The sequence below is a fragment of the Rhodococcus sp. MurmanLake-1 genome, from assembly GCF_056945715.1.
In genome coordinates this window covers 173,015-218,620 of the sequence record NZ_JBWZNF010000010.1, presented here as the reverse complement: position 1 = coordinate 218,620, position 45,606 = coordinate 173,015, and the positions used below count along the sequence as shown (strand labels likewise).

General features: G+C 62.0%; 43 protein-coding genes (1 of these 43 running past the window's edge). 25 read left to right on the top strand and 18 right to left on the bottom strand.

Annotated features, from left to right (window positions below; all coding sequences use genetic code 11):
• Positions 1 to 109 precede the first annotated feature (109 nt).
• Both AC2ETI_RS25195 and AC2ETI_RS25190 read right to left on the bottom strand, forming a co-directional pair.
• Positions 110 to 1,360, bottom strand: a complete 1,251-nt coding sequence (locus AC2ETI_RS25195) for a Tat pathway signal protein (RefSeq protein WP_483634564.1) — start codon at positions 1,358 to 1,360, stop codon at positions 110 to 112.
• 2 nt (positions 1,361 to 1,362) lie between these two features.
• Positions 1,363 to 2,691, bottom strand: a complete 1,329-nt coding sequence (locus AC2ETI_RS25190; protein ID WP_483634563.1) for a lipase family protein — start codon at positions 2,689 to 2,691, stop codon at positions 1,363 to 1,365.
• A 156-nt stretch (positions 2,692 to 2,847) separates the two neighbouring features.
• Here AC2ETI_RS25190 and AC2ETI_RS25185 point away from each other — a divergent pair, with 156 nt between their 5' ends.
• Genes AC2ETI_RS25185 through AC2ETI_RS25175 form a run of 3 tightly spaced genes read left to right on the top strand, consistent with a single transcriptional unit; the run spans position 2,848 to position 6,296 of the window.
• Positions 2,848 to 3,597, top strand: coding sequence for a succinate dehydrogenase cytochrome b subunit (locus AC2ETI_RS25185; protein ID WP_070795529.1), 750 nt, complete (start codon positions 2,848 to 2,850; stop codon positions 3,595 to 3,597).
• Positions 3,598 to 5,550, top strand: coding sequence for a fumarate reductase/succinate dehydrogenase flavoprotein subunit (locus AC2ETI_RS25180; RefSeq protein ID WP_021331731.1), 1,953 nt, complete (start codon positions 3,598 to 3,600; stop codon positions 5,548 to 5,550).
• Entirely contained in the window at positions 5,547 to 6,296 is a 750-nt protein-coding gene (locus AC2ETI_RS25175) for a succinate dehydrogenase/fumarate reductase iron-sulfur subunit (RefSeq protein WP_020909463.1), read from the top strand. The genes AC2ETI_RS25180 and AC2ETI_RS25175 overlap by 4 nt, the downstream gene beginning before the upstream one ends.
• A 3-nt stretch (positions 6,297 to 6,299) precedes the next feature.
• Here the strand turns inward: AC2ETI_RS25175 and AC2ETI_RS25170 are convergent, their stop codons facing one another.
• Positions 6,300 to 7,811 carry an anion permease gene (locus AC2ETI_RS25170; protein WP_047889067.1) on the bottom strand — a complete coding sequence of 504 codons (1,512 nt, stop codon included), beginning with the start codon at positions 7,809 to 7,811 and terminating at the stop codon, positions 6,300 to 6,302.
• A 593-nt stretch (positions 7,812 to 8,404) separates the two neighbouring features.
• Here AC2ETI_RS25170 and AC2ETI_RS25165 point away from each other — a divergent pair.
• The 11 genes from AC2ETI_RS25165 to AC2ETI_RS25115 all read left to right on the top strand — a co-directional run bounded on the left by AC2ETI_RS25165 (position 8,405) and on the right by AC2ETI_RS25115 (position 17,327).
• Positions 8,405 to 8,977: a LysM peptidoglycan-binding domain-containing protein gene (locus tag AC2ETI_RS25165; RefSeq protein ID WP_483634562.1), complete on the top strand. Its 573-nt coding sequence runs from the start codon at positions 8,405 to 8,407 to the stop codon at positions 8,975 to 8,977.
• An 85-nt stretch (positions 8,978 to 9,062) separates the two neighbouring features.
• Positions 9,063 to 9,797, top strand: a complete 735-nt coding sequence (gene lepB, locus AC2ETI_RS25160; RefSeq protein ID WP_483634561.1) for a signal peptidase I — start codon at positions 9,063 to 9,065, stop codon at positions 9,795 to 9,797.
• Between the two features lie 106 nt (positions 9,798 to 9,903).
• Positions 9,904 to 10,257 carry a glyoxalase superfamily protein gene (locus AC2ETI_RS25155; protein WP_069145420.1) on the top strand — a complete coding sequence of 118 codons (354 nt, stop codon included), beginning with the start codon at positions 9,904 to 9,906 and terminating at the stop codon, positions 10,255 to 10,257.
• A 54-nt stretch (positions 10,258 to 10,311) separates the two neighbouring features.
• Entirely contained in the window at positions 10,312 to 11,361 is a 1,050-nt protein-coding gene (locus AC2ETI_RS25150; protein ID WP_070795525.1) for a saccharopine dehydrogenase family protein, read from the top strand.
• On the top strand, positions 11,358 to 11,942 hold the full coding sequence (locus tag AC2ETI_RS25145; RefSeq protein ID WP_021345843.1) for a TetR family transcriptional regulator: 585 nt from the start codon (positions 11,358 to 11,360) through the stop codon (positions 11,940 to 11,942). Before AC2ETI_RS25150 ends, AC2ETI_RS25145 begins: the two co-directional genes overlap by 4 nt.
• 21 nt (positions 11,943 to 11,963) lie before the next feature.
• A complete protein-coding gene (locus AC2ETI_RS25140; RefSeq protein ID WP_020909470.1) occupies positions 11,964 to 12,590 on the top strand; it encodes an SMI1/KNR4 family protein in 627 nt (208 codons plus the stop codon).
• A complete protein-coding gene (galT, locus tag AC2ETI_RS25135; protein ID WP_483634560.1) occupies positions 12,587 to 13,687 on the top strand; it encodes a galactose-1-phosphate uridylyltransferase in 1,101 nt (366 codons plus the stop codon). Before AC2ETI_RS25140 ends, galT begins: the two co-directional genes overlap by 4 nt.
• Entirely contained in the window at positions 13,687 to 14,817 is a 1,131-nt protein-coding gene (gene galK / locus AC2ETI_RS25130; protein WP_483634559.1) for a galactokinase, read from the top strand. The genes galT and galK overlap by 1 nt, the downstream gene beginning before the upstream one ends.
• 119 nt (positions 14,818 to 14,936) lie before the next feature.
• Entirely contained in the window at positions 14,937 to 15,386 is a 450-nt protein-coding gene (locus AC2ETI_RS25125) for an RrF2 family transcriptional regulator (protein ID WP_003943059.1), read from the top strand.
• Positions 15,387 to 15,417: 31 nt separating this feature from the next.
• On the top strand, positions 15,418 to 16,611 hold the full coding sequence (locus AC2ETI_RS25120) for a globin domain-containing protein (protein WP_046379469.1): 1,194 nt from the start codon (positions 15,418 to 15,420) through the stop codon (positions 16,609 to 16,611).
• 92 nt (positions 16,612 to 16,703) lie between these two features.
• Positions 16,704 to 17,327 (top strand): LysE family translocator, encoded by a 624-nt coding sequence (locus AC2ETI_RS25115; RefSeq protein WP_019745753.1) that lies wholly within the window; start codon positions 16,704 to 16,706, stop codon positions 17,325 to 17,327.
• A gap of 2 nt (positions 17,328 to 17,329) precedes the next feature.
• Here AC2ETI_RS25115 and paaK read toward each other — a convergent pair whose 3' ends face one another.
• The 9 genes from paaK to AC2ETI_RS25070 all read right to left on the bottom strand — a co-directional run bounded on the left by paaK (position 17,330) and on the right by AC2ETI_RS25070 (position 24,982).
• Complete coding sequence (paaK, locus tag AC2ETI_RS25110) at positions 17,330 to 18,631, bottom strand: phenylacetate--CoA ligase PaaK (protein WP_019745754.1); 1,302 nt, start codon at positions 18,629 to 18,631, stop codon at positions 17,330 to 17,332.
• A gap of 41 nt (positions 18,632 to 18,672) precedes the next feature.
• Positions 18,673 to 19,752: a 1,2-phenylacetyl-CoA epoxidase subunit PaaE gene (gene paaE / locus AC2ETI_RS25105; RefSeq protein WP_019745755.1), complete on the bottom strand. Its 1,080-nt coding sequence runs from the start codon at positions 19,750 to 19,752 to the stop codon at positions 18,673 to 18,675.
• 4 nt (positions 19,753 to 19,756) lie between these two features.
• The gene (gene paaD, locus AC2ETI_RS25100) at positions 19,757 to 20,215 is read right to left on the bottom strand and encodes a 1,2-phenylacetyl-CoA epoxidase subunit PaaD (protein ID WP_069145762.1); all 459 of its coding nucleotides are present in this window, start codon (positions 20,213 to 20,215) and stop codon (positions 19,757 to 19,759) included.
• Positions 20,216 to 20,265: 50 nt separating this feature from the next.
• The gene (paaC, locus tag AC2ETI_RS25095) at positions 20,266 to 21,183 is read right to left on the bottom strand and encodes a 1,2-phenylacetyl-CoA epoxidase subunit PaaC (RefSeq protein ID WP_483634558.1); all 918 of its coding nucleotides are present in this window, start codon (positions 21,181 to 21,183) and stop codon (positions 20,266 to 20,268) included.
• Between the two features lie 28 nt (positions 21,184 to 21,211).
• Entirely contained in the window at positions 21,212 to 21,529 is a 318-nt protein-coding gene (gene paaB, locus AC2ETI_RS25090; RefSeq protein WP_020909477.1) for a 1,2-phenylacetyl-CoA epoxidase subunit PaaB, read from the bottom strand.
• On the bottom strand, positions 21,526 to 22,494 hold the full coding sequence (paaA, locus tag AC2ETI_RS25085; RefSeq protein WP_007730621.1) for a 1,2-phenylacetyl-CoA epoxidase subunit PaaA: 969 nt from the start codon (positions 22,492 to 22,494) through the stop codon (positions 21,526 to 21,528). Before paaA ends, paaB begins: the two co-directional genes overlap by 4 nt.
• Before the next feature lie 92 nt (positions 22,495 to 22,586).
• Positions 22,587 to 23,372 carry an enoyl-CoA hydratase/isomerase family protein gene (locus AC2ETI_RS25080; RefSeq protein ID WP_070795521.1) on the bottom strand — a complete coding sequence of 262 codons (786 nt, stop codon included), beginning with the start codon at positions 23,370 to 23,372 and terminating at the stop codon, positions 22,587 to 22,589.
• A 27-nt stretch (positions 23,373 to 23,399) separates the two neighbouring features.
• Positions 23,400 to 24,257, bottom strand: a complete 858-nt coding sequence (locus AC2ETI_RS25075; protein ID WP_019745760.1) for a 3-hydroxyacyl-CoA dehydrogenase family protein — start codon at positions 24,255 to 24,257, stop codon at positions 23,400 to 23,402.
• Entirely contained in the window at positions 24,254 to 24,982 is a 729-nt protein-coding gene (locus AC2ETI_RS25070; RefSeq protein WP_483634557.1) for an enoyl-CoA hydratase/isomerase family protein, read from the bottom strand. Before AC2ETI_RS25070 ends, AC2ETI_RS25075 begins: the two co-directional genes overlap by 4 nt.
• A 107-nt stretch (positions 24,983 to 25,089) precedes the next feature.
• On the opposite strand from AC2ETI_RS25070, the gene AC2ETI_RS25065 reads away from it, so the two are divergent.
• The 4 genes from AC2ETI_RS25065 (at position 25,090) to paaI (ending at position 28,585) form a co-directional block, all read left to right on the top strand.
• Positions 25,090 to 25,701 carry a TetR/AcrR family transcriptional regulator gene (locus tag AC2ETI_RS25065; RefSeq protein ID WP_019745762.1) on the top strand — a complete coding sequence of 204 codons (612 nt, stop codon included), beginning with the start codon at positions 25,090 to 25,092 and terminating at the stop codon, positions 25,699 to 25,701.
• Between the two features lie 88 nt (positions 25,702 to 25,789).
• Positions 25,790 to 27,832 carry a phenylacetic acid degradation bifunctional protein PaaZ gene (gene paaZ / locus AC2ETI_RS25060; RefSeq protein ID WP_483634556.1) on the top strand — a complete coding sequence of 681 codons (2,043 nt, stop codon included), beginning with the start codon at positions 25,790 to 25,792 and terminating at the stop codon, positions 27,830 to 27,832.
• Positions 27,833 to 27,838: 6 nt separating this feature from the next.
• Positions 27,839 to 28,150, top strand: coding sequence for an EthD family reductase (locus AC2ETI_RS25055; protein ID WP_003943191.1), 312 nt, complete (start codon positions 27,839 to 27,841; stop codon positions 28,148 to 28,150).
• 66 nt (positions 28,151 to 28,216) lie between these two features.
• Complete coding sequence (gene paaI / locus AC2ETI_RS25050) at positions 28,217 to 28,585, top strand: hydroxyphenylacetyl-CoA thioesterase PaaI (RefSeq protein ID WP_176450532.1); 369 nt, start codon at positions 28,217 to 28,219, stop codon at positions 28,583 to 28,585.
• 18 nt (positions 28,586 to 28,603) lie between these two features.
• Here the strand turns inward: paaI and AC2ETI_RS25045 are convergent, their stop codons facing one another.
• Both AC2ETI_RS25045 and AC2ETI_RS25040 read right to left on the bottom strand, forming a co-directional pair.
• Complete coding sequence (locus tag AC2ETI_RS25045) at positions 28,604 to 30,394, bottom strand: CocE/NonD family hydrolase (RefSeq protein ID WP_483634555.1); 1,791 nt, start codon at positions 30,392 to 30,394, stop codon at positions 28,604 to 28,606.
• A gap of 82 nt (positions 30,395 to 30,476) precedes the next feature.
• Entirely contained in the window at positions 30,477 to 30,923 is a 447-nt protein-coding gene (locus tag AC2ETI_RS25040; RefSeq protein WP_153211430.1) for a cupredoxin domain-containing protein, read from the bottom strand.
• 251 nt (positions 30,924 to 31,174) lie between these two features.
• Between AC2ETI_RS25040 and AC2ETI_RS25035 the strand changes: the two genes are divergently transcribed.
• Positions 31,175 to 31,582 carry a hypothetical protein gene (locus AC2ETI_RS25035; protein WP_483634565.1) on the top strand — a complete coding sequence of 136 codons (408 nt, stop codon included), beginning with the start codon at positions 31,175 to 31,177 and terminating at the stop codon, positions 31,580 to 31,582.
• 7 nt (positions 31,583 to 31,589) lie between these two features.
• The gene (locus AC2ETI_RS25030) at positions 31,590 to 32,729 is read left to right on the top strand and encodes a cation:proton antiporter (RefSeq protein ID WP_483634554.1); all 1,140 of its coding nucleotides are present in this window, start codon (positions 31,590 to 31,592) and stop codon (positions 32,727 to 32,729) included.
• On the opposite strand, the gene AC2ETI_RS25025 is transcribed toward AC2ETI_RS25030, so the two are convergent.
• A complete protein-coding gene (locus AC2ETI_RS25025; RefSeq protein ID WP_031333849.1) occupies positions 32,713 to 33,474 on the bottom strand; it encodes a DUF2127 domain-containing protein in 762 nt (253 codons plus the stop codon). The genes AC2ETI_RS25030 and AC2ETI_RS25025 overlap by 17 nt on opposite strands.
• A gap of 75 nt (positions 33,475 to 33,549) precedes the next feature.
• Between AC2ETI_RS25025 and AC2ETI_RS25020 the strand changes: the two genes are divergently transcribed.
• The 3 genes from AC2ETI_RS25020 (at position 33,550) to AC2ETI_RS25010 (ending at position 37,290) form a co-directional block, all read left to right on the top strand.
• Entirely contained in the window at positions 33,550 to 34,356 is an 807-nt protein-coding gene (locus tag AC2ETI_RS25020; protein WP_020971130.1) for an alpha/beta fold hydrolase, read from the top strand.
• Between the two features lie 106 nt (positions 34,357 to 34,462).
• Positions 34,463 to 35,836: a 4-aminobutyrate--2-oxoglutarate transaminase gene (gabT, locus tag AC2ETI_RS25015; protein ID WP_019745771.1), complete on the top strand. Its 1,374-nt coding sequence runs from the start codon at positions 34,463 to 34,465 to the stop codon at positions 35,834 to 35,836.
• A 17-nt stretch (positions 35,837 to 35,853) separates the two neighbouring features.
• A complete protein-coding gene (locus tag AC2ETI_RS25010) occupies positions 35,854 to 37,290 on the top strand; it encodes an aldehyde dehydrogenase family protein (RefSeq protein WP_021331714.1) in 1,437 nt (478 codons plus the stop codon).
• On the opposite strand, the gene AC2ETI_RS25005 is transcribed toward AC2ETI_RS25010, so the two are convergent.
• Positions 37,266 to 38,798, bottom strand: coding sequence for a PucR family transcriptional regulator (locus tag AC2ETI_RS25005; protein ID WP_252858452.1), 1,533 nt, complete (start codon positions 38,796 to 38,798; stop codon positions 37,266 to 37,268). The genes AC2ETI_RS25010 and AC2ETI_RS25005 overlap by 25 nt on opposite strands.
• Before the next feature lie 148 nt (positions 38,799 to 38,946).
• Here AC2ETI_RS25005 and AC2ETI_RS25000 point away from each other — a divergent pair, with 148 nt between their 5' ends.
• Complete coding sequence (locus tag AC2ETI_RS25000; protein ID WP_021331712.1) at positions 38,947 to 40,386, top strand: amino acid permease; 1,440 nt, start codon at positions 38,947 to 38,949, stop codon at positions 40,384 to 40,386.
• 122 nt (positions 40,387 to 40,508) lie between these two features.
• Positions 40,509 to 41,633, top strand: a complete 1,125-nt coding sequence (locus AC2ETI_RS24995) for a GGDEF domain-containing protein (RefSeq protein ID WP_229756687.1) — start codon at positions 40,509 to 40,511, stop codon at positions 41,631 to 41,633.
• Position 41,634: 1 nt separating this feature from the next.
• On the opposite strand, the gene AC2ETI_RS24990 is transcribed toward AC2ETI_RS24995, so the two are convergent.
• Positions 41,635 to 43,971: a putative bifunctional diguanylate cyclase/phosphodiesterase gene (locus AC2ETI_RS24990; protein ID WP_021331710.1), complete on the bottom strand. Its 2,337-nt coding sequence runs from the start codon at positions 43,969 to 43,971 to the stop codon at positions 41,635 to 41,637.
• A gap of 237 nt (positions 43,972 to 44,208) precedes the next feature.
• Positions 44,209 to 45,606 carry the 3' portion of an MFS transporter gene (locus AC2ETI_RS24985; protein ID WP_483634553.1) on the bottom strand. 225 nt of this gene lie beyond the right edge of the window, so 1,398 of the gene's 1,623 nt are visible here — the last part of the coding sequence; the start codon falls outside the window, past its right edge — the gene reads right to left on this strand; it ends in the stop codon at positions 44,209 to 44,211.

Genomic DNA, 45,606 nt, shown 5'->3' with positions numbered 1-45,606 from the left:
GGGGGGGGGGGGGGGGGGGGGGGGGGGGGGGGGGGGGGGGGGGGGGGAGGGGGGGGGGGGGGGGGGGGGGGGGGGGGTGTCTCCCCCCCCCCCCCCCCCACCGCCGAGTTCAGTTGACCGTGATCGCCAGAGTTGCGAGCATGGACCGCAACATGTCCGGCAAGCGAGCGATCATTCTCTGCTCGGTTATCCGAACGGAGACGGGCGCTGCCAGCGTCACTCGCCACAGTTCCGGTTGATTGTTCATCAGGTTGTTGTAGACCGGGAGCAGCTGACCGTTGATGTAGGTCCAACGACCGTCCCGGTCCGCCCAGTTGAAGTCCGGAAGCGGTGTTTGCACAACGGCATTGCTCACCGCGAACGAGAGCGGGTTCGACTCACGCGGCGGTACGACGCCAGGCATGGACGGTGATGCAGCGAAGGTGGTCAGGTAGGTCAACGAGCGACCGACGCTGCCGCGGTAGGCCTTCGCCTCGTCCCACTGATCACCCACCGACTGGTACTGCTCACGGCGCAGCAGACGCACATTGCCGTCGAAGACCGACTCCGGTGTCCCCGAAGCAATGTTGTCCCACGCGATACGGGCGTTCTCGTCGAGCAGCCCTGCCCGATCGAGTTCGGCGATGCCGTCGACACCGTCGTGAACCCACGCCATGTGCATGGGAATCAGATCCGAGAAGATGTGTTTGCTCATCGCAATCACTTTCCCCTGGAACCACATCACGTCCTCGGGGCGGATGTCGTGGCCGACCTGGAGCAGCGCCGCAACGTCCTCGGGTGCTCCCATCGACGTTGCGACCGGCGACCCGATGCGGTCGATCTCTCGCCACACCAGTGCCATCGCTTCGCTGATCGCTTGGACTTCCAGCACAACCCGCCCGTAGTCCAAGTCGAGGAGTCCACCGGCAAAAGCGGGCCCGACCATTCCGCCCATGCCTGCCCACTGCAGTTCTTGATGCTCGAGCTGCAGTCGCTCGTAGAACTGGAAAGTGTTGGTGAGGTTTCCGAGATTCGCGTGCACACCGTCGAAGGGAGTCCACGAAGCGAGATCGATACCTGCCGACTCCGTCCCGACTGCGAGCCAGTACTGCTTGAGCAGTGTCTGATAGCGGTGCGGAGCCACTCCCGATGCTCGGGCGGTATCGACCAAACTCCGCAGCGTCGCGGAATCCGACGGCAGTGAAGGATGCAGACCCCCCGCGGCTTCGGCGTTTGCGTTCACCGCTTCCAGGTCGAGGTACCTGTCGAGTTCACCAGTACCCGCAGACGCCCGGCCTCCCAGTACGACCGCACCGCCGATGCCTGCCGAAGCGACGAGAACTGTGCGCGCGAAATCCCTGCGTGTCAAAGACTTCCGCATACTCATTTCCCTTCGGCTTCGTCGAACGTCTTCGCCAGCCAGGCGATGTCCTGCATACCCAGCTGATCGGTCACCGTCTTGTACAGGTTGGTCACGTAATCGAGCGGCCCGCACTGCGACGGGAGCAGGTCCACGTCGCCGCCGTCTGCTCGATATGTCTGCGCCAATTGCTCTGCCTCACTGAAGGGAACGAGGAAGTCGTCCTCACAGGAAGAAATCAGAAGCTTCGAGGCCGGCGCCTGCTTTCCCAACGTGTTGTCCGCGTACGCCGCGGCCAGTGCCGGGATCGTTCGGGGCGCCGGGTTGGTGAGCAGGACGTCGAAGGGAACGAACGGGAGTCCGAGGTAGAGCGCCTGGCAGGACGCGCGGAATGCTGCGGCGACGTTGTGACCGATCGGAGTGAGATGATCGTCGAGCCGAACGCCGGGGTAGCCCGCGTCGAATCCGAGAATGCTCGAGAAGACGAAGCCGGAACCGATCCCACCGGCCGCCGTCTCCTCGAAGGTTGCCGGGTCGATCATCATCGCCTGGATGGCGCTGGCCTGCACGTTCAGTTCCGGCGCGTAGTCATGCGCCTGTTCCGCGGCAAAGCCCGCTGCGACACCGCCGCCGGCGACACCGTAGATGCCCACAGGGGTGTCTGATTCGAGACCGGCCTCCGGAAGCGCGAGTGCTGCCCGAACGCCGTCGAGCGTTGCCTTGCCCGAGAACTGTCCGATCGAGAACGGATGGGGAGCAGTGTCGCCGTCGTTGCCGACGTCGCTCATCATCACTGCCCAACCGTGACCGAACATCTGGGCCACCGGGCCGAGAGCCGAGAACATCGCCGGGTCGCTCTGATTGCCGCCGGTCCACTGGTGACTTGGTGCGCAGTTCGCACCCAGGCTGTCGTTCGCTTCGGCATATCCGATGATCTTGCGATCGCCTGGCGCAGTTCCGTCCTCGGGGATCATCAGAATTCCGGTACTGATCACCTGGCGACCGAAGTGATCAGTGGTTGTGTACATGAGTTGGTGAGCCGAGACCACGTCCGGCCGAACCTGGTAGACCTGAACACTGACCGGACGCGCTTTGAGAAGAGTTCCGGGGGCGGTGCCGGGCTCGATTTCGGGCTCGTCGAACCACGGATCGTCGGACGAGAGCCCGAGTGGCGTCAATTCGGTAGAGATATCAGCGCCTTGAAGTGCCTTCACGACCAACGGGTTGAACACGTCGGCCAGGTCGACGGTCTCCTGCGCACCAGCCGGCGACCCCACCGCAAACAAGGCCACTGCCAGGGCCGATGCCGTTCCGGCGCGCCATGACCACCGTCGCCACGTCGAGTCAAACATCGTTCACAGGTTCCTTACTTTCGGGTAATGAGCACCCCTACACTCCCATTCACCTGCATTAACAGACAAGTCGGGCACCGATCCGTTGGCCGAAAACCTCGATCGGGCTTAGGCTGACGGCACCTGTCCGGCAAGTCTGGCGTGGGAGGTTTGTCTGTGAGTGCTCCGACCCGTGTATCGCGAGCTACCGGCGATTCACCTCGCGCTCGACCGCGGCCGTCCAATATCACGTGCAAAATTCTGATGGCCGTGACGGGACTGATCTTCGCCGCTTTCGTGCTCGTCCACATGATCGGAAACCTGAAGGTCTACACCGGGGCCGATCACTTCGACGACTACGCACACTGGCTACGCACAGTGTTCGAACCCTTCCTGCCATACGAGGGACTTCTGTGGATTCTTCGCATCGTCTTGCTCGCGGCATTGGTCGCACACGTCTGGTGCGCCTGGTTGCTCACCGTCCGTGGCCGCCGAGCTCGAGGGAAGTTTCGACGTAAAGGCTTGGGAATCAAGTCCTTTACCGCGCGCACAATGCCCGTCACCGGAGCAGTGCTGCTGCTGTTCGTCATCTTCCACATACTCGACCTCACGACCGGAACCCGACCCATCGGCAGCGCCGAGTACGAAGCAGCCACGCGCACGCAGAGTTACGCATACGACAACCTGATCGCCAGCTTCGAGCGTCCACTGGTGGCGTCGTTCTACATCGTCGCGATGGCTCTGCTGGCAATGCATCTCGCGCAAGGACTCTGGAGTGCGGTCAACGATCTCGGCGTGACCGGCCAACGGCTGCGCCAGATTGCCGTTGCACTCTCCGGAATCTTTGCGCTCGTCGTGATGGTCGGAAACATGTCGATCCCCATCGCGGTGATGACCGGCGTCATCTCGAAGACAGGAGCGTCATAAGTGAACAGCTTCGAACTCGACGATCTGCGCAGCATCGGGACGCCGGTGGACGGTAAGGTCCCAGCCGGCGATCCGGAGACAGCCTGGCCCACTCGCAAACTCGACTACAAGCTCGTCAGCCCGCTCAACCGGCGCAAGTTCACGGTCATCGTCGTCGGTACCGGACTCGCCGGCGCGGCCTGCGCCGCCTCACTTGGTGAACTGGGCTACCACGTCGAATCCTTCACCTTCCACGATGCACCGCGCCGTGCACACAGCGTCGCCGCGCAGGGCGGCATCAACGCCGCTCGTGCCCGAAAGGTGGACAACGACAGTCTCGCCCGCTTCGTGAAGGACACCGTCAAGGGCGGCGATTTCCGCGGCCGCGAGGCCGACTGCTTCCGACTCGCAGAGGAATCCGTACGCGTCATCGATCACATGAATGCCATCGGAGCACCGTTCGCCCGTGAGTACGGCGGCACTCTCGCCACCCGATCCTTCGGCGGCGTACAGGTGTCGCGCACGTACTACACGCGCGGGCAGACAGGCCAGCAGTTGCAGATAGCGTCGTCGCAGGCACTGCAACGTCAGATCGCAGCCGGAACGGTCAACCTCCACACCCGAACCGAGATGCTCGATCTCATCGTTTCGGACGGCCGAGCACAAGGGATAGTCACACGCGATCTCGTGACCGGTGAGATCGGCGCCACCACAGGCCATGCCGTCGTACTGGCCTCCGGCGGGTACGGCACCGTGTTCCACAAGTCCACACTTGCGAAGAACTCCAACGCCACCGCCGCATGGCGAGCGCACCGACGCGGCGCGCTGATTGCTTCACCCTCGTTCATCCAATTCCATCCGACGGCACTTCCCGTCAACTCCGAGTGGCAGTCGAAAACCATTCTGATGAGCGAATCACTACGCAACGACGGCCGGATCTGGGTACCGGCCAAGCCCGGAGACGATCGCGAACCAGGCGACATTCCCGAAAATGAGCGCGACTACTACCTCGAGCGCAAATATCCGGCGTTCGGGAACCTCTCTCCCCGCGACGTCTCTTCACGGGCCGCCCGCGAGCAAATCGACTCCGGTCACGGCGTCGGTCCTCTGAAAAACAGTGTGTACCTGGATTTCCGCGACGCATTGGCACGGCTCGGCCGCAAGACCATCGAGGAGCGGTACGGAAATCTGTTCTCGATGTATCGCGATGCCACCAGCGAAGACCCCTATACGGTGCCGATGCGCATCGCCCCCGGAGCCCACTTCACCATGGGAGGACTGTGGAACGACTACGACCAGATGACCTCCATCCCCGGCTTGTTCGTCGGTGGTGAGGCAGGGTGGGGATACCACGGGGCCAACCGCCTCGGCGCCAATTCGCTGCTTTCGGCATGCGTCGACGGCTGGTTCACCCTCCCGTACGCGATTCCGAATTATCTTGCGCCGCTGCTCGGATCAGCACCTCTCGAACTTTCCGATCCCGCTGTGACGTCGACGCTCAGTGACGTGAGCGGTCGGGTGGACCTGCTGCTCTCGGTCGGCGGAACACATGGCCCCGACAGGTTTCATCGACAACTGGGCGAGATCCTCTATGCGGGTTGCGGTGTCACCCGAACGGCCGAAGGCTTGACCAAGGCCATCTCCGAAATCCGAGCATTACGAGGCGATTTCTGGTCGAACCTACGAGTCGCCGGCAGCGGAAACCAGTTCAACCAGGAGCTGGAAAGGGCCGGCAGGGTAGCCGATTTCCTCGAACTCGCCGAACTGATGTGCGTCGACGCTCTCGATCGTGACGAGTCCTGTGGAGCCCACTTTCGTGCCGAACATCAGACTCCCGACGGCGAAGCGCAGCGAAACGATCAGGACTGGTGCTTCGTCTCCGCGTGGGAAACCGCCAAGGACGGCAGACACATTCGACACGACGAGCCGTTGTCCTTCACCGCTGTTCCACTGCAGACGAGGAACTACGTATGAAAATCACCGTGGACGTGTGGCGCCAATCCGGACCGGACTCGTCCGGTGCATTCGACACCTACCAAGTAAACGACGCGACAGTGGAGATGTCACTGCTGGAACTTCTCGACCGACTCAACGACCAACTCGTGGAGAGCGGCAACGAACCCATCGCCTTCGATTCCGACTGCCGAGAAGGGATCTGTGGGTCCTGCGGCATCACGGTCGACGACGTTCCCCATGGGCCGGTTGCGAACACTCCCACGTGCCGTCAGCACCTGCGCAGCTTCTCCGACGGTGACCGAATCAAACTGGAACCGTTCCGCTCCGCCGCTTTTCCGGTGGTCCGCGACCTCGTGGTCGATCGTTCGGCTCTCGACCGGGTCCTCGAAGCCGGTGGCTATGTATCGGTCAATGCGGGAACTGCACCGGACGCGGACAGTCAGCCACTCTCGCATCAAAGTGCCGAAGCTGCACTGGACTTCGCCGCGTGCATCGGCTGCGGCGCTTGCGTGGCAGCCTGCCCCAACGGTGCCGCGCACCTCTTCACCGGTTCCAAACTGACCCACCTGTCCCTCGTCACGCAGGGCCGCAACGAACGTGGCAAGCGGGCCCGAGCGATGTCGCACCAGATGGAGGCCGATTTCGGGCCGTGCTCGACCTACGGTGAATGTGCAGAAGTGTGTCCCGCGGAGATACCGCTGACCGCGATTGCCGCTGTCAACAAGGAATCGATGCGATTCGGATTGCGGCGCAAGGACAACTGAGCCTCACCAGGCGCCGATCAGCTTCATCCACGCGCCGCCGATGATCGTCCAGATCAGGATGATCACGACGCTCATCACGAAACCGATTCGGAACCATTCCGAGGTCTTGATGTATCCGGAACCGTAGATCACTCCGGCCGGACCGGAAGCGTAGTGCGAGATACCGCCGAACAGGCTGCCGATGAAGCCGAATACCAGGGCCGAGAACAGCGGCGGTGCACCGGTTGCCACCGCCGCGCCGAGAAACACCGCGTACATCGCGACGATCTGCGCGGTGTTCGACGCAAACAGATAGTGCGCGTAGAAGTACACCAAGGTCAGGATCGCAAAAGCCCAGATCCACGGCAAACCGTCGACGCTCGAGGAGACCTGGGTTCCGATCCACGAGATCACGCCGAGTTCTTCGAGATGGCTTGCCATACCGACCAGAACGGCAAAGAACACGAGCGTCTGCCAAGCCCCGGTGTCGTGCACCAGGTTGTTCCACGTCAGCACCTTGGTCACCAACAGGATGCCGATTCCGACAAATGCTGTTGTAGTGGCATTGACGTTGAGCTGCGAGCCCAGGCACCAGAGCACCAGCAGCAGAACGAAGGTGGCGGCCATGATCTTCTCGTTGCGGCTGATCGGACCTGCCTTGCGCAGTTCCTCCCTGGCTTGCTCGGGTGCTTTCGGAGTCTTCAACATCGTGGGCGGGAAGATCTTCGACATCACCCACGGGATCGCGATGAGACTCGCAATTCCCGGAACCGATGCTGCCAGCGCCCATTTGCCCCACGAGATGTCGATGCCGATCTTGGCAGCCGCATCGACGGCGACGGGGTTACCCGCCATGGCGGTGATGAACATCGCGGAGGTCACGACGTTGACTTGCAGCGACGTGAGCAGCAGATATGCTCCGAGCTTCTTGCGAGAGTCCTCGGGCTCGGGATTGGAGTCCTCCAACTTGCTCAGTGAGACGATGATCGGATAGACGACGCCACCGGCGCGGGCGGTGTTCGACGGTGTCGCCGGAGCAAGTATCAAGTCCGTCAACGCCATTCCGTACGACAATCCGAGGCTCGACTTGCCGAGTTTGGTCACGAACATGAGTGCAACCCGTTTGCCGAGCCCAGTGACCAGAAAGCCCTCGGCGATGAAGAACGACGCGACGATCAGCCAGATCGTGGTGTTACTGAAGCCGGACAACGCTTCTGTCGGCGTCTCCGTCTGGGTGATCATGGCGATCGACAGGCCCACCAGCGCCACCGAACCCGTCGGCAGTGGTTGCAAAATCAACGCCACGATGGTGCCGACGAAGATTCCGAGCATATGCATGCCCTTGGGGTCCACACCGTCCGGAACCGGCATGAAATAGATGATCAAGCCGAGGATGACGGGCACCGCAGCCGGGTAGTACCGCCTGAGCACCGATTGTTTCGACGGCTCCGTCGGCGGTGTGTTGGCCGGCGGTGTCTTTGCCGGCGGTGTCGTTCCAGCGAGAGACTCGGTGCTTTCGGATTTGGCCTCGGACATGTACATCTCCTCGACTTCTCGCCCCAGGTGATCGCCCCAGATCATTGTCCCCCAAACGTCCGGTTTTCGTGCGGTCAATCGAAGGTCGAGAGAATGCCCTCCCGCGGTATCCGATTCTCTGGATTCCGCAGGAGGGCTCATCCCGGGGCGCAGACAGCGGCCCGGGGCGCGACACATCTCCCTCATAAGGGTGCGCCAATCGATCAACAGGAGGCGCCGGCGTGCCGCAAGCTTGAATCTCGGAGAGACCCTGTTTCGGTGTTGTTTCAGCATGCCAATCGGTGCTCGTCTGCACATGGGTCGAATGGCCTGTTCAACTACCTGTTTCCGCTCAGCACCGAGTACACCGACGTTTTGTGTCGGTCCACAAAACAGGTATGTAACCGGGTAATTGAGCCGTTGTCGGCAAGCGTGTGAGACCGCGAATCTAGTCACGCCTCCGAACTGCAATCTGGAGACGAGACCTTCACAGTCTGTCCACCTCAATCACATTTCAGCACTGACGATTTCGTCTACCGCGATATGCAGCAGAACACTCGAGCCGCACGCCGAGCCGAGATCGCTGTCCCGTCAGACCGATCAAGGAAAATATCATGGGAAACCACCGGAAAAACAAACGTTCTCACACCAAACGATTCGTCACGATAGCCGCAGGAGCAGGCGTTCTGACAATTGGCGGCGCAATCGTCAACACCGGCGTAGCCAGTGCGCACGACTGGTCGCAGGTGGCCATGTGCGAGAGTTCCGGCGACTGGAACATCAACACCGGCAACGGCTTCTACGGCGGACTTCAATTCACGCAGTCGACGTGGGATGCATACAAACCGGCAGGTGCACCGACTCGCGCCGACTTGGCGTCGACAGCCGATCAGGTCGCGGCCGCGGAAGCAACCCTCTCAGCTCAAGGCATCGGCGCGTGGCCGGTATGCGGCGCTTACCTAGGTTGGGGCGGCACCACCCCTGATTCGACCTCCCCGACTCCCTCGACGGTAGCGTCGGCCGCGGCCGAGCCTGGCACAGCGGGAAACACGGTGACAGTCTCCGAGGGCGATACGTTGTTCAACCTTGCCGCTGCGAAAGGTATTCGTTGGCAGGATGTTTGGGTCATGAATGCGTGGATTGCCGATCCCGACCAGATCCGTGTGGGTGATGTGATCCAATTCTGAAGCAAATCGGCCGACAAAGTAGACCCTCGAATCGAGAACGTCGGTATCGGGCCGCCGACTGGTTGCGCCATCTATTGTCGGGAATGTGACGGAATCCGATGCCCACGAAGACTCGACTGAATCGACGACGCCTGATCACCCGAGAAAACGTCCACTGTGGCGTGAGATTCTGATCCTCGTTGTGGTCGCACTCGTTCTGAGTGTTGTCATTCAGAACTTCGTCGGACGTATATTTCTGATCCCGTCGGAGTCCATGGAACCGACACTTCACGGATGCACTGGCTGCACCGGAGACAAGATTTTCGTCGACCGGATCAGCTATAGATTCGGGGATCCACAGCCTGGGGATGCGGTCGTGTTCAAGGGACCCGAATCCTGGAACGACGAGTATCAATCCATTCGATCGGACAACTCGGTGGTCCGGGCACTTCAAGGTCTCGGATCCATCGTCGGTTTGGTCCCGCCGGACGAGAACGATCTCGTGAAGCGGGTAATCGCGGTCGGTGGCCAAACCGTGCAGTGCCTGTCCGAGGAAGAGGGGCTTCGAGTGAATGACAAGCCACTGACCGAGCCGTACATCGACAATCGCATCCCAGGTAACGGTATCCCCTGTCAGGGAATATATTTCGGTCCGATTACCGTTCCGGACGGGAACTTGTGGGTGATGGGTGACAATCGCGGCAACTCCAAAGACTCACGATTCCATATCAAGGACGAACTGAGCGGAACGGTGCCGATCGACAATGTCATCGGCAAGGTTCAATTGATCGTCCTTCCCTTCTCCCGGTGGGGCACCGTGGGCTCGTTCGATCCGCAGTGACAGATCGAATCAGCCAGTTAGCCCGCATCTTCGGACGGCACAGTCGACATGACTCCGCTTTCGGACGATCATCGAGCACATCTGTTGCCGAGGGTAGGAGAACCACATGCGTGCACGACGCATCACCGCCAATCTCAAAGTCGCCGATGTCGGAGCCGCCAAGAGTTTCTACTCCGACTATCTCGGTCTGAGCACCGAAGAGTTCAACATGGGGTGGGTCGCTCGCTACACCTCTCCCGACACCGGCGCGAACGTACAACTCGTCACGCACGACGCCACTGCAGCCGAGGACTCGGTCATCTCCGTCCACACGGACGACGTCGACGGCGCCTACGAAGAGGCCCGAAGGCGCGGCTACGAAATCGTGCACCCCATTACGACCGAAGAGTGGGGTGTTCGCCGATTCCTCGTCCGGGCGCCCGACGGCAACGTCGTCAACATCGTGCGACACCGGGACTGAGCACTGGAAAGACCCCATTCGACGTTTTAGGTCATTTGACCTAGAGTTGAGTGCATGACCGATTCATTGCAGTATTCAGCCGACGGCCCGATCCTCGTGGCAGGCGGATACGGAACCGTAGGCAGCGCCCTGACCGCCTTGCTCGCCCCCGACTTCCCACTACTCCTCACCGGACGCACCCCCGAGCGCGGCAACGAACTGGCCAGCCGTCACGGCGCTTCCGTCCGCCGCTGGGACCTCCTCGACCCGACGCCCTTCGACGCGTCCGTACGCGCGGTCGTGTCGACGGTCAACGATCCCCACGATCGTGTTCTGTCCGCCGCCGTCGAGGCCGGAATTCCCTACGTGGACATCACCCGCTGGACAACCCGCGTCGCTCGCGCCGCCACTCTGGCGGGTCAGAAGTCGCCGAGCGCACCGGTGTACCTGTCGTCTGGATGGATGGGCGGAGTCACCAATATCGTCGCCGCAGCGCTGGCCGAGGAACTAGGTGGCGCGAGCACGATCGACGTCTCGATTCGCTACGACGTCAACGACATTGCCGGGCTCGACTCCGTCGACTTCATTGATCGCCTCGGCCAGGATTTCGAGGTGATGCAGCAAGGAAACCCGATCACCGTCAGCCCGTTGACGGATACACGCTGGGTCGACTTCCCCGGATCGCGCACCAAGGTCGGAAGAATCGACACTCCGGAACAATTCACGTTCCCCATGACCCTGGGCGCCGAAACTGCCAGCACTCGAATAGGTTTCAGTTCGCATGCATCCACAACTGCGCTGCTCGCCGCCAAGAAGGTGGGTCTGTTCCGTTGGGGTCGCGGCGACCGCTTCACACCGCTACGACGCGGACTCCTGTACTCGCCTGGCAAGGGCGGGAGTGCGCAAGTACGCATCGACGTCACCGGCCCGAGCGGCACGACAAGCGCAACAATCGTCGACCCGCAGGGCCAAGCTCACCTCACCGCGGTGGGCGGCGCACTTGCCGTCAGACAAGCCTTGGCCGACGATGCCCAGCCTGGAGTCACTTTCCCCGAGTCGCTTCCGAACCCGCGCCGCACCGTCTCCGAGTTGGAGAGCTTCGGGGTGGCAGTATTGCGGGCATGACCCCCTCCAAGGGCGCCGCCCGCGCGGAAGCACTTCTCGACGCAGCAGAACAGGTCCTCGCCACGCAGGGCAATGCCAACTCGGCGATGCGCGATTTCGCAGCCGCAGCCGGAGTGCGGGTGGGGCACCTGCAGCACTACTACCCCACCCGTGCAGATCTCATCCGCGCAGTCATGTCACGGGCATTGTCCCGCTCACTGGATCGCCTTGCCGTCGTCACGGATACGGATCAGAGTCTTTCCCGTGAGGAATCCGAACACTTCATCGGAGTCCTGCTCGGAGAACAGGACGACCAGGCCACGGTGCGTCTGTACGTCGAAGTATGGGCCATTGCGGCGGCGGACCAAGAAGTGGCGGTCGTGGTTCGAGACTTCTACGCGCAGTACATCGCACACGTAGAGCGCGCTGTTGCGTGTGCACAACCGGATCTGGATGCGGCGGACCTGGGCGCGGCAGCGCAGACCATCGTGAGCCTGCTCGAGGGTTCCGCAATTCTCCGATCGGGAATCACCGGCCGAAAGTCCGAGGCTTCGGACCGAAAGCTCGTGGACACACTGCAGTACCTGATTCACGGGTCCTGACTCGGACGTATCGTAAAGCCCATGAGCGTTGCAAACGAATGGAGCCGAATCGAAGCGTGGTGCCGTACACACGCACCGGTGACGGCTGCAGCGTTTCAGCCAGGGCTCGGTGACGCCGTTATCGAGGAATTCGAAGCGTCGACCGGCGTCACGTGGCCCCAGGAACTTCGCGAGCTGTATCGGGTGCACAACGGCAGCCTGACCCACGACGACCGGACCGGGCTCTTTCTCGGCAGCGTGCTTCCCGACAAGTTCTTCTACCCCATCGACGTCGCAACCGAAGTTCGTCTCACTCTGCTCGAAACGTGGGACGAGACGATCTACGAGAATCCGGACCTCTACGCCGAGGACGAGATGGATCGACACGATCAACGCGACGCAGGCACTGCCGCAACCATGTTCATCCCCTCGTTCGTTCCCTTTGCCGGATTGGACGAGTACCACTACTTCGTGGACACACGCAACGGCGCACTCCATCATTGTGTGACCGAGTATGCGTCGGACGCCACTGACAACGGCGGTCCGATCTGGGCGTCCATCTCGGTCATGTTGGGCGCCCATGCCGCAGCGCTGGAAACAGGATCCACGATCGGAGTGTGGAAACCCGTTGTCAGCAAGGGTGTTCTGGAATGGGAAGTCGACGCATGACACTCAAGCAGGATCCGACCCGTCGTACCCTCGCCGACGGGCGCCAGATCTTCTACTTCGACGATGCCGGCCGTACCCGCGCCCACTCTGCGCGAGATTCCCGCGAATTGCCGGCTCTCGACCACTCGTCTCGGATGAGGTTCGACGTTCTCACCGGGGAGTGGATCACCATGGCTTCGCATCGCATGACACGGACGCATCTCCCCTCCGCAGCCGAATGTCCATTGTGCCCGACCAACGAAACCCGCACGCCCACAGAGATACCCGACGGAGACTACGACGTCGCGGTGTTCGAGAATCGGTTTCCGAGTTTTGCCGCGGCGTCCGAGGAAGCCATTGACAGTCCCGGAGACGGAGTGGGTGATCGCCCAGCTGTCGGCCACTGCGAAGTGATGTGTTTCTCGAGCGATCACACGGCGTCCGTCGCCGAGCTTCCACTCGAACGCATGCGTACGATTGTGGGTGCATGGATTTCTCGGACCGAAGAGTTGTCGGCGGATCCGGTTGTGGAACAGGTGTTCTGCTTCGAGAACCGCGGCGAAGAAATCGGGGTGACACTCACCCATCCACACGGACAGATCTACGCATACCCGTATGTCACGTCACGCACCCGATCGATGTTGACGCAGGCGGACAAACACTTCGAGCGCACCGGTCGCTCACTGCTCGCCGATGTTCTGGCGTTCGAGCGCGAGGACGGGACCCGGTTGATCTACGACGGCGATCACTGGAGCGCCTACGTCCCGACCGCCGCACGATGGCCCATCGAGATTCACCTGGCACCGCACCGAGACGTCCCGGACCTTCCCTCGTTGAACGACCAAGAGCGCGAAGAGCTTGCGGTCGTTTACCAAGATCTCCTGCGCCGTATCGATCGCTTCTATCCGGGCGTCGATCGGGTACCGTACATCGCGGCCTGGCACCAAGCTCCCGTCCGCATCGACCGACCTCTGGGTCGACTGCATCTTCAGCTGTTCTCGATCTTGCGCGCACCAGGCAAGCTCAAATACCTCGCCGGGTCCGAGTCCGCCATGGGCGCCTGGGTGAACGACACCATTCCCGAGGCAGTCGCGGCCCGCCTACGGGAGTTGAAATAGTGGATACCGTCTCGAAACAATCTGCGCTCCAACAGTTTCGCGACGCCTATGGCTATCCGGCAACCGGAGCCTGGGCGGCACCCGGTCGAGTCAACCTGATCGGTGAACACACGGACTACAACGGTGGATTGTGCCTACCGGTCGCTCTCGAGCAGCGAACGCTGGTTGCCGTCGCACTGCGCAGCGACGGGGTCGTCCGCGTGCACAGTCGGCAATCCGACGAGACATACACCGGGCCCCTCGGCGACATCGCAGCAGGATGGGCCGCCTACCCCACAGCCGTTCTGTGGTCTCTTGCGCGCCGAGGCCTCCCGCTCGGAGGAATCGATCTGGCAGTCGACTCGTCGGTACCGGTCGGGGCCGGGCTGTCGAGTTCCGCTGCCCTAACCTGTTCGGTTGCGTTGGCCGTCAATGAACTTCACGATTCACCATTCACCCGCGATGAGCTGGTACAGATATGCATCCAGGCGGAGAACGACGGCGTCGGCGCACCGACCGGCGGGATGGATCAAACCATTGCCCTCTTTGCCCGACCCTCGACTGCGCTCCTGTTGGACTGCCTGGACGGATCCACCGAACCCATCCCTTTCGAACTCCACGGTGCGGGGTACGAACTGATCGTCATCGACACTCGGGTCAAACACTCGCTCGCAGACGGACAGTACGGGTTGCGACGCTCTCAATGCGTCGATGCAGCAGCAGCTGTCGGCGTCGGCAGCTTGCGAGAGGCTTCTGCAGACCAAGCCGAGACAGTGCGAGACCCGATCCTCCGGGCGCGGGCACGGCACGTCGTGACCGAGATCGAACGGACACGGAAGACCGCAGAGCTTCTGCGCAGCAACAGATTCAGCGACGTCGGCGAGCTGTTCGACAATTCTCACGCGTCGTTGCGCGACGACTTCGAGGTCTCGTGTGAAGAACTCGACGTCGCCGTTGCCGCAGCACGACGCGGCGGCGCGATCGGTGCGCGGATGACCGGCGGCGGATTCGGAGGTTCGGCCATCGCATTGGTTCCGGAAGGAAGTCATGCGGAGGTCATCGCGTCGGTGAGCCGCGACTTTGCGGCGCGAGGTTGGCGAGCACCCCATTTTCTCGGCGTCGTTGCCGGGGGTTCGGCCGCCCGACTCTGAGCGAACGGTACGTTCAGCGCACTGGAGGCGCCGAACGTACCGTTCGCCCTGGTTGGGCCCCCTCGAGATCCCCCTCACATAAATAGTCATCTCAGATGCGAATTATGTAGGTTCAGATCATGCAACTGACGCAGTTCACCGATCTGGGATTGCGCGTCGTCATGCGGTTGGCCGTACTCGACGCGGATGCCTCCCCCAGTACCCGGGATGTTGCGCAGCAGCTCAACGTGTCGTACTCCCATGCCACCAAGGTGGTTACACGGCTCGGTGAGCTTGGCATCGTCACAACCAGGCGTGGTCGCGGCGGTGGGCTTTCCATCACCGAACTCGGCCGCACCGCCACCATCGGCTGGCTGGCCAGACGCCTCGAAGGCCCGGGTGAAGTCGTCGACTGCGAAGGCGACAAACCGTGCCCACTTCGCGGCGGCTGCCTCCTTCGGAGCGCTTTGCGCGAAGCACAGGAAGCGTTTTTCGTTTCACTCGACGCGGTCACGATCGAAGACGTCATCCGGCAGCCGTCCAAAACTGTCCTGCTACGCCTCACCACCCGGAGCGACGAAGCAGGCTGATCAATCGAATTTCGACCGAACGGAGCAGCTCATGCTTTCCCCACAGTCAACCGAGGTCATTCGCGCCACCCTTCCCGTGGTCGGCGCCGCCATCGGCGATATCACAACCCTGTTCTACCGCAGGATGTTCGACGCACATCCTGAACTCGAACGTGATTTGTTCAATCGCGGCAATCAGAAACAGGGCGAACAGCAGAAGGCTCTCGCCGGCGCCATCGCGGCATTCGCGACGCTTCAGCTCGAGCCGGACAGCGCCAAGGTCGATCTCATACTCTCACGCATCGCGCACAAGCATGCGTCGCTGGGAATCACGCCCGACCAGTACGCAATCGTGCACGAACACCTCTTTGCCGCGATCGTCGAAATACTAGGCGATGCAGTCACTCCCGACGTCGCAGCAGCCTGGGACGAAGTCTACTGGCTGATGGCGGAAACCCTCATCACGATGGAGCGTGGCCTCTACCAACTCGCCGGCGTCGACGCCGGTGACGTCTGGCGCACGGTCAGGATCAGCGAACGAGTTCTTCAGTCCGCCGATACCGTCTCACTGACGCTCACTTCGCTAGACGGCAGTGCACTCCCCACCTTCGCGCCCGGACAGTATCTTTCGGTCGGGGTTACGCTGCCCGACGGCGCTCGCCAGATCCGCCAATACAGCCTGTGTTCGATACCGAGCAGCGCAGACTGGCGGATCAGCGTCAAGCGAATCTCCGGTACTCCTGATGGCGAAGTGTCGAACTTCCTCTACAACAACGTATTCGAAGGTCAGGAACTCTCCGTCACCACGCCTTTCGGTGATCTCACCATGCCGGATGACAACTCACCTCTCCTACTCGCGTCGGCCGGAATCGGTTGCACACCGATGATCGGGATGCTCAATCATCTCGTGGACACCGGCGCTGAGCGTTCGGTCTCTGTCATTCATGCTGATCGATCCATCGCGGACCATGCTCACCGCGCGGAACTCAGCACACTCGTCGACAAGATTCCCGCCGCAACTTTGCATCGTTGGTACGAGGATCTCGGCACGCACGTGGCGTTCGGATCGGTTCACGAAGGACGGGCGGATTTGCAGGACATTGCAGTGGAGCCCGATACCCAAGCCTTCCTCTGCGGGCCGATGCCGTTCATGTTGGCGATGCGCGCATCGTTGCTCGAAAGGGATGTTCCGGCACAGAATATCCACTACGAGGTCTTCGGGCCCGACAGCTGGGCCAATACCTGAGCGGACCACTGCCTGCGAACTGGACCTTGGCGCGCCACGGTAATCCCTTGTGTACTCGACGAAACATACGTACCGAGTAGTGGGAGACCGACATGATCACGTCAGCGTCGATGACGGGAGTCGCGCTGATAGCCCTGGCGATGGTTCTGACACCGGGCCCCAACATGATCTACCTGGTGTCACGCAGCATCAGCCAGGGCCGCCGGGCAGGCTTGATCTCGCTCGGCGGAGTCGCAACCGGTTTCCTGGTCTACCTCGCCGCCACGTGCGCTGGACTGACAGCGGTTCTCTTCGCCGTACCCACGGTGTTCACCGCGGTGAAAATCGGCGGCGCCCTGTATCTGGCCTATCTCGCCTGGTCGACCCTTCGACCAGGTGGAAAGTCCGCCTTCGAGGTGGGCGAAGTCGACCGCCACGGTAGCGGCCGTCTGTTCGGGATGGGGTTGACCACCAATCTGCTCAATCCCAAGATTGCGCTGATGTACGCGGCCCTGATCCCCCAGTTCGTCGATCCCACTGCGGGCCCGGTCTGGCAACAGGCACTCGTACTCGGCGGCGTGCAGATCCTGGTCGCAGTCACCGTCAATGCGTTGATCGTGTGCTGTGCGGCGGCCGTGTCGACCTTCCTCGTGGCACGTCCGGTGTGGATGCGGGCTCAGAAGTGGCTAGCTGGTGGCATTCTCGGAATCTTCGCCACCCGCATGGCCCTGGAGTAATTTCAGTCCTTCGGGCGTTGGTCGATCAGCCGACGCGCTTTACCGATCGAGCGTTCGAGTCCGCCGGGTTCGAGAACGTTTACCTCGACCGTGACACCGATCTTGTTCTTCACCAGCTTCTGCAATGCAGACGACGCTGCCGCATGATCCGAAATTGCCGCGTCTGGGCGAGCCTCGACGCGCACTGTCAGGGTGTCCATACGACCCGGACGCTCCAGCACACACTGGAATTGAGGCGCGAGGGCGGGGACCGTCAGGATCAGTTCTTCGATCTGTGTGGGGAACAGATTGACCCCACGCAGGATGATCATGTCGTCGGTCCGGCCGGTGACCTTCTGCATCCGTCGCATCGAGCGCGCCGTCCCGGGCAACAGACGGGTCAGGTCCCTGGTTCGGTAGCGAATGATAGGCAGCGCTTCCTTGGTGAGCGAGGTGAAAACGAGCTCACCTTCCTCTCCGTCCGGCAGCACCTCACCCGTGACCGGGTCGATGATCTCCGGGTAGAAGTGGTCTTCCCAGATATGGAGCCCGTCTTTGGTTTCCACACATTCCATTGCCACGCCCGGGCCCATGATCTCGGAGAGTCCGTAGATGTCGACGGCGTGCATGTCGAGTTGTTGTTCGAGCTCGGTACGCATCTGTTCGGTCCACGGCTCCGCTCCGAAAACTCCAACCCGCAGCGAGGTTTTCGAAGGATCAATACCCTTCTTGATCATCGCATCCACGATGGTCAACATGTACGACGGCGTCACCATGATCGCGTCGGGTTCGAAGTCCTCGATCAGTTGGATCTGCCGCTCGGTCATGCCACCGGACATGGGAATGACCGTGCAGCCCAAACGCTCCGCACCGTAGTGTGCTCCCAACCCGCCGGTGAACAGACCGTACCCGTAAGCCACGTGCACCTTGTCCGAAGACCGCACGCCGCCGGCCGAGAGACTGCGCGCGATGAGATCGGCCCAGTTGTTCAGGTCGTTGCTCGTGTACCCCACCACCGTCGGGCGACCGGTGGTCCCCGAAGACGCGTGAATTCGCGAGACCTTGTCCTGGGGCACCGCAAACATCTTGAACGGATAGTTCTCACGCAGATCCGCTTTGGTGGTGAAGGGGAACTTCGCGAGATCGCTCAGATCCTTCAAGTCGCTCGGGTGGACGCCGGCGTCGTCGAAAGCTTTGCGGTAGTGCGGAACATTGGTGTACGCGTGCATCAGTGACCATTGCATCCGCTCGAGTTGGAGCGTCGAAATGCGGTCCCGGCTGGCAAATTCGATTTCTTGCGAAGTAGCAGTGGCGAGTTCGGTCATGATTGTCTCCGGTGGGCTCAGTGAGGGCGCTGTGCGGGCGGTCAGGCGTCGAAATCGACTGTTATCTGTTCACCGACAGGAAAGGTCTGGCAGGTGAGCACGAAACCCGCGTCGACTTCGTAGTCTTCGAGTGCATAGTTCCTGCGCATCTCGACATCACCGCAGGTGACCTTGGCGCGGCAGGTTCCGCACACTCCGCCCTTGCAGGCAAAGGGCAGATCCGAGCGGTACTGTTCGGCCGCATCGAGAATCGACTGGTCGCGTGGCAACGTCGCGGTGGTCGATCGACCGTCGAGAGTAATAGTCACCTCGCTGCTCGGTCCGACAATTCCGCGCTCACGATGCACTGCGACCGGCGGAGCGACGTCGTCGACGTAGAACAGCTCGTGATGGATGCGGTCCTTGGCAATTCCCAAGCCGGCCAGCACTTCCTGGGCGTCGTTGACCATCCCGAAGGGGCCACACAACCAGAAGCCGTCCACTTGGTCGCACGGCACGAGAGAGGTGAAGATCTCACGCAACCGGTCGGCGTCGAGACGGCCCGAGAACAACTCGACCTCCCGCGGCTCGCGAGAGAGAACGTGAATGACGTCCAGGCGTGCACCGTACCGGTCCTTCAGGTCGGCGATTTCTTCGGCGAACATCACCGAACGAGTACGCCTGTTCCCGTACAGCAGGGTGACATCGGCCTCGGGGTTCGCCAAAAGTGTTGCAGCGATGGACAGCATGGGCGTGATGCCAGAGCCCGCCGCGATCAGAACGTGCCGTCCACCCAATGCCGGATCGGCGACAAAATTGCCCGAAGGGCCCTGGACGTCGATCTGATCCCCGGCCTTGACGTCGCGCACCAACCAGGTGGAGAAGAGCCCGTCTGCTACTTCGCGAACCCCCACACGTGGAGACGCCCCTACCGGTGCACAGATCGAGTAGGAACGACGGTGTTCGACGCCGTCGATCATCCGCCGCAGTGTCAGTGACTGCCCGGCGCCGAAATCGAATTGATCGGCGATATCGGCAGGCACGTCGAAGGTGACGGCAACTGCGTCGTCGCACAGTGATTCGACACCGGCGACCGTCAACGGGTGAAAGGGTTTGTTCCGGTTCGTCGTTGCGGTACTCATCTGTTCAGATCTCCTTCACGTGATCGAACGGCTCGAGGCAGTCGAGGCAGCGATACAGCGCTTTGCACAGGGTCGCACCGAATTCCGAACTCAGTCTGGTGTTTGCCGAACCGCACTGGGGGCAGAGGATGTCGCGGGGCTTGGCCGTCAAGGTCAATGCGATCGGCCCCGAGGTGCGGCGCGGCGCTGCCCCCGGCACGGAGTACCCAGCCGTCCGAAGTTTCGCGAGCCCCTCTTCGCTGATCCAATCCGAACTCCAAGGCGGCGACAGTTGAGTCTTGATCTGGACGCTGCCGTATCCGGCGTCGGTCAGTTTGTGCTCGATGTCGTCTCGCATCGTCGCCATTGCGGGGCACCCAGAATAGGTGGGAGTGATTGTCACACAGACGAAGTTCGCTTCGACGTCGACCGATCGGATGACGCCGAGGTCGGCCAGAGTAAGCAGTGGCATCTCCGGATCCATCACCGAGGCGACGATCTCCTGCGCGGAAGAGACGGTGGTGGCAGCCACGGTCACCACACCCCTTCCGGGTGCTCCCGAGCGACGCTCTGCATTTCGGCAAGAAGTAGTCCCAGCGCCCCGGTGTGCAGTCCGGCACGTCCGCCGCGGCCGCCGACGAAACCGGAGAAACGTGAAGGGGGCTCTTCCATTTCGGCCGCATGGAGGACCTGGGCAAGAACAGCGTCGAACTCCGGCCGAACAGTACGCGGATCCACTCCGACGCCAACTTCTGCCAAAACGAGTTCGTCCTGGGTGGGAACAAAGAGTTCGTCCACGAACGGGAAGATCTCGAGCAGGGCGGCGGCCGTCCGACGCTTGGATTCTGCCGTGCCGGCGCCCAAGGTGACGACCCATCTTGCCGCGTAGTCGCGGTGATAGGTCAGTTCCTTGACACCTTTGTTCGCCACAGCTGCGAGAACCGGATCGCGCGACATGCGCAGCCGATCGAACAGCGCCAGCCGCCAGGTCGAGAACACGAGTAGCCGAACGACCGTGTGCGCGAAGTCGCCGTTGGCGAGTTCCACCAGTCTCACGTTGCGGAACCCGAACTGATCACGAAAGAAGGCGAGCGCATCTTCGGCCGGCACCGGCGACGTATCCGAGATGAACGGAACCACAGTGGAATCGGCTGCTGCCGCGCGAGCCAGCAGCAGCCTGGCCTGCCCGATCAAGTCCAGGCCGACGTTGGCGAGAGCTACCTCTTCTTCGAGTTCCGGTGCTCGCGTGGACCATTCGGCGAGTCGTTGCGAACTGACGAGCGCGTCGTCACCGAGCATGAGGCAGTAGCGCGCCAGCGCACCGAGATCGACGTCGCCTGACACCGTGGTGTCGACTCCGGCGAGGGGGTCGTCGAAGCTGGTTCCGAACGCCCACTGACCGTGGCCGTCACCGTCGACCAGGCCGTCGTAGGCACTGTCGTGATCGTTCATCTGTTGGTCCTCGAAGTCGAAGTGATTCTCACATGTGCGGAACGGAGTCCGGAATGTCGTAGAAGGTCGGGTGCCGGTAGACCTTGTCGCCGCTCGGCGCGAAGAACGGATCCTTTTCTGCCGGACTCGAAGCCACGATTTTCGCGGATGGCACGACCCAGATACTCACGCCTTCGTTACGTCTGGTGTAGACGTCGCGCGCGTGGCGTAGCGCCATCTGGTCGTCTGCCGCGCGCAGGGATCCGACATGCACGTGGTTCAGTCCGCGCTTTCCCCTCAGAAATACCTCGTACAAAGGCCATTCGCCCCGCACCTGATCGCCCTGTACCTGATCGTTCTCGCTCATGATGTTTCCCCAGTCGTGCGATCGTGCGCGAGTCTCTCGCGCTGTGCAAAGGCGTAGGCGGCGTCGCGAACCCAGGCCCCGTTGTCGTGTGCGGCTTTCCGATTGGTGATCCGCTCGACGCTCGCCGCTCCGTTGCCGCGGACCACATCCATGAATTCGCTCCAGTCCGGCTCACCGAAATCGTGTGCGCCACGCTCGGGGTTCCAGCGCAGGTCGGGATCAGGGAAGGTCACACCGAGTATCTCGGCCTGCGGTATCGACATGTCCACGAATCGCTGCCGCAGTTCGTCGTTCGTGTGCCGCTTGATGCGCCACTTCATCGACTGCTCGGTGTTCGGCGATTCGTCGTCCGGCGGTCCGAACATCATCAGAGCGGGCCACCACCATCGGTCGACGGCTTCCTGCACCATCGCACGTTGAGCTTCCGTGCCGCGCATCATTGTCGCCAACAACTCGAAGCCTTGCCGCTGATGGAACGATTCCTCCTTGCATACGCGGATCATCGCGCGCGCATACGGCCCGAAGGAGCTGCGGCACAGCGGAACCTGATTGCAGATAGCGGCTCCGTCGACCAGCCAGCCGATCACACCCACGTCGGCGTAGGTCAGCGTCGGATAGTTGAAGATCGAGGAGTACTTCTGCTTTCCCTCGATCAGTTTGGTGGTCAGATCGCCACGATCGGCACCGAGCGTCTCGGCCGCGGAGTAGAGATACAGACCGTGCCCGGCCTCGTCCTGGACCTTCGCCATCAAGATCGCCTTGCGTCGCAACGAAGGCGCACGGGTGAGCCAGTTTCCCTCGGGCTGCATTCCGATGATCTCGGAGTGGGCATGCTGGGCAACCTGACGAATCAGAGTCTTGCGGTAGCCGTCCGGCATCCAGTCGCGAGGCTCGATGCGCTGGTCTGCCGCGATCGTCTCGTCGAACAGGTTCTGCAGGTCTTGTGGAGCTTCCACGTTGGTCATCGTACCTACCTTTTATTACCGAATGATCGGTTGGTAACTAGTATGCACCGAGGTGTCCCAGCGCACAAGAGAATCTTTCGACGCACCAGAAATCAGCGGCCCTCGAAAACCGGCTTCTGCTTCGACAGGAAAGCCGTGACTGCGCCTTGATGATCTGCCGTGGAACCCAGCTCCACCTGCGCGTTCGCCTCCGCCTCCAGCGCCTGGGAAAGCCCAGGAGCAACGGCACGGATCAGCGATTTCACGTGAGCGAAGGCCGCGGTGGGTCCGTCGGCAAGCCGACGCGCGAGTATCCGAGCCTCAGCTGCGACGTCATCGTCGGCCACCACGCGATGAACCAATCCCCACTCCAGTGCGCTCTGCGCGTCGAACTTGTCGCCGAGCAACATCAGGCCACTGGCACGGCTGGGTCCGAGCGCGTGCACGAGCGCATGACTGAGCCCGGAGTCACTGGCCAGACCGATGCCGGTGAATGCCGTCGCAAAGCTCGCGCGAGCCCCCACGACCCGGATGTCTCCGGCCAACGCGATTCCCAACCCGGCCCCGACGCAGGCCCCACCGATACCCACCACTACCGGGACAGAGAGCGTCGACAGCGCCGTGACGATGGGGTTGTAGTGCGCGGCGACGGTATCCATCGCGTGCGCCGGATCAGCATCCAACGCTGCCGCGTGCTCGCCCAGATCCTGACCGACGCAGAAGTTCTTGCCTTCGGCGAGAATCAACACCGCTCGAACGCCTGCGTCCGCGCGGACCTGCAGCAACGCTTCGAGCAGCTGAGACTTCATTTCACCGTTGACGGCATTGGCTGCCTCAGGCCGGTCGAGAGTGATTGTCGCCAAACCTCGCTCGATCTCCAAGCGGATCACGTCAGTCATCGATGTTCCTTTCGCAGGCAGTTCGGTTCAGCTCCATGTGTGAAAACCCTGTCCCGTCTTGCGCCCCAACTCGCCGCGAGCCACCTTCTCTCGCAGCAATGCTGGAGGAGTAAATCGATCACCGAGAGTGCTCGCGAGGTGTTCGGCGATCGCCAGGCGCACATCCAACCCGACCAGGTCTGTCGAACGAAGCGGCCCCATCGGATGCCGGTACCCCAATTCCATGGCCCGGTCGATCGATTCCGCGTCCGCCACACCTTCTTCGAGCATGCGGATGGCTTCGAGCCCGAGACCGACGCCAAGCCGGCTGGTTGCAAAACCAGGTGAGTCGTTGACGAGCACCTCGGCCTTGCCGAGCATCGACACCCATGCCCGTACCGAGTCGACAACCTCGGGGCGGGTCTGAGGCGCCCGGACGATCTCGACCAACAGCGACGCCGGGACTGGATTGAAGAAGTGCATACCGATGAACCGGCTCGGATCCGTCAGCGCTGCGCCGAGTTCGGCGATCGACATGGAACTGGTGTTGCTGGCGATCACGGTGCGTTCTCCGGCAACGGTTTCCGCAGCGGCGAGCACCTCGACCTTGAGGGCCGCAATTTCCGGGACCGCCTCGACGATCAGGTCGAGCGACGGGGGTAAGGAGCTCACTGCGCCTACGACGCTCACGCGCGCGAGGACCGTCGCGGGATCCTGGTCGCCGAGTTTCCCTCGCTCGTGGGCGCGGTCGAGGCCGGTGGAAACACGCTGTAACGCTGCCTCGGCGTCGCCGCTCTCCGCGATGGTGACCGCCCCGCCGAGACCGGCGAACACCTGGGCGATACCTGCACCCATACGTCCACCGCCGATGACTCCGACGGTCTTCGGTGCAACTGCTTCAGTCATGATTTCTTCTCCAGGAAGGCCGTCATGCGATCGTGCTTGTCCGAACTCTCGAACAGGACAGCTTGGGCGATGTCATCGGCAAACGGATGCGATCCCGGCGCGTCGACGATGATCTTCGTCAATCGCAGTGCCAGCGGGGACAGTCGGGAAATACGGTCGAGCAGCCGATGCGCTGCGTCGACATGGCAGTTCGGTTCGGTCACCTCGGCAACCAGGCCCGCTCGTAGCGCCTGCTCGGCGTCGAGGTTCCTGGCACCGAGGAGCACTTGCTTCGCGATCGAGACTCCGACGAGCTTCGGCAGCCGATAGCTGGCGCCGGCGGCTGCCATTATGCCGAGATTGGGCTCGGGATTACCGAAGACCGCCGTCGTTGTCGCGATGCGAATGTCGCAGGCGTAGGTCAACTCTGCCCCGCCGCCGAGCGCATAGCCGCTCACGGCGGCCACGGTGGGCAGCGGGAGCTTTCCGATACGGTCGAACAGGGTCCGGTTGATACCCGCAAACGCTTCCTCTCGTCCGCGCGCTCGGAGCTCCGCGATGTCAGCGCCGCCCGCGAAGTGGTCTCCGCGCCCGGCAAGCAGGAGCAGCTTCGGATCCCGTTCGAGGCGTCCACAAACCTGATGCAGTTCGTCGATCATTTCCGCGTTGATCGCGTTGCGTTGCGCGGGCCTGTCGAGGGTGACCACGACGCGATCCTCGCGCTCGTCCACGTGCAGGGTGTTCACATTCGCTCCTTCTCGCTCTCTTACATTAATAACCGAACATTCGGTCGTTTGGCAAGGGTGAAAACGAGGTTGGTGCACAGCTTTGCCCGAACTGAGAAGATGGGGGCATGACTACGGCACGCCCCACTCGACGCACCGGCCTCCCCGGACGTCCCGGCTACGACCTCGATTCGCTCCTGGCCGTGGCCGTGAAGGTGTTCAACGACAAGGGCTACGACGGCGCCAGTATGGAGGTGCTCGCCAAGAAGCTCGGCATCACGAAGTCCTCGATCTACCACCACGTGTCCGGCAAGTCGGAACTTCTCGAACTCGCACTTTCGCGTGCCCTCAACGCCCTGTTTGCGGTCACGACCGAAGAAGGGGCCACCACCGGTCCGTACATCGACCGGCTCGAATACCTGGTCCGGCGCAGCGTAGAGGTGCTGGTCGCAGAGCTTCCGTACGTCACCCTGCTCCTGCGCGTCCGCGGCAACACGACGGTCGAGCGGGCCGCGCTCGCCCGTCGACGCGAATTCGACAACTTCGTCGGAGGCCTCGTCTCGTCCGCCGCAGCGGAGGGAGACCTGCGCCCGGACATCGAACCGGCCCTCGCCAGCAAGCTGATGTTCGGCACCGTCAACTCACTGATCGAGTGGTACAAACCCCGAGCGGGCGAGTCCGTCTCCGACATTGCCGACGCGGTCGTCGCCGTCACTTTCGACGGACTTCGCAAGGCCTGATTCCAGGCAGTTCTGCCGAATCCTTGACAACGCGGCGTTACCGGGCGATCGTAATTACCGACCGAACGTACGGTGAGATGGAGTTGTCGTGAGCAGACTGTTGGAAAGCTATGTAGCCGGTCGCTGGTACGCCGCACCGGACGCAGGTACCCCGTTGCCGAGCGCAGTGGACGGATCGGAGGTGGCCTGGATCTCCGCAACCGGCGTCGACCTCGCCGAGATGGTTACGTACGCACGCGAGGTCGGCGGGCCTGCACTGTCTGCGATGACCTTCCATGAACGTGCCGGCGCGCTCAAGGCTCTCGCCCTCACGTTGATGGCAGGAAAAGCCGAGTTCTACGCACTCTCCACTGCCACCGGCGCGACGACGCGAGATTCCGGCGTGGACATCGACGGTGGATTCGGAACCCTGCTGAGCTACGCGAGCAAGGCTCGGCGCGAATTGCCCGACAGCACAGTCTTTCTGGATGGAAACGTCGAAGCTCTGGGCAAGGGCGGAACTTTCCTCGGGCAACACATCTATACGTCACGCCGCGGCGTCGCCGTACAGATCAACGCCTTCAATTTCCCGGTGTGGGGGTTCCTGGAGAAGCTGGCACCGGCATTCATCGCGGGTGTGCCGTCCATCGTCAAACCTGCCAGTTCCACGGCATATCTCACCGAACTCGTCTTCCGGCGCATCATCGAATCAGGCTTGCTCCCGGAGGGTTCCGTCCAACTGCTCGCCGGTAGTGCACGCGGCCTCCTCGATCACCTCGGCGGGCAGGACTCAGTGGCATTCACCGGATCCGCCGACACCGCCGCAACGCTGCGTGCTCACCCGAACGTCGTCGGCAAGGGCGTCCATTTCAATGCCGAGGCCGATTCACTCAACGCGTCGATCCTTGGCGAGGACGCCGTACCAGGAACGCCCGAATTCAATTTGTACGTCAAACAACTCGTCACCGAAATGACAGTCAAGGCGGGCCAGAAGTGCACGGCGATCCGGCGCGCCCTGGTCCCGGTCTCGCTGGTCGACGCCGTTGTCGATGCCGCATCCGAGCGACTGAACAAAGTGGTCGTGGGACACCCCGATGCCGACGGTGTCACGATGGGTGCGCTCGCCAGCATCGAGCAGCGCGATGAAGTCTTGAAATCCATTCGCGGTCTGACGAAGTCGGCAACTATCGTATTCGGAGACCCGGACAACGTCGACGTGGTCGGTGCCGACGGCCAGTCAGGGGCCTTCCTTTCCCCTGTCCTTCTCCGGGCGGAAGAGAATGCGCACGAGGTACACGAACTGGAGGCCTTCGGACCCGTCAGCACCGTCATCGGATACGACGGCATCGATCATGCGATCGAACTCGCGGCCCGTGGCGAGGGAAGCCTCGTCGCCTCGGTGGTCACTGCCGACACCGACATCGCACGTCGACTGGTGCTGGGCCTCGCAGCTTTTCACGGCAGAGTGCTCGTCCTGAACCGCGACGACGCCAAGGAATCCACCGGCCACGGCTCTCCCCTTCCAGTCCTCGTACACGGCGGTCCGGGCCGTGCCGGCGGCGGTGAGGAGCTGGGTGGCATCCGCGGAGTTCTGCACCACATGCAGCGGACGGCCGTGCAGGGCACACCCGACGTGCTCACCGCGGTCGGCGAGCGCTGGTTCACCGGGTCAGCGCGCACGACCGGATCCGAACATCCATTCCGAAAGAGTCTCGCCGAGTTGAAGATCGGCGACACCGTTGTCGGCGGTCCGCGCCAGGTCACACTCGCAGACATCGATCATTTTGCAGAGTTCACCGGTGACACCTTCTACGCACACACCGATCCGGTGGCCGCAGCGGCGAACCCGCTGTTCGGCGGCATCGTCGCACACGGCTATCTGGTTGTCTCACTCGCTGCCGGTCTGTTCGTCGACCCGGCTCCCGGCCCGGTTCTCGCGAACTTCGGCGTGGACAGCCTCAGGTTCCTGACCCCGGTGAAAGCCGAAGACAGCCTGACGGTCACCCTCACAGCCAAGACCATCACACCTCGCAGCAGCGCCGACTACGGTGAGGTTCGTTGGGATGCCGTGGTGACGAACCAGGACAACGATCCGGTCGCGACATACGACGTCCTGACTCTGGTAGCCAAGACTCGCCCCGAAGGGAATTGAAAGCACATGACCTATCGAGTAGCAGTATGTTACGGACGCCCCACCGATCCGGAGGCTTTCGACAAGTACTACAACGAGATCCACGTCCCGCTCGCCAGCGCAGTGCCAGGACTCTCGGACTTCACGTTCAGCAAGTGCTCGACGCTTGACGGCTCCGATCCAGTCTTCTACGCCGTCGCCAACCTGGTTTTTCCCGATCTCGAGACGATGCAGAGCGGCCTGAAGTCCCCGGAGATGGGCGCCGCTGGAAAAGATGTCGCAAACTTTGCCACCGGCACAGTCGACATGTACGTCCAGGAAGTTGTCTCGGTCCTCTAGACCCCTGCAATTCTCCGATCCCACAGGAGTTGTCTCGTGAGCACAGGAAGCATCACCGCCAGAGAGATGTTCGACGCGGACCAGGCGTCGCAGGCACTCGGTATCGAGATTTCCGAGCTGGCGCCCGGTAGCGCAACCGTGACCGTCACCGTGGGCGAAACCATGGTGAACGGTCACGGAATCACACACGGTGGTTATGTTTTCCTGCTCGCGGACACCGCGTTTGCGCTCGCCTGCAACGGCTACGAGGATTCAGCCGTTGCAGCGCGCGCGGACATCCGATTTCTACGTCCGACCCGTCTGGGCGACACCTTGACCGCGGTCGCCACCGAGAAGGCACGAGGCGGTCGAAGTGGGATCTACGACGTGACCGTTCGCAACGGCAACACCGTCGTGGCCGAGTTCCGCGGCGACAGTCGAACCATTTCTCGCTGAAATTCAGCCCACGGTGTTTCAGCTCACGACGGGAAGTTCGAGGGGGCCGGAACCGTCGGCAAAGATCGTCACCGGCATACCTTGCAGTCCCCCACGGAAACTGATGTCGCCACCGGTGATCGCGAGACGCACGGAATGCCCTGGCTCGAATCGATGCACTATCGCCGGCATCGTCACCGGTACCGGTTGGGACGGATCACTGATGCGTATGGGCGCAATCAGTCCGTTGATCAGCGAGGAAGTTCCGTCCGGGGCCACGTCGTAGAGTTTCGCGAACACCACCGGCTGTCCGGGCGCCGCAACACGCAGCGTCACAGTGGGGGCTCCCACCACGTCCATCGCCTCGGTCATCGGCGCAGTGGTCCAGAGCGCCTCGGTTCCCGGAATCTGTGCATTCGGAATGTTTCCGGCCGGATTGATATTGAGCGGCTCGACGCCTGTCGGCAGACCACCCGGTGCCGTGACGATCGTCTTCGGACCAGGTATCATCGGCGTGCCGTCCGGCAGCAGTCCCCCGTCAGCGGACAGATGGAAGGCGCGGGCGGTCCCGACATCGACGGTGTCGGACGTCGCGTATGCCGGCGCCGCGTTTCCCTCGTAGTCGATCCAGTTACGGAAATACGCGAATTCCGGTCCCGTCTCCGTGTTCTCGTCCTTGAGGTAGTGATCGAACCAGTCCATGAAGCGACCGGTTTCGTATTGCGCGTCTTCGTCGGGAGCGGAAAAGCTGAATTCGCCGGGCGCAGCGGCCAAGTGGCTGTGCCCCCACGAATGCCAGATCATCTTGGCATCGACGCCACGATCCTTCAGCGCGTCGTAAGTCGCGGTTGCCTCGTTCAGATCGAACAGGGTGTCCTGTTGTCCCTGAGCAAGCAGTACTGGAATGTTGATCCGGTCGACGAACGACGAGACCGACGACGCTCGGAGCTCACTCACTACCTGCGGTCCGATGTCGCCGGTCACCACCGCCTCGGCGATCGCGTTGCACATGTAAGGGACGTAGTTCGGGCAGCCGGGTAGCCGTGCGGGATCTGCGATGTAGCCGTCCACACCGGGATTCGCGATGCCCGCGCCGAAGAGCAGCGATGCAAAGAGCACCTTCGCAGCTCCCGGCTCCGCTGTCGACACACCGGAGATGATTCCCGTGCTGTTGGGCGCCAGAGAATACGAGAGATCGTTCCAGGTGATCATGGGGATGATCGTGTCGATACGGGGATCGACACTCGCGGCGGCGAATTGAATCCCGCCGCCGTAGGAGCCACCCGTCATTCCGACCCGCGGGTCGTTCGTCGACGGTGCACCGGTGTGATCGACGGAGTCCTGAACCACCGCGGTGAGCGCCGGATAGGGCTGCGTCAGAGCCTGATCCGTGAAGGCAATCTCTTCTTGGCCGCCGAGGAAGCTGACCAACTGGGAGGCAGCGACGCCGTCGTACGCGGGAGAATCGAGTGTGATCTTGCAACCCGAGCCGCCGAAACCCAATCCCGAATACGTCAGTCCGACATACCCGTTCTCGGCGAAGTTCTGCAGAGCGGGAATCTGGTCCTTGTACGAACCACCGAACCCGTTGGTGGTCAGGATCGCGGGCGCTGGGTTGTCCGCATCGACGCCGTCGGGAACAAAAAGTTCACCGACGACGGTGCACGGCGTCGAGAGTTCAGGCCCGACATCGACCGAGAAGTACAGCAGCTGTGACGAATACGAGCCGTTCGGTGAATCCGCGAGCGCCGGCGGCGAAAAGCCGAGGGCACAAACCACGAGCGTGACGACACTGATCGCAATTCTCCGGCGCACCTGAAAACCGTACACCCGGATCTGTTCTCCACCAGCCTGATCGGGTGCGCGCCGCCGAAGTTTCCGGAGCAAAAGCTACGTCGGACGGGGCCGACCTCTACTTGACCGTCAAGGTGCCACGCATACTCGGGTGGTAGGTGCAGTGGAACGTGTACGTTCCAGGCTCGTTCGGCACCGTGATGGTTTCGGTCTCACCCGCTTCGATGTCCTCGTTGAACAACCCTGCGGTATCGGACGTGACCGAGTGCTCGACGGTGTCGTTGTTCTGAATGGTCAGTACCTGTCCGGGCATCACCGACTCCGGCGTCGAATATCCGAAACCGCTGATCACGATTCCCATCGACGACGCTCCCGGCGTCGACATACCCAGAGGCATACTCGGCATCGACATACTGGTCGGCATGCTGGTCATCGGCATACTGGTCATCGCCATGCCGTCGTGATCGGCCGAATCGTTGTCCGACGAATCGTTGTTGTCACTGCACGCGGTCAGTGCGAACACCGCCAGGATCAGCGCTGCGAGCACTGCGAGAATCCGCTTCATTGCTTCGCCTCCTGCTCGTTCCCCCGCAGTCTGCTGATTACCCGCCGCCTAGGGGGCCAAACAGCTCCGATGTGGTGCCTGCGGCGCTGATAGTGCACGATTTCTGCACCAGCTCCACTCGCGGACCGACACTGAAGGAAACAGCACAGATGGCCAAGAGCAAAACGTCGAAGGTGGCCCAGCCGAAGGCGCCGAAGGCAGCCCAGCCGAAGGCTCCCAAGCCAGCCCAGCCGAAGGCTCCCAAGACAGCAGTGCCGAAGGTAGCCGAGAAGGCTCCTGCCGTTCTCTGGAAGGACCTGCCGGACGAGCACGACTACCCGGCGGCCCGCGATTACCTCCAGTTAGGCGCGACACCGGTTCAGGTCCAAGCTCTCGTGTACGCCCTCAAGACGGCGACGCTGGTCTCGAAGAAGGCCAAGGACATCCTGCGGGCCGCCGGGCTACCCCTGCTCCCGGTCGACAACCCGCACGTTGCTGCCGACCTGTTGAAGATCCGCAAGGGGATCGCGCTGTCTCCGATCCTGCTGGTGCAGGGAGACTTCCGCGCCGGAGTGCCGGCGCAGATCGCCGACGGCTACCACCGTGTCTGTGCGAGCTACCACGTGGACGAGAACACCGGCATCCCTGCAAAGATCGCTCCCTCGACAGTGACGTCGTAGGTCGTCGATGACCTTCGGCATCCTTGCCCTCGTCGCGCTGGCCGGCATCCTCGGTCCGCTGCTCGGCGCTCGCGTCAGTTGGCATGTCCCCGTGGTGGTCGGCGAACTTGCCGCGGGCGTCGTCTTCGGTGTCACCGGTTTCGGGCTGCTCGACTCTTCGGACCAGACTTTCACGTTCCTGGCCGATATCGGGTTCGCGCTCACGATGATGGTGGCCGGCTCACACGTCCCGGTCCGCGATCCGGCAGTTCGTGCGGCAATCGGCAAGGGTGCCGTTCGCTCGGTTGTCGTCGGACTCCTGTCGGTGGTTGCCGGCTACGGTGCGGCGACGGCATTCGGCACCGGTCACGCCGCGCTGTACGCGGTCCTGATCGCGTCGTCGTCCGCGGCGTTGATTCTCCCCATCGTCGATTCGCTGGGGCTCGGTGGAACCTCGGTTCTGCAGATGACTGCCCAGATCGCGATCGCGGACACCGTCTGCATTGTCGCGCTGCCTCTGGTGATCGATCCGGACAATGCCCCTCGTGCCGGTGTGGGCGCACTGGCGGTGGCGGCGTGTGCGGTTGCCTTGTTCTTCGTACTGCGAGCCTTCCACCGGTCCGGCCATTGGCGAAGGCTCCACAAGTTCTCGGAGAAACGAAAGTTTGCACTCGAACTCCGGATCAATCTGGTGATCCTCTTTTCTCTGGCAGCGCTGGCCTCCAGCACTCACGTGTCGATCATGCTCGCGGGCTTCGCCTTCGGACTGGTCCTGGCCGCGATCGGTGAACCCCGCCGCCTCGCCAAGCAACTCTTCGCGGTCACTGACGGCTTCTTCGCGCCTCTCTTCTTCGTCTGGTTGGGAGCGGCGATCAATCTGCGCGACCTCGTCACCCATCCGTCCGCCATCTGGCTCGGATTGGTCTTGGGCGGAGCAACTCTCGTGGTTCACGCCGCGATACGCGTCCTCGGTCTTCCGCTCCCGCTCGGCGTGCTGTCCGCCGCACAACTGGGAGTACCGGTTGCCGCAGTGACGGTGGGCACTCAATTGGGGGTGATGGGCGACGGTGAACCCGCAGCCATCCTCCTCGCCGCCATGATCACGATCGGGGCAGCAACACTGGCTGGTGCTGCCGCGTCGAAAGCCGGTCTCACGAAGCCTGTTTGACCGCGGCCCGCTCCACCGTCAGCAGGCTCTCCTCCGAATGTTCGGCGTGATACGCCGCGCCGCCGCCGCGGACACCGAATAGCCGCTTGCTCCAGATCAGCCACACGACGGCGGCGACGTTCACCAGCAGCAGCCCGGCCCTCAACCACGTGATCTTCTCGGTCAATTCGTAGATTTCGAGGGGCAGGAACAAGCTGGTCGCCACCACTGCGAAGTACTCGCCCCAGCGTTTGACCATCCACAGCCCAACGGCCTCGATCACTTGCAGGCCGGCGTAGACCAACAGACCGACCGCGATCCAGGTGAGCGTCGTCGCCGACAACGAAAACGCCTGCTCGATGTGATGGACCAGTTTGGAATCGTCGATGTTCCAACCCAGCTGGCGGGCCAATGGTCTGATCAACGGCAATTCGTTCTCGAAGGCGTCCTCGACGCGCCCCTTCGACGATCTGAGTTTGAACACCCCGATCGCCAGAAGAACCAACCCCAGAGCGCGGAACATTCTCTCGGTGGCAAGAAGTCGCATGATCAACCGGTCGCGAAGCAGCCGTCCCCGCGGAACCTCGGGAGCGGCGTCCGCCGGCCCGGACGCTCGCGGCGCTCCCGGGACGAAGTTGCCGCAACGTAGGCACCGCCATGCCTGGCCCACCGCAGTGTCCACATGTAGTCGCCCCCGCAGCTCAGGTTCGTCCGGAGCGTAGGTCTCGTGACCGTGCCAACTGCACGAGCGCAATGCGAAGTCCACGGGTGAACTCTATGCCGCATATGCCCGGTAGCGTGGATACCCGCTGACCGTGCACTTCGAACGATGAGGATTCCGATGACAACCACCAAGATCGAAACCCGGCATGGCGTCATGGCAGTCGACGACAGTGCCACCGATGGTTTCCCGGTTGTCTTCATCCACGGAAACTCGGCCAGCCGCTCCATCTTCCGTCATCAGGTCGACGCCGGCTGGGCGGGCGACTACCGCATGATCACTCTGGACCTGCTCGGCCACGGCGACTCCGAGGACGCGAGCGAACCCGAAGCCGCGTACACGCAGAACGGTTACGCCGACGCCATCGTCGATGTTCTGGCCGAACTCGGCGTCGAACGAGCGGTTGTCGTCGGGTGGTCGCTCGGCGGACACATCGCCCTCGAGTTGATCGCGAAATTCCCCGGGCTCACCGGAATCGTCATCACCGGTACGCCACCGGCAAATCCCGAGACGCTCGGCGACGCATTCAATGCCGGCGACGGATTGTCCATCGGCGGCACCGAGGTCATCACCGCGCAGGAAGCCGAACTCTACGCACGGATGACCGCCGTTCCCTTCGAGCAGTCTGCCCTCGACGCCGCGATACGCACGGACGGGCGCGCTCGCAAGATCATGTTCGACGCATTCGGCGCGGGCCGCGAATCAGATCAGAAGGCCCTGGTTGCAACGGCGTCTGTGCCTCTCGCGGTGATCGACGGCGCCGAGGACCCGTTCGTGAACACTTCGTATGTCGCGTCGTTGACCTTCGCGAATCTCTGGGAGGGCACGTATCACGTGATCCCGGGAGTCGGGCATGCAGCGTTCTGGGAAGCACCCGAGATCTACAACCCACTGTTGCAGCGGTTCCTCGCCAGTTTCGCGAAGTAACTAGCTGGACGCGGCGTCCTATGAGATAGAAGCCACTCGACAATCCGGCCATGTCCGGTCTATTAATCGCCGTCCTACAGTTCGGAAAACAACTGGAGGCACTGCGATGACCATTCTCGAGCACGGCACGGAAACGTGCACCGGTGGACCGACCCTTCCCCAGGTACGACGCCTCGTCACCGAAGTGCCTGGCCCCAACTCACGCACTTTGGCGAAGCGCCGGAGCGCCGCACTGCCGGCCGGACTGACCAGCGGATCCAGCATTTACGTAGCTGCAGCGGGCGGAGGAGTTGTCGTCGACGTCGACGACAACTCGTTCATCGACTTCGGCAGCGGCATCGCCGTGACCACCGTCGGAAACAGTGCGCCGCGCGTGGTCGAACGCACCACACGCCAGCTCGGTCAGTTCACCCATACGTGTTTCCTCGCAAACCCCTACGAGGGGTACGTCGAGGTCTGCGAAGCGCTCAACCGCCTGACCCCGGGAGATCACGAGAAGCGAACAGCGCTGTTCAACACCGGCAGCGAGGCGCTCGAGAACGCCGTGAAATACGCACGTGCCGCCACCGGTCGCCCGGCAGTTGTCGTCTTCGACCACGCATTCCACGGTCGCACGTTGATGACCATGACGATGACGGCCAAGAACCAGCCGTACAAGGCCACATTCGGCCCGTTCGCACCAGAGGTCTACCGGGTTCCGATGGCCTACCCCTACCGTTGGCCGAGCGGCCCCGAAAACGCTGCCGACGAAGCATTCGCCCAATTCCGTCTTGCGATCGACACTCAGATCGGTGCCGAATCGGTAGCCGCTGTGGTCGTGGAACCGATTCAGGGTGAGGGAGGTTTCATCGTTCCCGCTCCGGGATTCCTGAAGCGCATCGCCGAATTCTGCCGTGAGCGGGGCATTCTCGTCGTCGCGGACGAGGTCCAGACCGGTATCGCTCGAACCGGAGCCTGGTTCGCCAGCGAGAGTGAGGACTTCGTCCCCGACATCATCACAACTGCAAAAGGTCTCGCCGGCGGAATGCCACTCGCCGCCGTGACCGGCCGTGCCGACGTCATGGACGCCGCGCATCCCGGTGGTATCGGCGGTACGTACAGCGGCAATCCCGTAGCTTGCGAGGCCGCCCTGGCAGTTTTCGAGACGATCGAGGTGGAAGGCCTCCTCGACCGCGCAAAGGACATCGGCGAAATCCTGACCACAGGGCTGTCCGAAATCGCTTCGGACACAAATATAATCGGCGACATTCGTGGACGCGGCGCCATGATTGCAATCGAGCTGATCCACGACGAAGACAAGGCTCCCAATCGCGAGGCCGTCGCCCAGATCGTCAGCTACGCCCACGCGCACGGCCTACTTCTCCTCGCTGCCGGCACCTACGGAAACGTCGTTCGATTCCTCCCGCCGCTGAGCATCTCCGACGAATTGCTGGCCGAAGGACTGGGCATCCTTCGCGACGCTGTGACAGCAGTCCGATGAGCGTCGACAGCAGTCCGATGAGCGTCGTTGTTCACAGCTTGATCGGCGGAGCTTGGGTCACGGGTAGCGAAGGCACACTGACGGACACCAACCCGGCTCGCCCGGACGAAGTTGTCGCCACCGGAGGCCGCGCCGGCGCATCTGAAATGGCGACCGGTGTTCGCGTCGCCCGCATCGCCGCGAACGACTGGGCGCGCCTACCGATGTCCGAACGCGGCGCATACCTGACTCGCGCAGCGGAAATCATCGAAACCAACGCCGATGCCTGGGGCGAAGAACTCACCCGCGAAGAGGGGAAAACGCTGGCCGAGGGTATCGGAGAAGTGCGCCGGGCTGCGCAGATTCTGCGTTACTACGGCAACGCCGCAGACCGCGAGTCCGGGACGGTGTATTCCTCCCCACGTAGCGGCGAGCAGATTCTTGTCACTCGCAAACCTCTCGGCGTGGTAGGCGTCGTCACGCCGTTCAACTTCCCGATCGCGATCCCGGCGTGGAAGATTGCGCCCGCCTTGGTGTACGGAAACACTGTTGTCTGGAAACCGGCTGCCGCGGTGCCCCTTCTGGCCTTCCGTCTCGCGCAGGCATTGACCGAAGCGGGCCTACCCGACGGCGTCCTGAACATGATCCTTGCCGACAGCGCAGCAGGTGAAGCGCTGGTCGACCACCCGGACCTCGACGCCGTCACCTTTACCGGTTCCACCGGCGTCGGCCGAAGAATCGCGGGATCTGCTGCAGCGCGCGGAGTTCCGGCCCAGGCGGAAATGGGTGGAAAGAACGCAGCCATCGTACTTGCCGACGCAGATCTCGAGCTTGCAGTCGAGCAGGTCATGTTGGGAGCATTCCGGTCAACCGGCCAGAAATGCACGGCCACTTCGCGTCTGGTGCTCCATGAATCCATCGCCGAGGAATTCTTGGCGAGACTGACCGTCGAGGTCGAAGAACTGAGAGTCGGAGATCCACTCGATCCCGACGTCACTACAGGTCCCGTGGTCAGCGCATACGCGCAGCAAACGATCATCGAGGGAATCGATCGAGCCGTCGGCGGCGGCGCCAGAGTTGTGGCCAGCGCCGAAGCGCCTGAATCGGGCCACTACGTCCGGCCGACGGTGCTGGAACTGTCGGCGAGCACCGAACTATGGTTCGAGGAACTTTTCGGCCCGGTGCTTGCGGTGCAGCGGGCAGCAACAACTGCAGACGCATTCCGCTTGGCGAACGAAGGCGAATTCGGTTTGTCCGCAGCGTTGTTCACTCAGGATCTGACCAGCGCACTTGCCGGTATCGATGATCTGGACGTAGGGATCCTGCACGTCAACTCGGAATCGGCAGGCGCTGATCCTCACGTACCTTTCGGCGGTGCGAAGAAGAGTGGATACGGGCCCAAGGAACAAGGCGACGCGGCGCGAGAGTTCTTCACTCACACCACCACCGTCTATCTCAGGGGCGGCCGAGCGTGATCTGAATTCGATTCCGCCTGCAGTAGTTCACGAGCTTTGAGTGCGATCCACAACTCGGACCGAGTGTGGGCGGAATCGAGATCTCGGCCGATCAACTCGGCAGCCTTGTCCATGCGGTTACGCAGCGTGTGCCGGTGAACACCCAACTGCGTTGCAGCGGACTCCCATTGACCATTGTGGTGCAGGAACGCTTCGATCGAGTCCACCAGACGGGAACCGTTCTCAGCATCGTAGCCTTCCAGCACACCGAGGCCGCCGGCCGCGATCGACTGCAGAACATCGTTCGACTGCACACTCAACAAGAGACTGAAAGTCCCGAGTTCCGAGAACGGAACGAGCGTGTGTCCTTCGACCTGCCCCACTTTGGCAGCAGAGACGGCCTCGCGCAGACTCGCTGCTACACCGCTCATCGGCCGGACGCTACCGATTCCGCCGTTGATACTCCGGCGTGAATTCTCCCGCACTCTCGCATACACACTGCGCGTGACCTTCTCCGCAACTTCACTTTTCACGACGAACCACACGCCGGTGCCGTCATTCAGTGGAGCCAACAGGTACGGCACCGCCACTTCTTCGAGGGCCGCTGAAGTGATATCGGTTGCCGCCAGCAAAGGCCCGACATCGGTCAAGGCAGTTGCAACCACCGGGGATCCGGATTCGAATCCGAAGTACCGCAACAGACTTTCGTCTACTTCGCCACCAGCCTGGCGCACCATCGTCGCGACCGCCAACCTCAGCCGTTGTTCGGCATCGACAACCCGCAACGGCTTGGCGAGCTCGATGGTCAACAGCGACACCGCGTGGCCGACCAGCAGTCGTTCGGACTGATCCAAGGCGGCATCGGACGCCACCGCCAGCGTGCCGCTCACGGCAAGCTTGTGAATGGCCAGATGGCCGTCGTCGTCCACCACGACCCGGCTGCGCTCCTTGCCTGATCGCTCCCTGATGCGTTCGGGCAGAGACGAACTCGCACCTTCCGTCAGAGCCAGCACCGCTCCATCCCGATCGAGAACGCACACTGCTGCGTGAACCGCTCGACCCAGTGCAGCGATCAGGGCCGGCACTCCGTCGAGCAGGGCACGCGCCAACTTCTCCTGGGCATCGACCACCGCCTGCACCGTTCGTATCTGGTCGGCAGTCAGCTCGTCGATCACGGCCCGCGAGATGGCGATGAACGGCGTCTCCTTGGCGACGGAAAGCACGGCAAAACCCAGTTCGTCGCCGGCCCTGATGATCGCGTTCGGCACCTTCTCGTGCACGGTGCCGGTGTCGAATGCCAGTGCCACGGCGCCGGTCCGCGCAATGCGCTCGACGTACTCGTACTGCTTTGTCGCCGATCGCGAAAGGTGCAGCCCCGTCGTCATGACAAGCTCTCCACCGGCGAGCCATCGACTCGGATCCTGCAACTCGATTGCGTGCGCCCAACTGATCGGCAGATCGACGTGGCCATGACCTGCAACAACCGAGAGACCGAGAGAGTTGGTAGCCGCCAAGCGCCGGACAGTCATCGGCATTACCGGAACCTCCGAAGGCAGTGGACAGAACTGACAGTCTTCAGTTCCAATTTGTACATCAGGTCCATGTTCTGGATCACACGACGAGCTTAGCGTCTCTCCGAAAGAACTGATCGCGTCATGCAATAGGAGCTGAGCCCAGATGCCCGACAGCAGCACCGAAACAGCCGAAGCCGCCAGCGTTCATTCGACGCTCCAGACAGGCTTGAAGAAGCGCCACCTGACCATGCTTTCCATGGGTGGTGTCATCGGCGCCGGTTTCTTCGTCGGGCTGAGCGGAATCATCAACCAGGCCGGCCCCGGCGCAGTCATCACTTGCGCGATCTGCGGCATCATCGTGTTCCTGGTGATGCGCATGCTCGGTGAAATGGCCGTCGCCAAGCCGTGTACGGGATCATTCACCGAGTACGCGCGAATGGCGTTGGGCGACTGGGCGGGTTTCACCACGGGCTGGCTCTACTGGTATTTCTGGGTGATCGTCGTCGGCATCGAATCCGTCGTCGGAGCTACCCTGCTCTCCCGGTGGATCCATGGTGTACCGCTCTGGCTCATGTCAGCAGCACTCCTGTTGGTGATGACCGGGGTCAACCTTCTCTCCGTCAGCAACTTCGGTGAGGCCGAATACTGGTTTGCAGGTATCAAGGTCGCCGTCATCATCGGCTTCATCGTGCTCGGCAGTCTGTTCGTCTTCGGCATCTGGCCCGGCAGTGAAGTCGATTTCAGTAATCTGACCGGCCACGGAGGATTTCTGCCGAACGGCTTCACCCCCGTGCTGGTGGGCGTTGTCGCCGTGATCTTCTCCATGACCGGAGCCGAGCTGGTCACAATCGCCGCAGCGGAATCCGCCGAACCGGCCGGAGCGATCAGACGAGCCACGAACACCGTCGTCTTCCGCATTCTCGCGTTCTTCGTTGTCGCCACTTTCCTCCTCGTGACGATGCTGCCGTGGGATTCGTTCGTCGTCGGCGATTCTCCGTTCATCTCCGCACTCGACCTGCTCGGAATTCCCGGCGCCGCCGACATTCTCAATCTCGTGGTTCTGGTCGCTGTGCTGTCCTGCCTCAACTCCGGCCTGTACACGGCGTCACGGATGCTCTTCGCGCTCTCCGTCTACAACGACGCGCCGGCATGGATGACACGGACCAACAGTCGCGGCGTGCCCGTGAAGGGCGTACTCGCCTGCACCGTGGCCGGGTATTTCTGTATCGCGGCCGGTTACATCTGGCCAGACACGATCTTCCTGTTCCTCGTGAATTCGTCCGGCGCAATCTGTTTGTTCGTTTACATCCTGATCTGTGTATCCGAACTACGCCTCCGACGCCGATGGGAACGCGAAAGCCCCGAGATTCTGAAATTCCGTGTCTGGTTGTATCCCGGCCTACCGATAGTGGTCACCGGCCTGATTCTCGTGATCCTGGTGGGAATGGGTCTCAACGAACCGACGCGCGCGGAGTTCGTCCAAAGCCTGGTCGCACTGGGAGTCATCCTCGTCGCTTACAGCGTGAGAAGGTCTCGTACGCGAAAAGTCGTATCGTTTGCGACCGCCTCGAACAACGCACACAGCAGTTCGAAGAAGGCTTGAAACAAGCATCGAGTAAGCGCTCGACTCGATAAGAGAACCTCTGCCCCGAAAAAAAATCGAACCGGTGGAACCGGTCGAACACAGATTTTCTCTTTACCTAATTTCAAGGCAAAATAGACAGCATGCCGAGCCCTGTCATCGCCCCCGAAGGGCACAGTTCTTGGCAAACACTTCACGAATGGTTCAACGAACCACACGACTACGAGTGGATAAAGCACCAGAGATCCGGCCGAGCAATCATTCCGATCTTCCGAACCTTGCTCGGAATGATGACGATCATCTTCGGACTCTCCGCGTTCTACAAATTGATCGGCCCGGATACGCCGCCGACCACTCCCGGCAAAGCTCTTTCGATTTTCATGATCTGCACGTGTGTGGGAATCGCCGCATGCTGGTTCACACAACCATTTCCCGGACGCCGGGGGTTGCTTGCATTCGGGATATTCGCAGATCTCGGGATCGCGGCCGCAGTCCTTCTGGTGCCGGATCGCTCGTCCGCGACGTTCGGTTGCACCGTCTTCGCAGTCACCGGAACCTTTGCGACTCTTTTTGTCAGCGCAAGGTGGCTTGTCGCTCATGTCGTTTGGTCGACGACCATCACGACTACCGTTTTTGTTCTTGCCTATCTAGAAGGCGACGTCGATATCACGACGCTTCTGGCCCGTGGCACCGTTCTTTTCGGAGCTGTCACACTCGTTCCCATTTTTGCGCACCTGACCTGGCGCACTCTCTACCGCGATGCCCAGTATTCGGACCGCGATCCCCTCACTGGCCTGTTCAACCGTCGGGGACTGGAGGGGGCAGTCGGCGATCTCTTCGAGAGCACCCGAGACGATTCTTCGTCTCTCGCTTTCGTCGTCGTCGATATCGACAAATTCAAGACGGTGAATGATCTTCACGGTCATGCCGAAGGCGATCATGTCATCAGAAGAACCGCGAACCGATTGAGCACACATCTCGGCGAACACGGAATCATCGCTCGTACGGGCGGAGAAGAATATCTGGCTGTCATTGCCGGTGATCCCGAATCGACAATCCTGTTGATCGAAGGGATAAACGCGGCACTGTCGGATTGTTCCGACGCGATCCCCACAACGGTGAGCGTCGGAGCTGTGATGATGACCGCCGAATCGAAGGCGTGGAGCGGCGGTGCTTCCGCAATCCTGGCGGCGACAAACGTCGCGGATTCGATGATGTATCAAGCGAAAGCGGCAGGCGGTAATACGATCCGCTCGGCTCAGCTCTGATTCACAGCCACGTAAGTGGGTGGACGCTGCGCCCGGTTTCCGTGTCCGTGGCGGCAAGATACACATCGACGCGCTCAGCGGTCAGAGCCTTGCTGATGTGATAACCCTGGACCAGGTCACACCCGACCCACTGAACGCGGCGGAACTGCTCGATGGTCTCGACGCCCTCGGCCAACGATTTCATACCAAGGGCCGCGGCCAATTCGACGATGGACTTCACCACGGACATCTTCGGATCGTCCGAGTCGGTGACCAGCATGCGATCGATCTTGAGAACGTCGATTGGAAGTCTCTGGAGCGTGGCGAAGGAAGAATAGCCGGTCCCGAAATCGTCGAGTGCGACGGTAACCCCGAGCTCACGCAGCTTGTAGAGATCCCGGATCGCGCGATCGTCCACAACACCTGTCTCGGTGATTTCGAGCTGCAGCAGATGCGGAGCCAAGCCCGAATCCGTCAGAGCTTTCTTCACCATCGCACCGAACTCTCGCGACACCAACTGCACTGGTGAAACGTTGACCGAGACGCCGATTCCGGTCGGCCACCCCGCAGCAGCCGCGGTCGCCATCGCCATTGCCTGCGCACCGAGGGGAATGATCATTCCGGTTTCCTCCGCCACCGAGATGAACTGGCTGGGCCCGATGAGGCCGCGGCTGGGATGGTTCCACCGCAGAAGAGCCTCGAAGGCCACCACTTCACCGGTCTGAGTATCGACTTGAGGCTGATAGTGGAGATCGAACTGCCCTTCCTCGATCCCTCTGTCCAGCTCGTGGAGCGCAGTCGCCCGCGCCGATGCCCTCGCCCGCAGCAGCGGTGAGAACTTGCCTACTCGATTGCGCCCCGTCGACTTCGCTTCGTACAGAGCCAGATCCGCCAGCATCACCAATCCGTCGGCGTCTGTTGAATCCTCGGGCGCGCTGGAGTAACCGATCGTGGCCCGCACTTCTATTCGATTGCCTTCGACGAAGAATGGTTCGTGCAGCACTTCCAGGTACCGATCGAAGATCACTCCGGGATCGTCGCGCGACGACGTGCAGACGATCAGCCCGAATTCGTCGCCGCCCATCCGCGAGCACATGTCCGAACCTACGACCTTGCGCAGGCGTTTCGTGACTTCGAGAAGTAATTGGTCCCCGATCGGATGTCCAAGGGTGTCGTTGACCGATTTGAAATTGTCGAGGTCGAGAATCCCGACGAGAACCTGCTTGTCCGGCGCCCGAGAATTGATCGCTTCCTCGAGCGCCACACCGAACGCACGACGGTTCGGCAACCCGGTCAACGAGTCGGTGGCCGCAAGCCGAAGGATCTCCTGCTCGTGGACATACCTCTCCGTGATGTCGGAACCGACACCGCGCCAACCCAGAATCACGCCGGATTCGAGGACCCGTGGATTACCGGAAAGAGACCACCAGCGCCGCCTACCGTCGACATGCACCGGCACGACGGTGTCCCGGAAGGGGGCACTCGATTCGAGTTTGTCGATCATCTGGGCCGCGGCCGCACGTCCCTCCGGACTCGACGCGATCTGGAGTCTGGTGAGGAGTTGCCCGAAGGTGAGTTGCTGCAACTCGTCCACCGTCATACCTGCGACCTCGGCGAGACGTGCCGAGGTGTGGGAGAACCGGCCGTTGGTGTCGCACTCCCACAGCCAGTCGCGGGAACCGCCCTCGAAACCGTCGAGCAACAACGCCACCGTCTGACGCTCGGATTCCGCCTGAAACTCTGCGAGACAACGTCTCTGGAACGAGGCCGACAGATAGACCGCCCCTACGGTGAGCGCAAACATGTAGATGCACAACTGAATCGCAAGTACGCGAAAGTGGGGTTCGGCGTGGACGATGAGAACAGTGAAGACGCCGAGGCCGTGAATGTAGATCCAGGTCAGGCTCACCGATCTCAAACTGGAGAACGTCACGGTCCCGGCGCCCATGATTCCTGCCATCGTCGCGATCAGAACCAAGTCACGGAAGACGTCCATGTCGTGAAAGAGCAGGGCAAAGAGTGCGACGTCGAGGGTCGCGACAACGATCACTTCGACGAGCAGACCCACGTAGTCGTAGCGCGGTGTGTGCTTCGACGGTCGCCAGCGAAGCGGTATCCATACTCGAATCGAATTCGCGAGGACAAGAAAGATGAGGGCGCCGCCCAACCACCTGAGCGTCTGACGTCCGGGCGGGACGGTGTAGGTCAGAATCACGACCAAACTCGCCATGTACGCAAGATTGGCGAACGGCGCGACGGCCGCAGCCTCGTCGATCTGACGGCGAAACAGGCTGTTGCAGTCGGTCTCCGAAGCAGGATCTTGCCGACTCAATCGACTCAATCGACTCAGACGGTTCATCAGTGAGGCATCCCGACACCAGCGCAGGCGCCATCAGCGGGCGTCGAATCCGCTCGCCTGGCCATCCGAACCTCCCCTGGCTCCCCACCGAACCCTTATCCGGTGAAACGTCAGTGTTTCAGACTCGCTGCTTGTTTCCTTCACAACGGTAGCCATCTGACGAATCGATTGTGCGCAGATCACTATATCCAGAGGTCGTTCCGTCGATCGTCCAGGTCGATCCGCGATTGCTGATTCTTAGCTCGAACCACGTTTGTGGCCGACCGCGACGCGGGGGATTCGAGCGGTCGGGAACAACGCGGCGATTGCGAGCAGCGCTGCCACGGCAAAAGCGACACGCAACGCGTCCAGCCTGGCTTCTTCGTTCACGTCCACGATCGCATCCGCCGTGGACTCGGCGACGCCGGCGTCATTGAGAGCGGATCGGAGTTGCGTCGTCGACAGGAACGGCACGCCCGAGGCCATGTCGGTGCTCGCTTGCTGCTGCACCGATGTCGGAACCGCCGGATTGTCTTCGATTCCGGCGATCGCCGACGTCGTGAGAGTGGCAATGAGAACCGATCCGATCAGGGCAGTTCCCAAGGATGCGCCGAGGTTGGTGGCGGTGTTCTGCAACCCGCCGACCTCGGTACTGCGCTCGTCCGGGACCGAGGACACCGTGACGGCTCCGAGCTGCGAAGACAGGCACCCCAAGCCGAAACCCATGAACAGCATGGGAATCATCACGATCGCCGCATTGGCGCCGGGGTCCATGCCTGCCACGAGCATCAGAATGCCGACGACCATGACCAACAATCCGACTCGGACCACGCGTCGAGGGTTCGCGGTAGGCCGTAGCTTCGGAATACCGATCGCCGCCACGACGAGCGCCGCCGACAACGGCAGGATGCGAATTCCGGTCTCGAGAGCGCTGAGCTCCAGAACTACGGACAAGAACAAAGGAACCGCGAAGAACACGCCCGCCTGCACCAGAAACTGCGCGAAGAACATCGACAGCCCGCCACTGAGTTCGCGGTTTCGCAGCATCGCCGGATCAAGCAACGGCTCCTTCCCCGCAGCGGCCAGTCGACCTTCCCAGCGTAGGAATCCGTAAACGACAAGGAGCCCGACGATCAGTAGCCACACCACCGGAGACAACCCCACCAGCTGCGGCCCGCCAGGTTTGGCCTGTACCCAACCCCACTCGCTCGAACGCAGCACACCGAAGACGATCATGCCCAGTCCCACCACGGACAGGATCGAACCGAAGTAGTCGAGGCGCGACTTCGACGGTGGGACGTCGACCACCTTGCTGAGCACCAGCAAGATCAGGACGACGATCACGACTTCGCCGACGAACACGTAACGCCACGACGCAAATGTCGTCGCCGCGCCGCCGATCAGCGGCCCCACTGCCACGGCTATCGCGCCTGCTGCAGCGACGAGGCCGTAGGCCGCCGGACGCTTCTCCGCCGGGAAGTTGGTGGCGACGAGCGCAACGATCGCGGGCATGATGAGCGCCGCGCCGACGCCTTCGAGGAACGACCAACCGATCAACAGGACCACGAGATTCGGAGCGAGCGCAGTCGTCAGAGAACCAGCGCCGTAGATGACCAAGCCGAGTGCGAAGGCTCGGCGACGGCCCATCATCGAACC

Coding starts and splice junctions, on each gene's coding strand:
- AC2ETI_RS25195 (WP_483634564.1), bottom strand. CDS start 1,360: ATGCGGAAGTCTTTGACACGCAGGGATTTCGCGCGCACAGTTCTCGTC.
- AC2ETI_RS25190 (WP_483634563.1), bottom strand. CDS start 2,691: ATGTTTGACTCGACGTGGCGACGGTGGTCATGGCGCGCCGGAACGGCA.
- AC2ETI_RS25175 (WP_020909463.1), top strand. CDS start 5,547: ATGAAAATCACCGTGGACGTGTGGCGCCAATCCGGACCGGACTCGTCC.
- AC2ETI_RS25170 (WP_047889067.1), bottom strand. CDS start 7,811: ATGTCCGAGGCCAAATCCGAAAGCACCGAGTCTCTCGCTGGAACGACA.
- AC2ETI_RS25165 (WP_483634562.1), top strand. CDS start 8,405: ATGGGAAACCACCGGAAAAACAAACGTTCTCACACCAAACGATTCGTC.
- AC2ETI_RS25155 (WP_069145420.1), top strand. CDS start 9,904: ATGCGTGCACGACGCATCACCGCCAATCTCAAAGTCGCCGATGTCGGA.
- AC2ETI_RS25150 (WP_070795525.1), top strand. CDS start 10,312: ATGACCGATTCATTGCAGTATTCAGCCGACGGCCCGATCCTCGTGGCA.
- AC2ETI_RS25145 (WP_021345843.1), top strand. CDS start 11,358: ATGACCCCCTCCAAGGGCGCCGCCCGCGCGGAAGCACTTCTCGACGCA.
- AC2ETI_RS25140 (WP_020909470.1), top strand. CDS start 11,964: ATGAGCGTTGCAAACGAATGGAGCCGAATCGAAGCGTGGTGCCGTACA.
- galT (WP_483634560.1), top strand. CDS start 12,587: ATGACACTCAAGCAGGATCCGACCCGTCGTACCCTCGCCGACGGGCGC.
- AC2ETI_RS25125 (WP_003943059.1), top strand. CDS start 14,937: ATGCAACTGACGCAGTTCACCGATCTGGGATTGCGCGTCGTCATGCGG.
- AC2ETI_RS25120 (WP_046379469.1), top strand. CDS start 15,418: ATGCTTTCCCCACAGTCAACCGAGGTCATTCGCGCCACCCTTCCCGTG.
- AC2ETI_RS25115 (WP_019745753.1), top strand. CDS start 16,704: ATGATCACGTCAGCGTCGATGACGGGAGTCGCGCTGATAGCCCTGGCG.
- paaK (WP_019745754.1), bottom strand. CDS start 18,631: ATGACCGAACTCGCCACTGCTACTTCGCAAGAAATCGAATTTGCCAGC.
- paaE (WP_019745755.1), bottom strand. CDS start 19,752: ATGAGTACCGCAACGACGAACCGGAACAAACCCTTTCACCCGTTGACG.
- paaD (WP_069145762.1), bottom strand. CDS start 20,215: ATGGATCCGGAGATGCCACTGCTTACTCTGGCCGACCTCGGCGTCATC.
- paaC (WP_483634558.1), bottom strand. CDS start 21,183: ATGAACGATCACGACAGTGCCTACGACGGCCTGGTCGACGGTGACGGC.
- paaB (WP_020909477.1), bottom strand. CDS start 21,529: ATGAGCGAGAACGATCAGGTACAGGGCGATCAGGTGCGGGGCGAATGG.
- paaA (WP_007730621.1), bottom strand. CDS start 22,494: ATGACCAACGTGGAAGCTCCACAAGACCTGCAGAACCTGTTCGACGAG.
- AC2ETI_RS25080 (WP_070795521.1), bottom strand. CDS start 23,372: ATGACTGACGTGATCCGCTTGGAGATCGAGCGAGGTTTGGCGACAATC.
- AC2ETI_RS25075 (WP_019745760.1), bottom strand. CDS start 24,257: ATGACTGAAGCAGTTGCACCGAAGACCGTCGGAGTCATCGGCGGTGGA.
- AC2ETI_RS25065 (WP_019745762.1), top strand. CDS start 25,090: ATGACTACGGCACGCCCCACTCGACGCACCGGCCTCCCCGGACGTCCC.
- AC2ETI_RS25055 (WP_003943191.1), top strand. CDS start 27,839: ATGACCTATCGAGTAGCAGTATGTTACGGACGCCCCACCGATCCGGAG.
- paaI (WP_176450532.1), top strand. CDS start 28,217: ATGTTCGACGCGGACCAGGCGTCGCAGGCACTCGGTATCGAGATTTCC.
- AC2ETI_RS25040 (WP_153211430.1), bottom strand. CDS start 30,923: ATGAAGCGGATTCTCGCAGTGCTCGCAGCGCTGATCCTGGCGGTGTTC.
- AC2ETI_RS25030 (WP_483634554.1), top strand. CDS start 31,590: ATGACCTTCGGCATCCTTGCCCTCGTCGCGCTGGCCGGCATCCTCGGT.
- AC2ETI_RS25020 (WP_020971130.1), top strand. CDS start 33,550: ATGACAACCACCAAGATCGAAACCCGGCATGGCGTCATGGCAGTCGAC.
- gabT (WP_019745771.1), top strand. CDS start 34,463: ATGACCATTCTCGAGCACGGCACGGAAACGTGCACCGGTGGACCGACC.
- AC2ETI_RS25010 (WP_021331714.1), top strand. CDS start 35,854: ATGAGCGTCGTTGTTCACAGCTTGATCGGCGGAGCTTGGGTCACGGGT.
- AC2ETI_RS25005 (WP_252858452.1), bottom strand. CDS start 38,798: ATGACTGTCCGGCGCTTGGCGGCTACCAACTCTCTCGGTCTCTCGGTT.
- AC2ETI_RS25000 (WP_021331712.1), top strand. CDS start 38,947: ATGCCCGACAGCAGCACCGAAACAGCCGAAGCCGCCAGCGTTCATTCG.
- AC2ETI_RS24995 (WP_229756687.1), top strand. CDS start 40,509: ATGCCGAGCCCTGTCATCGCCCCCGAAGGGCACAGTTCTTGGCAAACA.
- AC2ETI_RS24990 (WP_021331710.1), bottom strand. CDS start 43,971: ATGAACCGTCTGAGTCGATTGAGTCGATTGAGTCGGCAAGATCCTGCT.